This is a genomic window from Paenibacillus gallinarum, from assembly GCF_014836635.1.
Lineage (GTDB): Bacteria > Bacillota > Bacilli > Paenibacillales > Paenibacillaceae > Paenibacillus > Paenibacillus gallinarum.
Genome location: NZ_JACSQL010000001.1, coordinates 401,083 through 458,753 on the forward strand (window position 1 = coordinate 401,083; position 57,671 = coordinate 458,753).

Genomic DNA, 57,671 nt, shown 5'->3' on the forward strand with positions numbered 1-57,671 from the left:
GTATTGCTGCGCTATGCACTTGATCAAGCAAAGGATCAGGGAGCCACGACTATGGAGATCGGCACTGGAAATTCAAGTCTGGATCAGCTGGGATTTTATCAAAGAGAAGGGTTCCGGATCACTGGAATTGACCGTGACTTTTTTATTAAACACTATCCTGACCCTATTATAGAAAATGGTATACCTTGTGTAGATATGCTACGTCTGTCCAAGGAGGTGTAGCATATGATTATTGAGATTCTAGTCATTACTTGTGCAGCTTATACTCCTATTATTTATAGCTTAATCAAAAGAATAAGGCGTCTCGAAGAACAGGTCAAAGAGTTGAAGCAGCGAGAAGATTTAATATGAAAATAAGCCATCGTAATCCTCCGCAGGATAGATGGCTTTTTGGTTTTTTTTGATTGCAATGCTATAAATCAGGAATTTCAATCGTCACTTCTTTTTTTGCGGCTGAGGAACGGAGAACTCCGTCAATGATCGCCTGATTATATAAAATTTGCTCACCCGGTATGGGAGCTGGTAACCGCTTTTGAATCGCATTAGCATAGTCAAAAATCTTTGCATGAAATAAATTGATCTGGTGATGTTGAATAGGAAGAGGACTTTCTGTATGATGACCAGCAATGTCGTGATACAGCGTCATACTGCCGATTCGGCCTTCCCAGCCTCCGCTCCAAGGACCGCTTCCTGCAGGAGTAACTTTTAAACCGGCATCGGTTCCAAGAAACATCGTGGGTCCGAGTGTATCCATATGCATAGCCCAGGAGATTTTGTAGCTTAACAAAATATCGCCTTCTAATCGAACCATCGCTGCTCCAAAGTCTTCTACGTTAAACATATTTGCTTCGGGGTGATATTTTGGATTTGTGCCAAAATAATTGGAGGTATAGGCAGATACCGTAAGCGGCTTAGGATAACCTAGCGCATGGAGAACCATATCTAGAGAATAGCAGCCAATGTCCGCCATAGCTCCTGCGCCGGCAAGATCCTTTCTGATGAATGTACCCCCAGGCATACCGCGTCTACGGCCACCGCCTGCTTCGGCAAAATATACCTTCCCAAGCTGTCCATCTTGAATCAGGCTGCGAATGGCCTGCATATTTGGATCGTATCTGGGTTGAAATCCGACAGTAAGCATCTTTCCCGTGCGCTTAGAAGCCTCTACCATTTCAATAGCTTGATCGAGTGTTACAGACATCGGTTTCTCTACCATGACATGTTTTCCTGCATTCAGTGCATCAATGGTAATATTGTAATGAGAGAAGTTCGGTGTGCAGATGCTGACGCCGTCTAAATCCAGTTCCAGCAGATGAAGGTGATCATCATAGGCTTTCGCCATAGGCAGATTCGTTTGTTCTATGAATAAGGATGCTTTGCCTGGAATAATATCCGCAACGGCTACAACCTCTACATAATCAAGTTGTTTATATGCATTTGCATGAGCTCTTGCAATGCCCCCGCTTCCAATGATTCCGATTTTAATTGTACGTTCCAAGCATCATTCCTCCTTTACCAAATCGATCGATTAATGAAATTACGTCTTGCCTTATGGTTACCACAATGTGGCTGAATGAAACCAATGTTTTATATTTATTCTTGTTAGCATCAAAATAATTCTACTCAGCAGGGGAAGAAACTTCAGAACGTAAAAACGTAAGATCAACTTGTCCATTAGGCGGAAAAGTATAAAATCCATTCAAATCGTGAAAAGTGGGGTACTATACAGGTATAGTTAACTTCTTTTATGAGAGAAGATTTGCATGATTTTTGTTTTCTTACTCGTTATTTGGTAGAATCAATAATTGGTGTATTGATGCGTAAATTGATTCATCTAATAAATGCATCAATTACCTTTAAAATTGGAAATGCTCTTCGCTTCAAATGTTTATAGAATAGAATTAGGAATTAAAACCATCCCTTGGGATCGGTAGAATAATTAAATGAGGTGACCGCCTTGGGCTAACATGAGCATCAGATTACATCTACTACTTTATGAAAAAAAAGAAACTCACCGATTTAGATTTAGTGTGAGTGCCCGTAATTCATGAACTATGTAGTAATGTAATGAAAGATGAGAATGACCAAAGAGCGATTCATTACTGAAGTTAATTCATATTCTCTTCACATTAACGAATTATAATATGTTTTTAATTGATTACATTTTTATATGGTATTCCGTCCTGGAACAATCCAAAATAATTGACGGAGGGAACATTTATGGCTAACGAAGATGGCAATATGCAAAGCCCTTGGAAAGCTTATTACGGACCTAACATGGGTTACGTACAAGAACAATACGAGATTTTTACAGTAAATCCGGATTCAGTAGATGCTGAATATCGTTTGCTTTTTGAGCAATGGGGACCTCCCCCTGAAGAGGAAATAATAACTATTAATGAGACAGGGAGTACAGTTGCTTCCGGTATAGCTGATATCCATCTTTTGAGGAAAGCGGTTACAATAGGCGAATTAGTTCAAAATATACGAAGATTCGGTCATTTAAAAGCGAATATTGATCCTCTTGGAATCAGTGAAAATACAGATACAGATCTTCTATCTCCTGGGCATTTCGGTCTTAGCGAGCAGGATTTAAGATCATTGCCGGCCTCTATTGTTTGGGAGAATGCAGATCAGACGACCAAAACAGCTTTGGACGCTATTACACGTCTGAATGAATTGTATACAGGGCCGATCGCTTTTGAGTTCACTCATATTCAGGACGAAGAGGAACGGAAGTGGCTTAATGAATATATTGAGTCGGGTAAATTACAAGAGGAACTTAAAGAAGAAGAACGAAAAACACTTTTAAAACGTTTGGTAGAAGTAGAACAGTTTGAGCAATTTTTGCACAAGACATTCGTCGGACAAAAATGGTTTTCTATCGAAGGTAATGACATGCTTGTCCCTATGCTTGACACCTTTATTGATACGATGATGGATGCAGGTTCGCGTCATATTTTAATGGGGATGGCTCATAGGGGACGCCTCAATGTTCTTGCACATGTTCTTGGAAAACCTTACGGCAAAATCTTCTCGAAGTTCCATCAAGCGATAAACAGGGATCTGGTTCCTTCGGAATCATCTTCCGGTGTGAACTATGGATGGACGGGTGACGTAAAATATCATTTAGGTGCTACACGCACGCTTAAAAAAGATGATAACACTCAGGCCAAAATCACACTTGCGAATAACCCGAGTCACTTGGAGTACGTAAACCCTGTCGTTCAAGGTTTCGCTCGTGCGGCTCAAGAAGAACGCAGTGATTCTGGTTATCCTAAACAGGATGTATCCAAAGCCGCCACGATTCTAATGCACGGTGACGCTGCTTTTCCTGGTGAAGGTATTGTAGCCGAAACTTTGAATTTCAAAGCGCTGAAAGGCTACCAGAATGGCGGAACACTTCATGTTATCGTAAATAATCGAGTAGGTTTCACAACGAACAGCGATGACTCACGGTCTACGCTTTATTCTAGCGACCTGGCAAAAGGGTATGAAATTCCGATTGTACACGTTAATGCGGATCATCCTGAAGCATGTATTGCCGCGATGAGACTTGCATCAGCGTACCGTAACCGGTACAAGAAAGACTTTTTAATAGATCTGATTGGTTATCGCCGTTACGGTCATAATGAGACAGATGATCCGGAAACGACACAACCTATTGTGTACAAAAAGGTCAAAAAACACGCATTAGTTACCGAGCTGTACGCTGAGTATCTTAGCAAAAAAGGATTGTCATCGGATCTACTGACTGAATACCGAACGGAAGCTCAGCGTGTCTTGAAACAGGCTTACGAGGAAGTAAAACAAGGAACGGTAAGTCATGAAGAAGTTCATGATAAAGTAGATGCTGGCACCAAGCGTCTGGATAAACCAGAACGAATGACGAATATGCCTACTGGCGTGCCACTAGATAAACTTCGCGAGATCAATTCAGAATTACTGAAATGGCCGGAAGGATTCAAGGTGTATCCGAAGCTGCAGAGGATTCTACAACGTCGTCAGAATGCTTTGGATGAGGGAGAAAAGGTAGACTGGAGTTTGGCTGAAACATTGGCCTTTGCTTCCATCCTTGCGGATGGCAAACCAATTCGAATGACGGGTCAAGATGCACAGCGTGCAACGTTTGCCCATCGTAACCTTGTTCTTCATGATGCTGAGACAGGAGAAGAGTACAACGTGCTGCATCGTTTACCACAAGCTAAAGCGTCGTTTGCTCTTCATAACAGTCCTTTATCGGAAGAATCCGTTCTTGGATTTGAGTATGGATATAATGTCTTCTCTCCAGAGACGCTTGTCATCTGGGAAGCACAATTCGGCGATTTTGCTAACTGTGCTCAAGTTGTCTTTGATCAGTTTATATCTTCTGGCCGTTCAAAATGGTCTCAGAATTCGAGTTTGGTTATGCTTTTACCTCACGCAAGTGAAGGACAGGGGCCTGAACATACAAGTGCAAGATTAGAGCGTTTCCTGCAGATGAGTGCGGATGATAACTGGATTATTGCTAATCTCTCAAGTAGTGCGCAATACTTTCACTTACTTCGCCGTCAAGCTGCTTTGACGGAAACAGACGATGCTAGACCGCTCGTATTGATGTCACCGAAGAGCCTCATTCGTAACCCTAGAGTAGCATCGCCAGCAAAACTGCTTAGCGAAGGCAGTTTCCAGGCAGTACTCGAACAACCTAACCTTGGTATACAGTCAGAGGGGGTTGAACGCGTACTGTTATGCAGCGGCAAGATAGCTATTGATCTAGAAGAGGCGATTGATAAGGATAAGGAAAAAGACTGGTCCTGGCTTCATATTATCCGTGTAGAACAGCTGTATCCGTTCCCTGAACAGGAAATTAAACGGATACTAGCTAGATTCCGCAATCTGAAAGAACTCGTATGGACTCAGGAAGAACCTAAGAATATGGGAGCTTGGACTTATATGGAACCTAAGCTTCGGGGTCTTGCACCTGAAGGTATTAAGGTGGAGTATGCTGGACGGATCGAACATTCAAGCCCAGCTACGGGATTCCAGCATGTTCATATCCAAGAACAACAACAAATTCTCGCTAAAGTATTGAAACAAAATTCGAAGAAAAACATACCACTGGGGAGGTAGCTTGCTTTGAGCGAAATTAAAGTACCGGCTATGGGGGAATCCATCACGGAAGGGACAATATCCAGATGGGTCGTTAAAGAAGGAGATTCTGTTAATCAAGGAGATGTACTTCTAGAAGTTGAAACCGATAAAGTAAATATCGAAATTAGTGCGGAAGAAAGCGGTGTGATCACCAGTATCTTGCACCAAGAAGGAGATACGGTACAGATCGGGGAAGCAATTGCTCTACTTGAAGCAGGTGCAGGTGCCAAGGAATCAGCGGCAACGTCAGTGCAGGCTCCGGAAGCTCCGGCTCCTGCAGCTCCAGAACCAGCTCCTGTACAAAGTGAGCAAAAAGAGGAAACTTCTGAGAGTGGAAGCCCTAAAGCTTCTCCATCTGCACGCAAGCTTGCTCGTGAGCGTGGTATTGATCTCGATCAAGTACAGGGCCGCGATCCCATTGGACGTATCTATCAAGAAGATGTGAAAACTCATGGGTCGGTGCAAGCAGCGCCTGTTGCATCACCTAGTAAGTCTGCTAGTGCTCCATCTGCTCCGAAAGAGCAAGCAAGCTTCAGTAAACCAGTAGAACGTCAAAGAATGTCTCGCCGCCGTGCGACCATTGCGAAGCGTCTTGTCGAGGCTCAACAAACTGCGGCTATGCTGACTACATTTAACGAAGTCGATATGACTGCAATCCTTGATGTTCGTAAACGTCGTAAAGACAAATTTAAAGAAAAACATGATGTGGGACTTGGCTTTATGTCATTCTTTACGAAAGCAGTTGTAGGTGCATTAAAACAATTTCCAACAGTTAACGCGGAGATTGATGGCGACGATGTTATTCTTAAAAAATATTATGATATCGGTATAGCTGTATCTGCGAAAGAAGGACTTGTTGTTCCTGTTGTCCGCGATGCTGACCGTTTGAGTTTTGCCGAAATCGAGCGCAATATTGGAGAACTTGCTTCTAAAGCGCGTTCGAACACATTATCTCTGAATGAACTGCAAGGTGGTACATTCACCATCACAAATGGCGGAGTATTTGGTTCACTCTTATCTACTCCGATCCTGAATGCTCCTCAAGTAGGGATTTTGGGTATGCATAAGATTCAAGTTCGTCCAGTAGCTATTGATGATGAGCGTATGGAGAATCGTCCAATGATGTATATTGCCCTATCCTATGACCACCGTATTATTGACGGCAGCGAAGCAGTTCGCTTCCTTGTAACGGTGAAGGAATTGTTAGAGGATCCAGAATCACTGTTGCTTGAAGGATAAGAAGGCGGAATATTGAATAATAAGAAGGACAGGTGCGCGCATCTTATGTGGCGGCTTGTTCTTCTTTTTATATCAGTTTTAGTAGGAGGAAACGGAAATGCTGAGTATTGTAGAGTTACAATATCCGATTGGGCAAGAGGAAGATAAGCCCGTAACTGAGGAAAACCTCAAAGAATGGATTAAAAATCTGGAAGAGTTACCTCTGAAGTTAAAAGAAGCGGTAGCAGATTTATCCGATGAACAGCTAAACACTCCTTATCGTCCGAATGGATGGTCTGTTAAGCAAGTTGTTCATCATGTGGCAGATAGCCATATGAATAGTTTTATTCGGTGTAAACTCGCTTTAACAGAGAGCAATCCAACGATCACACCATACGAAGAAACGTTATGGGCTGACATGCCCGACGCAAACTTAATGCCAATTGCCCCTTCCTTACATATCATAGAAGGTCTTCATACACGCTGGGCTACACTGCTTCATTCACTGTCCCCAGAAGATTATCAGCGGACATTTTATCATCCAGGTTCTCAGAAGACGATAACTCTTGGCGAGTTTGCACGCCTCTATTCGTGGCATAGTCTTCATCATACTGCCCATATTACTTCACTTCGCGGGCGTATGGAGTGGTAGACATAGTACGACAAAAAAACCTCTCTTGTCATTGAATGGTGAGTTCAATTTCAAGAAAGGTTTTTTGATTAGATTATAGATTAAACGGAAGGAGGAACATGACGAAGGAGCCAATCGGCCACATGTTCTTCCACTTCTTTACGGTTAATTTCATGCAACATTTCATGTCTGCCTTCTGGGTAGATCCGATATTCCAGATCTCTTATCTCAAGTTCTTTATACATTTCTACTAGATTAAGGACTCCTTTGCCATGCATACCTACAGGGTCATTCCCTCCTGAAAAGATATAGACTGGCTTATCTTTAGGAATATTAGCAAGATGATGAGGAAGATGGATCTCCATAAGCAGTTCGAAAAAACCTTGGTAGAAGCGAGCTGTGCATAGAGAGCCGCATAAAGGATCATCTATAAACTTCCGTACTTCTTGTTCATCCCTTGATAACCAGTCAAAAGGAGTAGCAGCAGGGCGAAAGGAGCGGTTAAATCCCCCAAATACAACGGCATTTAGAAAAAAACTTCGACGTTGCTGTCCCTGAATAAGGCTTTGGAGATGAGCGAGGAGTTGACCGAGCTTCAGTAAACTCCGTTTCCCATTGGAACCGGACAGAATATAGCCTTCATACAAATGAGGACCTGCATACATTACCTTTTGGGTAAGGAAGGAACCCATACTGTGTCCAAGTAAAAAAATAGGTGAATTAGGATGCTCTTGGCGTATGAACTTTCCTAGTTCGCCCATATCTTTTGCCATCCACTTAAAGGCGTCGGGTCCGCCATCTCCTAACATCCCCTGATCAACCGCAGTCTTTCCATGACCACGATGATCATTGGCATAGATGATGAACCCGTGTTTAGTCAAGCATTCAGCCAGTTCTTTATATCGCTTCGCTGTTTCGGACATCCCGTGTGCGATCTGAACAATCCCCTTAATAGGTACTTCATCTTCCGGAGCCCACCGATACACAAAGACATTGACTTCATCACTATCCAGCATTTGAAATGTATATTCCTGCATGACTAAATCCTCCTTCCAAAATGAATGGCGGTTAGTGGTTACTTAAAAATTATGGAAGATAAGAGCGTAAAACTGTCGTATTTCCTTCAAGCTTGTAACTTCCAAGGCTAGAAGGCAGTAAATAACATTGACCGGCTTTTAGATCAAGCTTTTCCGTATCATTCCAGATTATTTGGCCGCTGCCTTCACAGACAACGAGAATGGTAAAACTATCTTGAGTGGTAGATAGGTTCCAAGAACCCGCTACAATCCCTTTTTCGACAACAAAATAAGGACAAGAAGCCAGCGTAAGCCAGTTACCAGAAACTGCCTGATTTGTTTTCATCGAAGTAGCCCCTGTATTTTTGAATACGGTTACGTTTAAAGAATCTTCGATATGAAGTTCACGAGGTTTACCGTCAAGGCCAGGGCGGTTGTAATCAAAAATCCGGTAGGTCGTATCTGAGTTTTGCTGAATTTCGGCAACTAACACACCGGCACATAAAGCATGAACTGTACCTGCTGGGATAAAGAAGGAGTCTCCGGCTTCTACGGGTACTTCCTGCAGTGTATCCATTACCGTACCGTTTTCGAGTGCGTCACGCAGCTGATCGTGAGTAACATTTTCTTTTAAACCATATATAATTTTAGCATCTGGTTTTGCATCAAGCACATACCACATTTCTGTTTTGCCGAGTTCTCCTTTTGGAAGTCCAGCATAATCATCGGTAGGATGAACCTGAATGGATAGATCATCATTACAATCAAGCAACTTAATGAGCAGAGGGAATCGGCCTCCTTGTTCGGAAACCCCCTTGTTGCCAAGCCAATCTCGTCCGTACGTTTCTCTTATTTGGTCAAGACCAAGACCAGCTAATTCCCCATTAAGCACTTTTGTTGTTCCATTTGGATGATCAGCAATCATCCAACCTTCCCCAATATGTCCATCAGGTATCGTAAGACCAAATTGTTCTAAAGCGCGACCGCCCCATACTCTTTCCTTAAACTCGGGTTGAAATTGCAACGGGTAAGGCTTCTGCATGATTATTCTCTCCTTATGATATGAATTTAGTCTTTCTTCTACCCATATTAGATTCTGTTATTTTTTCTCAATAGCGATGAGATAGGGGGAAGTGGCTCTCTGCAACTGTCTGTATGTAACTGCTTGACCAATAGCTATAGGAAGTTTCGCAGCCCACTCACTAACTGCATGTGCTTCTTCATCGCCACCTTTGTGTCCGGGATATAATACGACAGTCAGGATTCCTTTAGGTCTAAGTAGATCAAGGGATACCTCCAAAGCAGAGATCGTTGTTGCAGTAAGCGTAATAACAGAAGGATCAGCTTGATCCGCCGGCAGATATCCGAGATTGAACATGACGGCTCCGATATGACCATGGAAATGGGAAGGGATATAATTTTTCATATCCCCATGACTTTGTGTAAAAAAGGTGACGGGAGCAAGTTTATCTTGATCAGGGGCACTCGCAAATCTATTCTTTGCAAGCTCTATTGCTTGCTCTTGGATATCAAAGCCAAAGACATGCCCCTTTGATCCAACGGTCCGTGCCAAAAATAAAGTGTCTGCTCCTGTCCCTACCGTAGCATCAATGGCTGTGTCTCCAGGACGCAGCCTGTCCGCCGTCCAAAGGTGAGCACAGCTAAGAATAGATCGAAAACCCATAAATTAATATCCCCTCCAGTATTTCCCTTGCCAAGTATTACGAGCTTTTAGCTCGGCGTCAATACCATTTAACACTTCCCACTTTTTAAGGGACCACATTGGACCAATCAAAAGATCCCTTGGAGCATCTCCGGTTAGGCGGTGAACAACCATGTCCGGCGGCAAAATTTCTAGTGAATCTACAATAAGTTTTATATATTCGTCTTGCTCCAGAAAACGGAGAAGACCTGCTTCGTATTGTTTTACCATAGGTGTCTTGCGCATAAGATGAAGAAGATGAATTTTGATTCCTTGCACATCCATGTTCGCTACTGCCCTTGTTGTCTCCAGCATCATTTCATGAGTTTCTTGAGGAAGTCCGTGAATAATATGTGTGCATACACGGATGTTGTGTTTCCTTAGCTTTTCAACAGCTTCTACATAGCATTTTGTATCATGTGCCCGATTAATTAACTGTGAAGTTGAATCATGAATCGTTTGCAGACCCATTTCGATCCATAGATATGTCCGTTCATTAAGTTGAGCAAGATATTCAACCACGTCATCTGGTAGACAGTCAGGACGTGTCGCGATCGATAAACCAACTACTCCCGGCTGTTTTAAAATCACTTCAAAGTATTCTCGCAGTTCTTCAACAGGAGCATAAGTGTTCGTGTATGCCTGGAAATATCCAATGTATTTTGCATTCGGCCACTTTTGATGCTGGCGGTCACGAATGGTATTAAACTGCGTTACCAAGTCATTTCTTCTTGATCCCGCAAAATCGCCAGAGCCTCTCGCGCTGCAGAAAGTGCAGCCGCCTTTTGCGATCGAGCCGTCTCGGTTGGGACAAGTAAAACCGGCATCGAGCATGACTTTAAATACCTTATTGTCAAACTGCTCCCGCATTTCATAGTTCCATGTGTGGAATCGTTTGTCTCCCCAGAGTAGAGGAGAGGAAGTTGGTAAATTCATATCAATACTCCTTTTGACTAAGTTCGTTCTGTATATGGAAAAGTAAGGTTGATATTTGAGTTAACGATAACCTTTTCTATTGTATCAAAAAGCTTTGTAAAAGGGGAATTCCCTCTCTCAAAAGAGAGAAAAAGATCACAGACAAATTTTTAAAAAATAAGCGCTTTCCTATTGTAAACCTTACACAGTAATGTTATATTATAACTAGGTCAGACCTTAAAATTATTGCTTACAATTTCGCTAGAATTCATACATTTTGCTCGTCTCGGCCATACTAATAATGAGGTGATAACATGAATTCGATAATAAAAGCAGGACAGAACAAAGTAACGGTTGAGCTTACAGCGGATGAAGCACTAGCACTTACGGGAGTAAGGTTCAATAACAACCCACAAGTTGAAACAATTGCCAAGAAAAAAATACGTAGAGCCTTCGAAAAGACATTTGATTTTTCTACCCAAGATAAGGTAGACTATGAACTGTTAAAGTAGTTGGACCCCAATTCCAATAAATGAAAAAGGAATTATATGCCGTGCCTAATGGGTGCAGTGTGTGATTCCTTTTTCTTTTATCTTTACTTTTCACTGATATTTAGGCACAATTAATGCCGATGAATTTTTTATATAACGGAGGAGAGTTATGCGTTTAAGGGGCAGAAAAGGGATTCGTGAAAGTTTAGAAGAGCAAAAGGACCTTGTTATTCTGAATCCTGCTGATTATAAAGGAAAATGGTCGGAATTGTTTGGAAATGATAGACCAATTCACGTTGAATTCGGTATGGGTAAAGGGCAGTTTATCAGTCAGATGAGTTATCGAAACAAGGAAGTCAATTATATCGGAATCGATATGTATGATGAGCTTGTTCGCCGTGCAAGTGATAAGGCTAGATCAGCTTGGGAGCCAGAAGGTGTCGAAACTCCGCCAAACCTTAAATTGGCACTCGCAAACATTGAAGATATTCTCGATGTTTTTGAAAAAGGTGAAGTGGAACGAATTTACTTGAACTTCAGTGATCCGTGGCCTAAATCAAAACATGCAAGAAGAAGACTGACTCATCCGCGTTTTCTTGATAAGTATAAAGAGGTGCTGAACAGTTTAGGGCAGATTCACTTCAAGACTGACTCAGAGACTCTATTTGAGTTTTCACTTAACTCATTTGCTGATTATGGTCTTCAAATGACTAATATTTCGCTTAACTTGCACCGTGATGGGATCAATGAAGAGCATGTAATGACAGAATACGAACAGAAATTTATGGGCAAAGGAATGAACATTCACCGTGTAGAGGTTATTATTGGTGAACAAGCCCTTGCTGAATATAATGCAACGCGTTTGAAGAAGTATCGTTTAACAGAAAGTACAGGCAAACAAGAACAAGAACAAAATTAAAAAAATGGGAATGTTTACTTGCTTGTCCTCATAACATTTGAATAGTGGAAAATAAGAAAGGTGCCTTTTTATAAAGGCACCTTTCTTGTTTCGACCATTTCAATGATGCTTTTCGCACTCTGCATTGGATGAAATTTCTCAATCTCTTTTAAGTGACGCTCTCTTGTTTCGACAATCGATTCATACTCACTAAGGAGACGATTCATCCATTTTTCGACCACATCTAAAGAGGTGATAGGTTCCCCAAGTCCTTGTTCTGTGAAATACAGACAATTTTCTTCTTCCTGACCAGGTAAGGGGTTATGAAACAGCATCGGAATACCTTTCGCGAGTCCTTCTGAACAAGTCATTCCGCCAGGTTTCGTCACAAGAACATCAGCTACTTCCATCAGCTTGTCGATTTCTCTGGTGAATCCCATAATATGAATGTTGGGCTTTTGATAAAGTGGATTCTGCTCCATTTGGGCTCGGGCTTTGTCGTTATTTCCGAGTACATAGATCAATTGGACCTTTTGTTGCCACTGAGCAAGGTACTCATTCACAATTTCATCGGTCATAAGTCCCCAGCCACCATCCATGACAAGGACCGTAGGCATGTCTTTCAGCTCGAACCTGAGGCGGATCTCTTCACGACTTGGATGTTCCCAAAAATTCGGATGGACCGGAATACCGGTCACCTGAATTTTATTTTTTGGAACACCACGGTCAATAAGCTTGAGCTGGACTTCAGTGGTTGAAACCAGATACCGATCGACTTCAGGGCTAATCCAGGTTCCATGAACATCATAATCCGTTATAACAGTGCATAACGGAACCTCAACTCCTAGACGTTTAAGACGAGCGATGACAGCACTTGGTATTGGATGAGTACAGACAATAATGTCGGGTTTAAGCTGTCTTACAATGCTCCTTGTATGGGTATAAAAAAGTCTGTGTAAGGCGAGCGTTGCAAAACGATTAATTGGTTTTTTATACTGTTTTCGATACATAAGTGCAACAAGCTTGGGTTGTTTTGTAATCGTTCTTTTGTAGGCATTTATAATAAGGGGAGCAACATGCGGGTTGAGAAAACTCCCTAATTCAAGCACTTTCGTCTGCACATCAGATGAGAGTCTCCTTAAACTGCTCGAGAGTGCGTATGCTGCTTGAGTATGTCCGGCTCCGAAACCTTCAGATAATAACAACACTCTTTTTTTGGTCACTCTCAGCTCACCTGTTCCTTGCTCTTTGTTTTCTGTCATTCAAAGATACTAAACATCATGGCCAAAATGCAACCGTTCCGAGTGCAACTGAAGTCCCGATTACTGCTCCGGCAAGTACATCAGAAGGATAATGTAATCCAAGATAGATTCTTGAGAAACCGACAATGCTTGCTAAAGGCAGTAGAACGATGGTTACACTGGGTACGATCATCATAAAAGGAACCGTGACAGAAAAAATCGCGGTAGTATGACCGGATGGAAAAGAATGATCAGATAGGGGATTACGAAACGTATTTGTACCAGGCAGCGCCAGATAAGGTCTGATCCTAGGATACAGCTTCTTCGCTGCGGCAACAGGAATATGACTAATCGCTAAGGATACACAAGCCATATAACCAGCTTGTCTCCATGGCTCGGGTGCGAGTGTAGCAATGAGAAGAGAAGCTGCGATCGTAAATGTTGCCCCACCCAAATGAGTTAAGTAGTAAAGCCAAAAATTTAGAAAACGGTTATGAAGACGTCCGTTAATCCACATAAAAATTTTTTGTTCGAATGCTTGTAGTCTTACGAAAAAACGGCTCATATAACCATCCCCCTGCATCAATTGCGTCCACAATGAGTATTAATCCTAGTTTATCATATTTTTAAATGATATCCCTTTCAATAATAACCCATTTACACCCTGTAAAAAAACAGTGCTTTTGACTTTACTCACGAAAAAAATATAAAATGATTCAAGCCACCAATTCTGGTTTAAAAAGTTTAGAGCTTTATTTAAACTTTTTTACTGCTTTTTGCGTTTAATATTTAGATCTTATTCCTGCATTTAGAAATAAATAAAAATGGAGGAGGGGAAGATCAAATAAAAAACGCGTAATCGGATGAAAATAAGACTTAACTGCTATGAATGAAGGCTTGAAGTAGTTCTTCTAGTGAAATCAGCCCAAAAGAACGCTTTATTGCCGAGATGCTGTCATTTGAGGATTTTGACAAAACTTCAGAAAGCATACAAAATCGAGTAGGCAGTTAAGAATAGTGGTGAAGATATAGAAACGAAACAAAGAACGGGTCATGTACTACAAAAAAAGATGTGCGTAAAAAAAGAGAAGCTCATATTAAAGAGGGGGTAGCAGAGAACAAATGTTTAATGCGATATTTGTGACGTTCCAAGTGATCTTGGCGTTTCTTGCTGTGTATCAGTTTAGTTTTTCTCTGTTCGGTCTGATTAAAAAGAAGAAGAAACAACAGTTTCCGCCGAACAAGTCATTTGCTGTATTGGTTGCTGCTCACAATGAGGCAGAAGTTATTGGAGCCTTACTTGAGAATATGAAAAAGTTGGATTATCCAAAAGAGTTGTACGATGTGTTTGTGATCTGTGATAACTGTACAGATAATACAGCTGAAATTGTTAGAGCACATGGAATGAACGCCTGTGTCAGAGTGAATCCAGATCAACGCGGTAAAGGTTATGCGATTGAATGGATGCTCAAAGAACTTTGGAGCATGCCAAGACAGTATGACGCGATCGTCATGTTTGATGCAGATAATCTGGCAGCTACGAATTTCCTTCAAGAAATGAATGATGATTTGAATCGCGGAGCTCGCGTTATTCAAGGATATATTGATACAAAGAATCCGGAAGACTCCTGGATTACAGCTGCTTACGGTATTTCTTACTGGTATATTAACCGTTTGTGGCAGTTGTCTCGTCATAACCTGAATATGGCTAACTTTTTAGGTGGTACGGGAATGTGTTTTGAAAGTAAACTTCTTAAAGATATGGGCTGGGGAGCTACATCCCTGGTAGAGGATCTTGAGTTCACGATGCGTGCTGTTGAACGTGATGTGTATCCTGTGTTCAACTATGACGCTAAGGTGTTTGACGAGAAGCCACTTACGTTTAAAGCTTCAGCAAGACAACGTCTGCGCTGGATGCAAGGTCACTTTACAGTAGCGAGAAGATATTTCTTCCCATTGATATGGAAAAGTATCAAGCAAGGTAGTCTGGTTAAATTTGACCTCGCTGTATACAGTGCGAATGTTTATGTAGTGTTACTGACTTTTCTTATGACGGCGGTCAGCTTGATCGATATTACGTTGTTTAAAGGTCCGAATATTACAAATATTTATGGATACTTGCCAATATGGGTAGGATTTTCTGCTATTTTGGCAAACGTCGTTACATTCTTAGCGTCTCTTGCACTGGAGAAGGTTAAAATCAAGAAGGTGTATACATCACTTATCTTGTTCCCGATCTATCTGTTATCCTGGTATCCAATTACGCTTTATGCGTTCTTTACACAGAATAACAAACAATGGAGCCACACGAAGCATACTCGTGTTGTTCGCTTGGAAGAAGTACAAAGCAAACAAGGATAAAAATAATATATTTTGTGCTTGACGGTTTGTATGAGCTGTGTTATATTAATCAAGTGATTGTTTACGGAATCATAAGAAGAAGGTACGACTTCTCACCTGTTCGGCTGAAGCTGACGGGTACGATCCCAATGATTTATGAAACTTGATTTTTCATGAAGAATTGTCGATTGTTCAGGGATGTCGGTAGCCTACCGGCATCCCTATTTTTTTTCGAATGGGTATCGATAACGACATGGAGGTGGACAGTTATTAGTAAAGAACACATGATTAACGATGAAATTCGGTCGAAGGAAGTTCGTTTGGTTGGAGCTGAAGGGGAGCAAATTGGTATTACACCAATTCGCGAAGCATTGCAGATGGCTGCAGATCTCAACTTAGACTTGGTGAATGTAGCACCGCAGGCTAAACCGCCAGTATGTCGCATTATGGACTACGGTAAGTTCCGCTATGAGCAACAAAAGAAAGAAAAAGAAGCACGCAAGAATCAAAAGATTGTGGACATTAAGGAAGTTTGGTTCCGCTCTAACATTGAGGAACACGACTACCAAACAAAACTTCGCAATGTAGTTAAGTTCTTGAAGGATGGCGACAAAGTGAAGTGCTCCGTCCGCTTCCGCGGACGTGAGATCGCCCATGCGGATATCGGTCAAAAGATTTTGGAGCGCGTTAAAGTAGAAGTTGCTGAGATCAGCAGCATCGAACGTCAACCAAAACTTGAAGGTCGAAGCATGATTATGATTTTGGCTCCAAAAGCTTGAGCCAGTTAAACTTGGAGGAGGAAATACAAAATGCCTAAAATGAAAACTCACAGCAGTCTGAAGGGTCGTTTCAAAATTACAGGTACTGGTAAAGTGAAACGTTATAAAGCATACAGAAATCACTTGCTTTCCCACAAATCCAAACGTGCAAAACGCGTTCTTGCTGGTAGCCCTGTAATGGCACCTGGAGATGTTAAACGTTTGAAACAAGGTTTGTCTAACCTTAAATAGTCTCGTTTTGCAACAACTGCATCTAAGCAGTATAACTACTAAACATATATATTTTCTGGGAGGTCTTCTAATATGGCAAGAGTAAAGGGCGGATTCGTTGTTCGTCGTCGTCATAAAAAAGTATTGAAACTTGCTAAAGGTTATTTTGGTTCTAAACACCGTATCTTTAAAACTGCTAATGAACAAGTAATGAAATCCATGGTATATGCATACCGTGACCGTCGTACTACAAAACGTAACTTCCGTAAATTGTGGATCGTTCGTATCAATGCAGCAGCTCGCATGAACGGATTGTCTTACAGCAAATTCATGCACGGTTTGAAACTCGCTGGAGTAGACATGAACCGTAAAATGCTCGCTGATCTTGCAGTGAACGATATCAATGCATTCAACTCTTTGGCTGTTGTAGCTAAAGAAAAAGTGAACGCATAATTTAATAATATGTTGCCGCCGTTATAGGCGGCTTTTTTATGGACATATTTAGGTTCATTTACATAAATGAACTAGGTCTTGTGACATAATGTTTGGATCATTCTTTTTGTATCATACTTAAAATAGTGCAAATAATAATTGGCATTCATGGAAGTAAAAGGGGTAAGAAAGATACTTGTATGGTAAGGAAAGTCACATATAAGTTACATTAACGTGTTAAATTACGAAAGTAAAAACGCTTACATTCCTTTTTTGCTATAAAAACTTAAAATTAAGTGATGAAACTGCTGGATTTTAAAAAAGGATGATTGTATAATCACACCTAGTAGGACAGTCCTACTTGAACTTCTCATTCGCTGGAACTGCAAGGTGTCACGATGAATGTTAATTGTGGCAAGCAGCAGAGCTAATGAAAGATTCAAGAAGGCAATATTTTAAGGGGGAACAATTCCAAGATGAAGAAAGTATTGAGTTTGTCTCTAAGTATGATCCTTGCAGCATCAGTTGCACTTGCCGGTTGCGGTAATGACAACACTAGTGGTTCGCAAGGTAGCGATGGAAACGAAGGAGCAGCAAAATCTGACGTACAAATCGGTATGGTAACGGATGTAGGCGGTGTAAACGACAAATCCTTTAACCAATCTGCTTGGGAAGCTCTGCAAGCTGTAGAGGCGGAATCAGGCGCAAAAGTTAAGTATTTGCAGAGTAAATCGGATAGCGAGTATAACACAAACCTAAACGAGTTCGTACAAAACAATTATAATCTTACTTGGGGAATTGGCTTCCAACTTGCCGAAGCAATTAAAACGGTAGCTGAACAAAACCCAGAATCAAATCTTGCGATTATTGACAGCGTTGTTGAAGCGCCAAATGTGAAATCTGTAACTTTTGCAGAAGAACAAGGCTCTTTCCTCGTAGGTGTGATCGCTGGTAAAATGACAAAAACAAATAAAATTGGTTTTGTTGGCGGTATGTCCAGCCCACTCATCAAGAGATTTGAAGTTGGTTTCAGAGAAGGTATTAAAGCAGTAAATCCTGATGCTAAGTTTATTCCTACTTACACTGGTAACTTTGATAAACCTGACGAAGGAAAAACAGCAGCAGCTACACTCTACAACGATGGAGTAGATATTATCTTCCACGCTGCTGGTGCAACAGGTACAGGCGTGTTCAATGAAGGTCTGTCCCGTAAAAAATCCGGCCAAGATGTGTGGGTAATCGGTGTAGATAAAGACCAATCTATCGAGTTTGGTGATGAAATCACACTGACGTCCATGATCAAAAAAGTAGACGAAGCAGTTAAAAAAGTATCACTTGAGTTAGTAAACGGTACTTTCGAGGGTGGAATCGAAGAGCTTGACCTTGCCGACAACGCTGTAGGTATTGCTGAGACTTCAACAGCTAACGTTCCTGAAGATGTTCTGAAACTCGTTGACGAGTATAAAGAAAAAATCATCAGCGGCGAAATTGTTGTTCCAACTGAGTAGTGTAACTGAGTAGTTCAAGTATTACCGTTTCTTACGTAAAAGTAGATACGATGTAAATAAGCATAATGACAAGGCTGGTTATTAGAACTAGCCTTGTTCTCACGTCTAGGGCCATAATTACTAATAAATTCTATATAAGGGTGATCTCATGGGTGCAGCAACTCCTGTTGTAGAGTTAAAGCAAATTACAAAACGCTTCCCAGGTATTGTCGCCAATGATTCCATAAGTTTGCAGCTGCACAAGGGTGAAATCCATGCGCTGCTAGGGGAGAATGGTGCGGGTAAATCAACGTTGATGAATATTGTATTTGGATTGTATCAGCCTGATGAAGGCAGCATCGAAGTTAACGGCAAGCCTGTATTAATTGATAGTCCAAACAAAGCAATTGAACTGGGAATTGGAATGGTCCATCAGCATTTTAAGCTGGTGCAACCTTTTACTGTAGCTGAGAATATTATACTAGGTTCTGAACCAAGAAAAGGGCTGGGTATTAACTATAAAAAGGCAGTAGCAGAGGTTACACGTTTATCAGAAATGTATGGATTACAAGTAAATCCAAACGCCAAAATTGAAGATATATCTGTAGGTATGCAGCAACGTGTTGAAATTCTTAAAACACTGTATCGCGGAGCAGAAATTCTCATTTTTGACGAACCAACAGCAGTACTAACACCACAGGAAATTACGGAATTGCTTGTGATTATGAAGAAGCTCGTTGCTGAAGGAAAGTCCATTATTCTGATTACTCATAAACTGAAAGAAATTATGGAGATTTCAGATAAGGTTACCATTATCCGCCGCGGGAAAGTGATTGACACGGTTAAAACTTCCGAAACTTCTCCAAATGATCTAGCAGCTAAAATGGTAGGACGAGAAGTAACTTTCAAGGTAGATAAGAAACAGGCCGAGCCTAAAGAAGTAGTTCTTGATATTCAAAATCTTACATCTAAGAATCAAGATCACATCTCTGTTCTTGATCAATTGAATCTGCAAGTGCGAGCTGGCGAAATTGTCGGAATTGCCGGGGTAGACGGTAATGGTCAAAGTGAACTGATTGAGGCTATCACTGGACTGCGTAAAGTAGATTCGGGAAGTATCAAGCTCAATGGCAAAGAGATCAAGAATCGAACTCCTCGTAAAATTTCAGAGTCAGGTGTAGGCCATATACCGGAGGATCGTCATAAACATGGTTTGGTACTTGACTTCTCTGTAAGTGAAAATATGGTGCTCGAATCTTACTACAAAGAACCATTTTCAAAGAAAGGTTTTCTGGATTTTAAAGAGATCGATAAGCATACGGTGAAATTGGTAGAAGCATTTGATGTAAGAACACCAAGCATTGATACGAAATCTCGTGCACTCTCTGGTGGTAACCAGCAGAAAGCGATTATTGCGAGAGAAGTGAATAAAAACCCAGATTTACTTATCGCTGCACAACCGACACGCGGACTTGACGTTGGTGCAATTGAATTCGTACAAAAACAACTCATTGCCCAGCGGGATCAAGGGAAAGCTGTTCTTCTTATTTCTTTTGAGTTAGATGAAATTATGAATGTATCTGACCGGATCGCTGTTATCTATGAAGGACATATCGTAGGTGAAGTACTGCCAGAGGAGACAAATGATCAAGAACTCGGACTTATGATGGCAGGCAGCATGAAGAAGAGAGGTGCAGCGGGTGAATAATGTATTAAAATGGTTTACGAAGGACTCATTTATATATCCTGTAGTAGCTATTATTATGGGTCTGTTCTTGGGTGCATTCGTTATGCTGATTGGTGGATATAATCCCATTACGGCTTATGGTGCACTGATTGATAAAGTTTTTGGAAGTACCTATAACTTTGGTGAGGCAATTCGCGAGATGACTCCGCTCCTGATGACGGGTCTGGCTTTCGCTTTTGCATCGCGAGCAGGTTTGTTTAACATCGGGGCTGAAGGTCAGTATATCGTAGGTATGACCGCAGCTACGTTTATCGGGATTAAATTTACTGGTTTACCCGTACTCATTCATGCACCGCTTGCTCTCATTGCTGGGGCAATTGCAGGTGGACTTTGGGCATCTGTTGCGGGTTTTCTTAAAGCGAAACGCGGAGTTAATGAAGTTATCACCAGTATTATGATGAACTGGATTGCTCTTTATATGGCTAATCTTGTAGTAAGACAGTTCTTGCTTATGCCTGGTGAAAATCGTTCAGAGCAAATTCAGCCTAGTGCGTCGATCGCGATCGGCTGGTTGTCTGAACTGATGAACAATTCACGTGTTCACTGGGGAACGTTAATTGCTCTTGTAGCAGCCTTGTTTTTCTATATTTTCATGTGGAAGACGAAACAAGGTTTTGAGCTGCGTGCCGTTGGTTTCAACCATCATGCCGCAGAATATGCCGGGATGAAAGTAAACCGAAATGTAGTAAAAGCAATGTTTATCAGTGGAATATTTGCTGGTCTTGGCGGTGCGTTTCAAGTGCTTGGGGTGTTTGGATATCAAACCGTGTTCCAAGGTTCTCCAGGTATCGGATTTGACGGAATTGCCGTTGCTCTGATTGGTATGAATCATCCACTTGGTGTTGTACTAGGAGCCATTTTATTTGGTGGATTAACCTATGGTTCTTCCGGAATGAGCTTTGCTGCGGATGTTCCACCGGAATTGATCCGAATCGTAATCGGTTCGATCATCTTCTTTATAGCTGCACAAGGGATTGTGCGCTGGGTGCTTAAACCCTTTAACTCCAAGCGCAAGAAAGAGAAGGTGTTGTAAACATGGACTTCATAACCCTTTCTGGACAACTGATTAATACTACACTCGTTTTCGCAACTGCGCTTGTTTTTGCTGCGCTAGGCGGTATTTTTTCCGAGCGTTCCGGGGTAACAAATCTCGGGATCGAAGGTTTTATGATTTTCGGAGCTTTTGCAGCAGGTGTTACGGCTCACTATGCACAAGATGCAGGCATTTCTGGAGGATCCGCAGCGGTGATCGGTCTTATTGCTGCTGCCGTATTCGGACTGATTGTATCTCTTATTCACGCTGTAGCTTCGATTACTTTTAAAGCAGACCAGATTATTAGTGGTATCGTTATTAACTTCCTGGCTGCCGGTAGTACCCTGTATATGGTTAAATTACTCTTTGATGGTTCGGGAGAAACTCCGCTTATTTTAGGCTTTGAAAAATGGGATCCAACTTTGTTCGGTATAAAGTTAGCTGAAATTCCGTTCTTTGGAAGTGTGTTTATTAATCATTATCCGACTACGTTCTTGGCTATATTGTTCGTTATTATTGCTTACTACTTCCTGTATAAAACGCCTTATGGACTGCGTCTTCGTTCTGTCGGGGAGCACCCTAGTGCGGCAGATACAATGGGAATTAACGTAACGAAATATAGATATGTTGCGGTTATGGTTAGTGGAGCACTAGCGGCGATTGGTGGTGCAACGCTGACTCTTACTACAACGGGAGTATTCTCACACAATACCATTTCCGGACAAGGATACATTGCGATTGCTGCGATGATTTTTGGTAAATGGAATCCGATTGGTGCATTTGGCGCTGCCATGTTCTTCGGATTGTCTCAAGCCGTTCGTAACTATATTCAAATATTCGAATGGTCTCAGGCTATTCCCCAGGAAATTATTTTCATGCTGCCGTATGTACTTACCATTGTCGTACTGGTCGCTGCCGTAGGTCGCTCTTCTGCTCCTGCTGCACTCGGTCAACCATACGATCCAGGCAAGCGATAATTTGGGATTCGAAAATGGACAGATAACCCGAAGGTGTTCACATTCATGTGTACACCTTCGGGTTTTTTTGTACATGCAGGACATAGGAACAGGCAAATCTCTGATCTATGAATAGTATAATATTGAATTCTACTCAGAAGGAGGGAGAAAGATGAGTAAATCTGTGAGCGCTAATGAAGCGAAAAAATGGATTGGACAGGAAATTATAGCTGTTCGGAAAGATGGAACACAGGTAGCGGGCAAGCTCGTATCTGTATCGGGTAATAAACTTATACTCGAACCGGTGGGCGGAAAAGAGGCAGGTACACGGGCAATTATACCTTTGGTGTTATTCGATCTTCTCGCAATTGGTACTTTGCCTTTTATAGGCGGCGGTTTTGGCGGCCCATTTGGCGGGGGAGGTTATCAAGGAGGTTATCAAGGTGGTTATAATGGAGGAGGCTACCAGGGGGGAGGTTATCCTGGCGGCGGTTATGGCTACGGAGGCAAACCAGGTGGTGGTTACGGCTTTGGACCAGGTCCAGGACCGGGCCCAGGCCCAGGTTTTGGAGGAGGATACGGTTATAAAAATAAATTTTTCTACTAAAGAATCAATTTCATAATACCTTTCGTTGCTTTTATCAGGAGATATATAGATCAAAATGGTTCTATTTGTCTATATAGTTACAAACTTATCGTTTTAATGAGTTATGAAATTGAACTAGTATCGTTTCAATAGCTTTCTAAACTTTTTCCCATCTCATAACAACGGCCAATGTCCATATATCGAATTAATTCATAACCTGATTTCTTATAAAAAAGGACCCCTTTATGGTTGCCTTCGTCCACCATCACTTTTGATCTTTTACACCCCCGTGAGATTCCAAATTGTTCTGCTTTGAGTAGGAGCTCTCTGCCATGATTCTTCCTCTGTTGTTTCGGTGAGACTGCCATCATGTCAATATAAAGTAGATCTCCATGCATCATAAAGTGAATGAAACCAAATAAATCCGATTCGTATGTCGAAGAGGATACGAAAGAAATTCCCCTTGTTAATCTGAAGGGGATTTCTTTAATGACTTGATCGATATCCTGCTTGCTCATGTGAGAGAGAGGGACCAATTGTGTTTTAATGAGTTCCATGATAGCAGAGTCATCCTGCTTAGGTCTCCGATTTCGAATCATGGAAAAGACCTCCTTTTGAGCAAGTTCTTGTTGAAATAGTATATGTGGAGACGACATAACAGGTGCTATTTTACAGGGTAAAACAGTTGTTATAGCAAGGTTTGTACAAAAACTGTAATACTTTTGAAAAATAAAGTGTTGACTATTTCCATAAATGAATCATATAATGTTCCTAACATTTAACCGCTATAGTTCATCGGCAATGATGAGGACGAAGTTGTAAGGGCGCTTATGCTCAGAGAGTGGACGGAATATGCTGCAAGCTCCACCATAATCCCTTATATACGAGCTCACCTCGGAGCTGTTTTCCTGAAAGGCAGTTTGCTTATTAGGGAAAATCGTATGTCTACGTTACAGACGTTAGGTAAGAAGATGGGGTGGGGTTATTTACCTTACTATTCTTCTACTTGCTAAGGTCGGATTCTGTGAGGAATCAGACAAAACTGGGTGGTACCACGGAAGAAACAACCTTTCGTCCCTTGCGAGGCACATATTGTGTCCGCTTGAGATGAGAGGTTTTTTTGTTTTCTAGTATGCAAGTTCAATGTAGTTCTTACGAAGGGGGAGATCTTAGAGTGAATGCACATAATCCTGAAATGCGGTCAACAGATCAACTACGAGAGAAATGGATGAAGCCGGAAGTCATTACCGGTTCGGATATCTTGCTACGAAGCTTGCTCCTTGAAGGTGTTGATTGTGTGTTTGGTTATCCGGGCGGAGCAGTACTTTATATTTATGATGCGATGTATGGATTCGAAGATTTCAAACATCTTCTTACACGTCATGAACAAGGTGCTATTCATGCGGCTGATGGTTATGCACGTGTAAGTGGAAAAGTAGGGGTATGCATTGCTACTTCAGGTCCTGGTGCTACAAACCTCGTTACTGGAATTGCAACTGCGTATATGGATTCAGTACCTCTTGTTGTCATCACAGGAAATGTCGTTTCAAACCTGATTGGTACCGATGCATTCCAAGAAGCTGATATTACGGGAATTACCATGCCAATCACGAAACATAGTTATCTAGTACGAGATGTTGAAGATTTGCCTCGGGTTATTCACGAAGCATTCCACATTGCGAACACAGGTAGAAAAGGACCGGTACTCATTGATATCCCTAAAGATATCTCAGCAGCGAAGACCCTTTTCAAACCCCAAACGGAACCAGTGCAGATGAGAGCTTACAATCCAAAAGTGATTCCAAACCGGATTCAGCTCGATAAACTGCATCAAGCTATTCAAGAAGCAGAACGTCCAGTCATTCTAGCTGGAGGCGGGGTTGTATATTCCGGAGGACATGAAGCACTTTACGAATTTGTTAAACAAACGGAAATTCCGATTACAACTACACTTCTTGGACTCGGAGGCTTCCCAAGCGGTCATGAATTGTGGATGGGAATGCCCGGAATGCATGGAACATATACAGCAAATCATGCCATTCAACAAGCAGACCTCCTAATCTGTATCGGTGCAAGATTTGATGATCGGGTTACTGGAAAGCTGGATGGTTTTGCACCTAAAGCAAAAATTGTTCACATTGATATTGACCCAGCTGAGATTGGTAAAAACGTTGCTGCCGACATTCCTATTGTAGGTGACGTGAAAACCGTACTAGAAATTCTTAATCAAGATGCAGCTCGTGCAGATAAGGCAGATGCATGGCGAGGACAGATCAAGGAATGGAAAGGCGATCGTCTCTATAACTACAAGGATTCGGATGAAGTCTTAAAACCACAGTGGGTTATTGAAATGTTGAATGACACTACAAACGGCAGTGCAATCGTAACAACAGATGTAGGTCAACATCAAATGTGGGCTGCACAATATTATAAATTTAATCAGCCTCGTTCATGGGTTACTTCTGGCGGCCTTGGTACAATGGGATTTGGATTCCCTTCTGCAATTGGTGCACAAATGGCTCATCCAGATCGACTGGTTATTTCCATCAATGGAGATGGCGGAATGCAAATGTGTTCTCAAGAACTTGCGATCTGCGCGATAAACAAAATCCCGGTTAAGATTGTGGTAATTAACAATCAGGTACTTGGAATGGTTAGACAGTGGCAGGAATTAATTTACGAAAATCGGTATAGCCATATTGATCTATCAGGTAGTCCTGATTTTGTGAAATTGGCAGAAGCGTACGGAGTAAAAGGTCTGCGTGCAACAAACAAAGAGGAAGCTCAGCAAGTTTGGGAAGAAGCAATGAATACGGATGGTCCTGTACTTGTCGAATTTGTAGTTAATAGGGACGAAAATGTATATCCGATGGTAATGCAGGGTTCGACAATTGATCAAATGCTGATGGGAGATGCATAAATCATGAATAGACATACGATTGCCGTGCTGGTAAACGATCAGCCAGGAGTGCTTCAACGGGTATCAGGTCTGTTCGGTCGCCGTGGATTTAACATCGAAAGTATTACAGTAGGTCAATCGGAAGAAGCGGGTTTATCTCGAATGGTCATTGTAACACTTGGAGACGACAAATTACTCGAGCAAATTGAGAAGCAACTCTACAAATTGATTGATGTAATTAAGGTAGTTAATCTTAGTTCAAATCCAATGGTAGGACGCGAACTTGCGTTGATAAAGGTAAAAGCAGATCCTTCAGAACGACCTGAAGTGATGGGGCTTGTTGAGACTTTCCGCGCTTCAGTCGTGGATATCGGAAATACATCTTTGATGGTACAGGTTGTAGGGGATTCAGAAAAGATTGATGCAATGATTGAGCTTCTTAAGCCTTACGGAATCCGTGAATTATCCAGAACCGGAGTTACCGCAATGGTTAGAGGCAATGTATAAAAACTTATTAGGGTGAATAGTTAATTCATGGAATTGTCATTCATTCTCTTTTTTACAGTAATAGTTTAGTCATTCACCGCGACATAAAATTACAGTCCTGAAGAATGAGCGGGGGTTTGAGGGGATTGCTGCTACTTCGTAACTAAAAGACGATGATGAGTAGTCTGGGAGAATAGTCCCTTGAAACACCCGCTCATTCATGCAGGGTTTCTTTACAATACAAAGGAGGACTTTAACAATGGCAGTTACAACGTACTATGAACAGGATGCAGAACTTAGTGTATTGAAAGGTAAAACCATCGCCGTAATCGGATATGGTAGTCAGGGACATGCTCAGGCACAAAACTTGCGTGACAGCGGACTAAATGTAGTAATCGGTCTACGTGAAGGTAAATCATTCCAAACCGCTCAAAATGATGGTTTTGAAGTACTTTCCGTAGCAGAGGCAACAAGCCGTGCTGATGTGATTCAAATTTTGATGCCGGATGAAACACAAGCTTCGGTTTACAAAAACGAAATCGAGCCTAACTTGAAAAAGGGCGCTACGATCATGTTCTCCCACGGTTTCAACGTTCATTTTGGTCAAATCGTTGCTCCAAAAGATAGCGATGTATTGCTTGTTGCTCCTAAATCTCCAGGACATATGGTTCGTCGTACATATGTAGAAGGTTTTGGCGTACCTGGTTTGATCGCGATTGAACAAGATGCAACAGGTAAAGCGAAAGAAATCGGTCTTGCTTATGCAAAAGGAATTGGCTGTACTCGTGCGGGAGTTATCGAAACTTCTTTCCGTGAAGAAACCGAAACAGATTTGTTCGGTGAACAAGCTGTATTGTGCGGTGGTGTAAGTGCACTCGTAAAAGCGGGATTTGAAACGCTGACAGAAGCGGGTTATGCACCAGAAATGGCATACTTCGAATGTCTGCACGAACTGAAATTGATTGTGGACTTGATGTATGAAGGCGGACTTGCAAGCATGCGTGATTCCATCAGCAATACTGCTGAGTATGGTGACTATGTTACAGGTCCTCGTATTGTAACGGAAGATACAAAAGCAGCGATGAAAGCCGTTCTGACTGACATCCAACAAGGTAAATTTGCTCGTGACTTTATTCTTGAGAACCAATCAGGTCGTGCATTCCTGACAGCTACTCGCCGTAATGAAGCAAATCACCCGATTGAAGTCGTTGGCGGACAATTGCGTGAAATGATGCACTGGACTCATAAATAAGAAATTCGATTCTATTATAAATTAAAATGTTACTTCCTAAGCGGCCGTGCGATTATGCGTGAGCCGCTATAGGAGGTTAAACACAAACTTATTTTGGAGGTGCTGAGTGTGCGCAAAATTCATATCTTTGATACTACGCTGCGTGACGGAGAGCAATCTCCTGGCGTTAATCTGAACACGCGGGAGAAACTGGAGATCGCTTACCAGCTTGAAAAATTAGGAGTGGACCGGATGGAGGCTGGTTTTCCGGCAGCCTCCCCGGGCGACCTTGCTGCAGTAAATGCCATTGCTAGAGCGGTAAAAAACTCAACCGTTATTGGACTCTCTCGTTCTAGAGAACAGGATATCGAAGCTGTTCGGGAAGCGCTTCAGGGAGCACAAGATCCGTGTATCCACCTGTTTCTAGCTACTTCGCCAATACATCGTCAGCATAAACTTCGCATGGACAAAGCACAGGTGCTTGATACTGCAAGATCTGCGATTCGGTATGCGAAACGTTATTTTTCTAAAATTGAATTTTCGCTCGAAGATGCCGGCCGTACAGAACATGACTTCTTGGTTGAAGTGACGTCGATGGCAGTTCAAGAGGGAGCAGCCGTTGTAAATATCCCGGACACTGTAGGTTATTTATACCCAGAAGAATACGGTAATCTGTTCAGAATATTAAAAACGCAAGTACCGGATATTGAAAAGGTGCAACTCAGCGCTCATTGTCATAATGATCTAGGTATGGCGACAGCCAATACACTGGCTGCGATTATGAACGGTGCAGATCAAATAGAAGGTACGATTAACGGAATCGGGGAACGTGCCGGAAATACAGCTATCGAAGAAATAGCGATGGCTTTAGAGACAAGACAAGAATTGTTTGGTGCGAAAACAACACTTCAATTATCTGAGATTGCTCGGACTAGCCGGCTGGTCAGCAGATTAACCGGTATGGTCGTCCCGGGTAATAAGGCGATCGTCGGTGCTAACGCATTTGCTCATGAGTCAGGCATTCATCAGGACGGTATGCTCAAAGAAAAAACAACTTATGAAATCATGACACCTGAGACTATTGGACTGAAAGAAAGCAAGCTTGTACTTGGTAAACATTCAGGACGGCATGCTTTCCGTGAAAAATTGATTGAACTTGGATTTACCCTCCAAGAGGATGAAGTAAACCGGGCTTTTGCACAGTTTAAGGATCTCGCAGATAAGAAAAAAGAAGTGACTGATGATGATCTAATTGCTCTCTTAGAAGAAAAATTAATTGATATTCCTGAGGTGTTTAAACTCCAGGAAATGTATGTAACTTATGGAAATGCTTCTGTACCCGCTGCTAAAATCAGTCTCTGCTTGGAAGACGATAAATATGTGACATCAGAAGCAGAGGGAAATGGCTCGGTAGATGCGATATATAATGCGATTGATAAAGCAAGTGGAGAAGATGTTATCCTTGCTGATTATTCCATTAAGTCCGTTACTCACGGTAAAGATGCTTTGGGTGAAGTACATGTTGTCCTAAGGCAGGATAAGATGACGGTGCAAGGACGCGGAGTAAGTACCGACATACTTGGAGCGAGTGCACGTGCTTATGTAGATGCCCTCAATCATCTTGTAGAGAAACGTAAAACATATACGGAACGTATTAATGTAAATCTATAGAATCATGATGATCCGATAAAAAAGCCCTTTTTGGAACTTTCCTCAGCTGAGGAAAGATTCCTATAAAGGGCTTTTCGAATAATTTTTTGTATTTATTTATCAAATCGAATCTTATGAAATTGATTCAATCAGTAAGTTATATATTGTTTACCAAGCATATGCATTAGGTGCATGTCCGCCAGGTCCTGGGAAAATTTCATCTAGGCGTTTCATCGTGGATTCATCAAGGGTAACCTCAAGTGCACCCAGTGTACTTTCAAATTGCTCCATTGTTCGAGGTCCGATGATTGGAGCAGTTACAGCAGGATTTGCTAGGAGCCAAGCAAGAGCCACGTTATCCTGTGGTTCGCCAAGTTCACGGCAGAGTGTGGCAAATTGCTCTAACTGTTCCTGGTGCTGATCGATGTAAGCTGCATTATTACCGGTTCGAGTACCTTCTAACTTTTTAAGAGCATTACGTCCGAGTAATCCACCATCGAGCGGACTCCAAGGGATAATCCCAAGGCCTAAATTTTGAGCTGCGGGAAGGACTTCAAGTTCGGGAAACCGGCAATTCAGGCTGTATTTATGCTGTTCCGAGATGAGTCCGAGGAAATGCCGCTGTTTAGCAGCACTTTGGGCAACCGCTATTTGCCAACCTGCAAAGTTACTAGATCCGACATAGCCGATTTTCCCCTGTGCAATGCTGACTTCGAACGCTCCCCAAAGTTCTTCCCATGAAATGACGGGATCCACGTGATGCATTTGGTAAAGTTCAATATGATCCGTTTGAAGACGCTGTAATGATCCTTCCAGGTGACGGCGAATTTTATATGCAGATAAACCTGCGTCATCGTTAGGACCATCAGTCTGATCATGCATGGAGCCATAGACTTTCGTAGCTAGTACCACTCTTTCACGGCGACCTCCGCCTTGTTTGAACCATTTTCCGATAATCTTTTCTGTTAAGCCGGAATGTTCACCCCAACCGTATACATTTGCTGTATCAAAAAAATTGATTCCTGCATCCAGAGCTGCATCCATAATTCGGAATGCCTCTTTCTCATCTGTTTCGGGACCAAAGTTCATTGTACCAAGACATAGTTTACTTACTTTTAAACCAGACTTCCCCAGGTAACTGTATTGCATAGTCCACTCACCCTTCCTCATAGGAACCAAATTTACCTTTCTATGTTATTGTAAACGGTTAATTCAAGTTCAATCAACTGATTTACTTACAATCCTCTGAATTTAGTTGCAACGTTATAGTCTAAACCTATTAAAGCAATAGATTCTATATCTTGGTCAGATCCACCACATCTATGGTAAAAAGGTATATAAGAAGTTTAATACGACGAGAAAAAAGACGTTTATGATTTTACATAAAAAAGGAGCGTGTTATTAATGTCAGAAGTGAAGAAAATTGCGGTCATCGCAGGAGATGGGATCGGTCCTGAAGTTGTTGCGGAAGCTGAGAAAGTGTTAAAACGGACGGAGGAAATATTCGGTTATACTTTTGAAACCACTCATGCCTTATTTGGCGGGATTGCTATTGATCAAAAAGGAACACCACTTCCGGAAGAAACGCTCGAAGTATGTCAGAATGCGGATGCAGTTCTGCTTGGAGCAGTGGGGGGGCCTAAGTGGGATAATAATCCTAAAGAACTTAGACCGGAAACAGGATTACTGGGAATCCGCAAGGCACTTGGATTATTCTCTAATTTACGCCCGGCTGTTGTATTTGACTGTTTGAAAGATGCGTCTACCTTGAAACCAGAAGTTCTAGAAGGAACTGACTTAATGGTCGTAAGAGAGCTGACCGGAGGAATTTATTTCGGTGACAAACTTCGCAGACAAGGAGAGCACGGGGAAGAAGCAGTTGATACCTGTGTTTATAACGTAACAGAAGTGGAACGTATTGTTAGACAGGCTTTTGAAATCGCACAGAAGCGGAAAAAGAGACTTGCCTCTGTAGATAAAGCGAATGTACTGGAGACATCAAGATTATGGCGTGAAGTGGTAAACCGTGTAGCTCCTGACTATCCTGATGTAGAAGTAGAGCATGTACTCGTTGATAACTGCGCAATGCAGCTTCTTCGTAGACCGGCTAGCTTTGATGTCATTGTAACCGAGAATATGTTCGGCGATATTCTAAGTGATGAAGCTGCGATGCTGACGGGTTCGATTGGGATGCTATCTTCTGCATCTTTGGGAGAAGGCAGCTTCGGGTTGTATGAACCGGTTCATGGTTCCGCTCCTGATATTGCAGGACAGGGAGCAGCGAATCCTATTGCTACGATCCTATCTGTAGCTTTAATGTTCCGGATGACTTTTGGATATGAAGATGCAGCAGATGCCATCGAAAAAGCAGTAGCTAAAGTACTGGATGAAGGTCATCGCACAAGCGACATTGCGGTAGACAAGAGCCAAGCAATCAGTACTTCAGCGATGGGAGATTTAATCGTGAAAAATATGGAGAAATCGACACTAGTTTCTTCCTATTAAATAGGTAACGATAGAGAGCAGATATTCTCCTAGATTCCGTTTTTGTTACGGTGAAGAGAAGAACTGCTCTCTATCTCTTTATGAGATGCAATTTGACTTTAAATCAGGCGAGTGATAGGATCTATATATTCTTCATGAAATAGGTTGGGGGTCTTGATTACATTTCGTTTTCCCTGCCGACAGTAACCTATAAGTTTCCGCATTTTTTAAAATAATAGACAAGCCCTTACAGCATTTTTCATGTTGTGAGGGCTTTTTTCACCAAATAATGCGGGAACCCTTATTTTTACAAAAACAGCGTTTAAGAACACGAAAAAAGGTGTTATAAGGGATAAGGAATCTTTTTTTCTTATAAAGAGGAAAATGAACTGTCATAACGAATAGGGTAAAAGAATACGCTATTGAACATAATGTAAATAATGCATCCGGTGCGTTTCTACAAGGAGGGTGAACAAATGAGTTTTTGTTGTGGAGCAAGTATGATTGGAACGAAGGGGACATTAAAACATTACCGTACACAGGTCCACAATGTTCCCCTGCTCTTTTGTCCAGTATGTCATCGGGTAGAAGTCCATTACAAAGTAGAAAATGAATATGAAATATTAGCTGAATATGCACATGGTGATGGTGCTTCTGAGATTGATTTTCAAGACTATGTAATGGAAGACGAAGATACGATTTATGAGAACTGTGTAAACCGTGAAAATGAAGATCCGCTCGAAGTTGTCCAAAGACAAATCGATACGTCTCTTGACTTGCTGTCCATTGCCAAAAATATAAAAGACGAGAAGTGGGAGAGCGAGTTGAAACGCAGGCTTGCTGTCATGAGTAAAAAACGCTCAAAACTTAAGCACAATCAACCGGGAAGACAATCATAGTATAGCTGTAAATGACGACCTTTGCCCTAGGGCAGAGGTTTTTTTATTGAAAAATAATCCTTTGTGCCTGAACGAAAAGGGTTTAGCTCATTTATTTCTGTTTATTCGACAGTATCTCTGATTGACTAGGCTTGCCAACCTTGTCTATGATAAAATAGACTTCTTTCAAAGCGGAATCAGCTAATTTAAAAACACTGGCTTACACTATCGCTATTCCGTATCGATAAAATGGATCTCCATTTTTGTATACATGAATTAGAAACAAAGGAATCCGTAATATTTGGACTAACTCTATACTTACTCTACGAAAGTCTTAAGAAAGGCAAATAAATGCCCTTCTGATGGGAAGACACTACACTTCAAGGTAGACGGTCTCTCTGTTCTGCGACCATAGCTAGTCCGATCGGCAAGTTCCATTTAAGTAAAAAGGGGGAACCTGAGTATGATCAGTGAGTTTCAGGACACTTTGATTTCTGCCGATGAGGCTTTTCCACTAAGACATCTCGATAATAGTAATTACGAGAACATTCTGGAACATTTGGACAGTGGAATCATGCTGTTTGATAGCGAAGGTTTTCTTACTTTTATTAATGTACAGATGGCGAAATTATTGGAGCTTCCAAGGCATCAGTTACTTGGATGTAACGTTCTACAGTTAGTTCAACATCCTTATATCAGCCGGTTCAAAAAGAAGAAAATTCTCAGGATATATCGAGAGACCATCTTCCATCGTAAGCGCTATCATGAGCTGCTTGATGAGTATGGGAAACATTGGCTGATAACGATTACCTATGGTGATCAGATGGATGGGAATTTCCTGCTAAGTGTAAAAGACGTATCGGATTTCAAACAGATAGAACAGACCGCTTATCAAAATGACAAGCTTGCGATGCTCGGTCAAATATCCGCTTCGATTGCGCATGAAATTCGAAACCCACTTACCGCTATTCGGGGGTTTATTCAATTACTTCGTCCTCATTTACTTCAGTTGGGCAAGGATGAATATGCCAAAATTATTTTGACAGAAATTGACCGAGCTAACGATATTATTTATGAATTCTTGAACTCTTCTAAACCTTCAGCACCTCAGAAAACGGTCATTCCTATTCAATCGTTACTTAAAGAAGTGGTCCTGCTTACAGAGAGTGAAGGTTTAATGAAAGGCTGTGAAATTCAGCTGAATAATGATTTGACGCCACTTTATGTCTCCATTGATGTAAAGCAGATCAAGCAAGTCATGCTGAACATGGTGAAAAATGCGATGGACGCTATTGATCCTGTAGGAGAAGACTATTCTGGCATCATTCAGATTAATACTCACGAGGAGCAAAGTCATGTAGTCATCTCAATAAATGATAACGGACATGGGATGGATAACAACACGCTTGTTCGATTATTCGATCCATTTTTCACAACAAAAGAAACAGGGACGGGACTTGGTCTTTCTGTCAGTTATCGTATTATAAAAAACCATGGTGGGACCATAGCTGTGCACAGTAAAGTAGGAGAAGGGACCAAGTTTAAAATTTCCCTTCCTCTTGTATAGAATATTTTAAGCATTATGATCTTCGTCATTAAAATAGGCCAGGAGCTACACGAGCTTCCGGCCTGTTTTGTTTTTTTACGTGTGACGAAGGGTATATAAATGGAGTAGTATGGAATACATCCGTATATATAAACACATATATAAATATAGGCCTATACCGATTGGGAGATGAAGATATTGACCTACAACGCATTAGAAGTCACATGGAAAACAGCGATTCCTGTAGAATCGCTTGAGGCACATGCCGTCATATGTTTGGTATCAGAAGCAGAGTGGATTACAGGACATTTTCCGGAATCATGGAAGCAAGCGATTACTTCGGTAAAAGAAAGAGGACTTTTTAATGGATCCGAAAATCAACTGTTCACCATCCCTGTAAAGCAGGGGAGTGCAGCTGCTACACTTGTTTTAGTAGGAACAGGGGAGCATCCAATGAGTGTGGATGAGCTCCGTAACCTCGCTGCAAAAGCAGCCAAAGCTTCACTGCAAGTCAGCGCAGATGAAGTCGTGTTCGCTATGCCTTCCTCGCTGATGTCCTATTCCGATACACTTGATATATCCAAAGTAGCACATGCTTTAACGGAAGGTTTTATTTTAGGAGCTTACCGAAGAAAAAACTATAAACAGCAGCAAAAAGCTTATATAGGTCCAAGTAAACTTACTTTTCATCAGGAAAAGATCACAGACCCTGATTTTCAAAAAGAATGGGAGAAAGGGATCGAGCGGGGTCAAGCTTATGCGGCAGGGACCAATTATGCCAGAGATCTAACCAATCTTCCAGGGAATATGCTCGTTCCTGAAGATCTTGCCAAAGCGGCAGAACAATTGGCTGAGAAACACGGTCTTGAGTATTCCAATCTGGACGAAAAGGAACTCGAGAAGAAAGGGATGGGCGGAGTACTCTCCGTAGGGAAAGGAAGTATTCATCCGCCAAAAATGATCGTGATCAAGTATCAAGGAAGAGAAACATGGGATGGCGACATTGTAGGACTTGTAGGAAAAGGGATTACATTTGACACAGGCGGTATTTCTCTGAAACCACGTGTCGGTATGGAAGAGATGATTAGCGATATGGGCGGTGCGGCAACTGTGCTCGGCGCACTTGAGACATTATCTATTCTCCGTCCGCAACTGAACGCACTGGTCGTCATTCCTACTGCTGAAAATATGCCTTCTGGCAGTGCATTCAAACCAGGTGATGTCATTACAACACTTAGCGGCAGAACCGTTGAAATTTTAAATACAGATGCAGAAGGAAGAGTTGTACTTGCTGACGGTATGACCTACGCGAAGGAATTAGGTGCAACTAGCCTTATTGATGTAGCAACGTTAACCGGAGCTGTATTATCGGCACTTGGAGATGTTGCTACTGGTGCGGTATCGAATGATGAGACGTTCTTGAGTCGGTTTATTTCGGCTTCGAGACGAACCGGTGAAAGAGTATGGCCGCTTCCTGCATATCCTGAATTTCAAGAGATGTTGAGAAGTGATGTAGCAGACTTACGGAACAGTACAGGACGAAATGCAGCTTCAAGTACCGCTGGTTTATTTATAGGGACCTTTGCTGACGGGATGCCTTGGATTCATCTTGATATTGCCGGAACTGCATTTCTTTCGAAAGAGCGAGGTGTAAATCCGAAAGGAGGCACCGGTGTCATGGTACGGACAATTGTGGAGTGGATTACAAGCGTGGAACAAGAATAGGATTTGTAACTATGATTAGGTATATGCCTTGGAGAAACCAGGGGGTATACCTTCTTTTTTTACATAAAATGCATGTTTTCTATCAATGTGATAAAATACAACACATATATGAAAACGTTTCCTCATTACAAATACAAAGGTGGTTTTTCTGTGGTTGAGGCTGAAATCAAGGCAATTGCGAAAATGGCCCAAGAACTGAGGACAAGTATAGCGAAGTACATGATCGGAAAAGAAGAATCGGTAGATTTATTGCTGACCGCACTGATCGCTTCGGGCCATATTTTATTGGAAGATGTCCCGGGGACAGGTAAGACGATGCTCGCTAAAACGGTAGCTGCTTCGATGGAATGTTCATTTCGGCGGATTCAGTTTACTCCAGATTTATTACCGTCGGATTTGACGGGAATCCATTTCTATAACCAGAAAGAGGGACAGTTTGAGTTTAGGCCCGGCCCATTATTTGCGAATATCGTATTAGCGGACGAGATTAATAGAGCAACGCCGAGAACACAATCCAGTTTGCTAGAGTGTATGGAGGAGCGGCAAATTAGTGTGGATGGACAAACACATCTACTATCCAAACCTTTTATCGTGATTGCAACGCAGAATCCAGTCGATAACCAGGGGACTTTTCCACTGCCAGAAGCACAAATGGATCGATTCATGTTAAAAATGAATTTGGGCTATCCATCCCAAGCCGAAGGCATTGAAATCTTGAAACGGACGATGGAAGGTGGTTTTCAGTCTTCAATAACCCCCGTTATCACTCAGGAGGATATGATTTCAGCCCAGCAATCCTTTAAGTCCGTTCAAGTCCAAGAAGATCTTCTCCAGTATATGATTGCTATAGCAGAGGCTACAAGACGTCATCCTGATATTGCCCTTGGCGTAAGCCCGAGAGGAACTCAGGCACTGCTTAGAGCTACCCAAGCTCGGGCTGCCATAAGAAACAGGGACTACGTCCTGCCTGACGATATCAAAGCGCTCGCTCTGCCTGTTTTATCTCATAGACTTGTGCTCCACCAAAGATCAAGACAACAAGAAGGGAAGGCTGCTACGCTGCTTCAAAGTATCATTGAACAAATCCCTGTCCCAAGTGAAAACATGAGTTCAGATAGCAGTATAGGCTAGCTGATGGATCTTTTATGGTTTATTGTTGTCGGTCTTTTGCTAATTTTGGTGGAGCAAGCGGTATTTGGAGTTCCTGTACTTAGGCGTGTTACGTATACGAGAGAGTTTGAAAAAGAACGCTGTTATGCAGGCGATCAGTTAGTTATGACGGAAAAGATTGCTAATGAAAAAAGACTGCCTATTCCTTGGCTTCGCCTGGAAGCGATGATGCCTGCTTCCTTTTCTTTTCAAACAGGAGAAGAGATGGGGATCAGTAAAGGGAACATTTATCAAAATCATCAAAGTGTATTTACAATGAGACCCTTCACTAAAATTTCAAGAAGACACTTTGTAGTATGTCAAAATCGGGGTGTTTATCAGATGGAAACGGTCACGATGACGGGGGGAGACCTTTTTAATATCTACTCTACAAGTCAAAAGTTACCCGTATCCATTGCTTTGATTGTGTACCCGGCAATCCTTTCGGACCATGAAATGCCTTCAAACTTTGAAGTATGGCAAGGAGAATTGGAAGTATCCAGGTGGATTGTGGAAGATCCCTTTTTAATCGTAGGGGTTCGGCCTTATGGGGGGAGCGATCCAATGAATCGTATTCACTGGAGTGCTACCGCAAGGACAGGCGATCTTCAAGTATTTAAGCAGGGCTATAGTTCTGACCCACAGACGATGATCCTATTTAATATACAAGAATCGGAAGAAATGTGGAGTGTAGTGACCAGACCAGAACTGGCAGAGCGAGGCTTGTCTTATGCGGCGACAGCAGTTAGTTATGCTGCTAGCAGGGGGCTTAAGGCAGGGTTTGCACACAATGCTTATTCGGAACAGACAGGTACAAGTGTTCGGATTGAGGCTGATTATGGCTCTGTTCATGCAGAGTATATTATGCAAACCATGGCTGAGGTTCAATTGAAGTGTCTTATGCCAATGGAACAAATGCTGCGGGATGAAGCTGATCGGCAAGAAGATGAGGAACGGAAGTTGGATTATTTACTGATTACCGCCTATGTATCACAAGCGATGGAAACGCAGTTAGCCAGACTTCGAACCGCAGGTAACCGGATCACCGTCCTGTTCATAGAGGATAAGGAGGGGGCGAATGAATAAGAATCAAACTTATGCTTTTCCTGTGCAAGCTATATTACAAGGCGCAACTGAACTAATCTATGGTTATGCCCTTATTGTAATTTTAGCTGTCTATGTTCTCGGAATTCCTCCTATATTTGTGTTCTGTATTTGTTTTATTACAATTAGTGCCGGTGTATTGGGCGGAAGAGCTCTGTGTAAAAAGAGTCCTACATTCGCTGTTATTACAGCTGTACTTGGTGGGATGTTAATTACCACTGCAGCATTAATGGCAGGATCAACGGGGAATCAACTTCTCTTCATCATAACAGGGGTTGTTCTTGGCGGAGCTGCAGGCTATCGGGGATTTTACTTGCAGAAGCATATCGAGCATTCGATTTTTATATCAGGGAAATATCGGTTATTTGGTCTGTTTTCTTTGGTGGTGCTTAGTTTTTTCGTAGGAAGATATTCTTCGCTTACGCCATACAGTGTGGGAGTTTATGTAAGCGGGCTGGTTAGTTTTATCTTGCTGCTCTGGAATCGTCATAGCGAGGAAATGCGCAAGGTTACACTTGATCCAAAGGGACATAGACCGCTCGTAAGAAGTTTTACGAGGATTAATCAATTGCGTACCTTGATCTTCATCACTATCGTTTTATTTGTCGGAGCATTTCAGCGCTTATCAGAAGTAGCTGCCTCTGTATGGAGTTGGTTTACTGCTTGGGTAAGAAATCTATTTAGCGGTGAGACACCGCAGGAGAATATCCCCAATTCTTCTGGAGTTACGGAGGCTCCTCCGCCCTTTCTGCCAAATGAGGAGAGAGTTCCGCAAGAACCATCGCCTATTTGGGAATTTTTGTTGAAAGCATTTGTTTTTTTGGCAGCTATCGCAATTCTAGGTTTTATATTCTATAAGGTTTGGAAATTATTTTTGAAGTTCACTGAGTATCTAGATCATCGTAAAAAGAACCCAATGCCTGTAGTCCCGCCTAAAACGGCATATATAGATGTTATTGAAACGATTGAGGAGAAACCGAAGAAGAAGAGCTGGCTTCGTTTCTTTCAGAGAGGATCTGTGCCTAATGATCCCGAGGAACGTATTCGATATTATTATCGAGAGTACCTTTTAAGGTTCAAAGGACAGGGCCATGAGATCCCAGCATATCTAACTCCTTTTGAAGTGAAACAAGAGCTGGACAAGATAATGACGAAAACCAAGACTGAAAGAACGAATAAAAAACAGAAGGGTGACATGGGAGCCGCTCCTGATGACCTATTCCCCTTATATAACGAAGTTAGGTACGGAAAGAGAAAGGTAAGTGAAGAAGCGATTCAACAAATAGATAGGGAATGGAAGAAAAATCAATAGGTAAACCTCCCCTTTACTTTTCCTTCTACGTTCAAGTATCATGGTAGAAATAGATAAAGATGCCAAAGGAGCTTATGCATGAAGACATTGACGAACACAAGCAAAATTGTAGATTGCACGATTCGAGACGGCGGTCTCGTAAACAATTGGGATTTCAGCGTTGAGTTTGTCCAAGGACTTTATGAAGGGCTGAATGAAGCAGGGGTAGAGTATATGGAGATTGGTTATAAAAACTCTCCCAAGTTACTTAAAGGAGCAGAAAAAGCAGGACCATGGCGCTTTTTGAATGATGATTTTCTGCGTAAAGTGATCCCGCAAAAAGGGAATACGAAATTATCTGCTCTGGTTGATATTGGCAGAGTAGACGAAGCTGATATTTTACCTCGTAGTGAAAGTATGCTGGACTTAATTCGTGTAGCTTGTTATATCAAAGATGTGGACAAAGGTCTTGAACTTGCACAGACTTTCCATGACCGCGGTTACGAGACAACACTGAATATCATGGCTCTTTCTAACGTTATGGAGAACGAACTTTTAGAAGCTTTTGAAATGATTAATGAGAGTGTTGTAGATGTAGTATATATCGTAGACTCATACGGTAGCCTGGATCATAACGACATTAAATACCTTGTTGAAAAATTCAAAAAGCATCTTCCAAATAAACGACTCGGTGTACATACACATAACAATATGCAGCTAGCTTTTTCGAATACACTGATTGCCTCTGAACTTGGTGTAGAGCTCCTTGATGCATCTGTATATGGAATGGGACGTGCGGCGGGCAATTGTCCGACGGAACTGCTTATTGCTCATCTGAAAGGAACCAAGTACAAATTGCGTCCGGTTCTAAGCGTACTGGAAAATTGGCTTGTGCCTTTGCGGGAAAAGGAAGAATGGGGTTATCTCCTTCCTTACATGGTTACAGGACATCTTGATGAACATCCCCGTTCAGCAATGGCTCTTCGAGCTTCGGAAAGTAAAGATCAGGTCGTAGAATTCTATGACAAACTCACCACGCCTGAAGTTAATTTTGAATAAACACTAACATTATAATACTTTGCTTGATGATAAGGACGCTCTATGTGAAATTCACATCGAGCGTTTTTTTGTGTCCGTATTCCGAATTTAATGAAACTTTAGAACTATAGTATGCGTCGATATGCATATGTGTTCACAAAAAAAGATACACGATTTCCTCTAAAAATGGTATTATAGTCCAGTAAAGTGGGAGAATAATGTTGAAATGTGTCATATTAGATCAAATATTGGGTAGCTAACTAAGTTGTTTTTTAGTATAGATGAATGGGAGGCATAGAAAATGTTATGAACTTAAAAAATGGATATCACAAATCCATTAAAATTTTGTTAGCGGGTTTGTTTTTATGTTTACTGACTCCATGGATGCCAAGTTCATTATCATCAACCGTAAATCAAGAATTTTATCATCTATTAGGACTTGGAATTTCATTAGTTTCTATGATTATTTGTTTATCTGCTTATAATCAGAGCAGAATGCGGGCAAAAGGGGATCAAACCAGAAATGGACAATATTTTTCTTACGTCTTCTTTGCTGGAGGAATGCTTAAACTGTTGTTATTTCTTTACTACGGAAAAATTACAATAGGTTATGAACTAATGGTTGACTCCGCAGATGCACTGCTCATTATTTTTATGGCTCGTTTCATCTGTGTACTGTGCATGTTGTTTCTAGGATTTAAACTACCTACAAAGAATCAGCCTTTTCCGAAGTGGGTTAGTTATACAATGGGTGTCTCGTACATTAGTTTTCTTGTGTTTATTCTTTTGAATAAGGGCGCAACGGAATTTTTCCTGAGCAGTTCGGATCCTTGGTCACAAACGATAAGTCCTATTCATTATGTTGCACATGCATCGCTTCTTATATTTTTTGTGTTCGCTTTGGCAGGTATCCTTTTCTCGCGGAAGAAGCGCTGTAACGAAATTAACTTCCGGCTGATACTAGGTGTATGTTTTTGTATTATAAGCCAAGGTTTTATACTTCAAGTCCAGTATGTTCAGGATGTATTCTTTACTTTTTCAATGATGTTTCAATTGATAGTGTATGTCATCTTTCAAAACACTTATTTTAACGTTTATATTGAAAGCCCGTTAGAACAGCAAAAAGCAACAAGAGAAAAATTGGACTATATGGCTCATTATGATGAGACAACAGGGCTTGAGAACCGGAGATCTTTGCTTCACTATGTGGGGGGATGTCTTGAAAAAGCAGAAGCGGATGGTGCACTATTAGGTCTGCTTGTTATTAATATTAGTCGATTTAAGATCATTAACGATTCGTTGGGTTACAGACTTGGGGACCAGCTTTTGAAACAAACAGGGCAACGCTTGCTTGACTATCAAGGGGGAAAAGAAGTATTTTCTCTTGGAGGAGATCGATATGCAATCGTTATGGGCCAAATAGAGAGTGTAGAAAAGTTACATAATCGGGTTTATGAAATTTTAGAGCATGTAAAAGAGCCTATATTTATAAAAGAAAGAGAACTATACATCACGCCTTCGGCGGGTCTTAGTATATATCCTTATGATGGTGCTATGCCGGACGAACTTCTTCGTAATGCAAATACGGCTTTATATTTTGCCAAAAATGAAGGGCAAGACTTTAATAGATATACCTTATCTATGAAGAAAGAGGCTCAAGAAAGCTTACAGATGGAACACGATATACGCAAAGGTCTAGAACGTGAAGAATTCTATCTTGAGTATCAGCCGCAGATTGATCTTGCTACCGGTGAAGTAGTTGGAGTAGAAGCGCTTGTTCGGTGGAACCATCCGATGAGAGGGCGTATATCCCCAGTCGAATTTATTCCTATTGCTGAAGAATGCGGACTTATCGTACCGCTCGGAGAATGGGTGCTTAGAGAAGCATGTTATCAGAACCGAATGTGGCAAAATCAAGGCTACAAACCTTTGACAGTATCCGTGAATTTATCGATTCAACAATTTCACGAAGTACAGCTTGCAGAACGAATTAAGCGTATTTTACTGGACACAGGTCTAGATCCTATTTACTTAGAACTTGAAATAACCGAAAGCACGATGTTTGATATGACGCAAGGTATGAAAGTGCTCGAAAGTATTAAAAAACTTGGAGTGCAGATCAGTATTGATGATTTTGGAACGGGCTACAGCTCACTTCATTATCTGAAAAATCTACCTATCGACCGTCTTAAAATTGATCAGTCCTTTGTGCGGGAACTGATGGTGGACCGTAACAATAAAGCGATTGTATCCACAATCACCTCTATGGCAAGGCATCTTCAGCTTAAAGTAACTGCAGAAGGTGTAGAGAACGAAGAGCAACTTTTATTTTTACAAGAACAGCACTGTAATGATGCGCAAGGTTATTTTTTCAGTAGACCACTTGCATCGACTGATTTCGAATCTATATTTTTAAAAGCTATCGCCTGAATGTATTCTCAGATCATACCCAGCACATGCATTTATTTTTTGTTACCTGAATTGCATGTGCTGAGACTGAGAAAACTGCATTGTATTTCTAAATTTAGGGTTGCAGAGAAATTGGGGTTATGATATATTATTTCTTGTCACTAATGAATGACGCTCATTCATTTGACGGGACGTAGCTCAGCTTGGTAGAGCACCTGGTTTGGGACCAGGGGGTCGCATGTTCAAATCGTGTCGTCCCGATCGTCAATTTGCGGGTGTAGTTCAATGGTAGAACTTCAGCCTTCCAAGCTGATAGCGTGGGTTCGATTCCCATCACCCGCTTCATAGTAAACCCTCTTGCCTTAGGCAAGAGGGTTTTTTTATGTTCCCGTACCTGGATCATATTGAATATAAATAAAGCTTTAGTATAATGGGTGAGGGTTAGTATAATTTTACATATTGAGGAGGGGGTGGGTGAAAAATGGCAGATGAATATGTATCCGCAACAGCCGTCTCTACGGCAACTAATTTCATCATGGAGCAGGAAACAACATATACACGTACCTACCGGACATACTTAAGACTGAGGGAAACAGGTCAGCTTGATTTGAAGTTTTGGCACAGTAATGCGGTAGACTCGACTTGGGATGTAGGGAACACTGCGAAAGGAAGTATGTCAGGCGGTGAATGGGTTATTGAAAGCGCTTATGTAGCGGTTAGCGGGCATAAACGAGATGGCAGCATTATACCTGGCAGCGCAATAAAGGTGACTTTTGATGGAGAAGTTAGCAAAGAAGTGGCTCCTGCAGAGAAGTTTTGGAGTGATTCGGTACATATAGATCTTCCGGCAGGACATGAATTAGTTTTCTCATGGACAATTTCGGCTTATGCAGGAAAATCGTTCACATACAATACAGAGGGGCTGCTTGTATCTGCTTTTGAAGCGGAAGGGAATAAGGCCGATGAAGAAGAAGGAGCCTTGTTTACATCATCCGAGAATCGGCTTGTTCTGCCTGCTTTTATAGGATATAAAAAACAGGTGAGGGAAGAAATTATTTTCTTGGGAGATTCAATAACTCAGGGAGTAAGAACACGAAAGGATGGCTACGAGTACTGGGTTTCTCGTATAGCTGATGGTCTTGGTCCTGATTATGGTATTTGGAATATCGGTTCCGGATGGGCAAGAGCCTATGACGCAGCAACGGATGGCCCGTGGCTTGCTAAATCCAAACAGGGTAGTATAGTGGCACTTGTTCTTGGTGTGAATGATATTGATATAGGCAGCAGAAGCGCAGCTGAATTACTTAATGATTTATCTATTATTATTCGAAAAATAAAGCGAAATCCGGAGCGTACGGGTGTACGAGTAATCTTATTTACTATCCCGCCCTTTAATTTTGCGGAAGAAAGAGAAGAAGTGTGGCGGACCGTTAATGAAGCGATACGTACACATCCACCAGAAGGAACAGATGTTGTGTTTGATATTGCCGAAGTTTTATCCTGCCCGGCACCAGAGGAACACCGGATTATGCCAAAATTCATGAGTAATGAATTTGATCCGCATCCAAATGGCGAAGCGGGAAAAGAAGTCGCGGATGCTTTTCTAGAATGGTTTCGCGAACAGAATTTATGAAATACAGGAAATTACAGATTTAGAAACTAATGATACCGTGCTATACTGAATAACAATTAAAGATGAATGAGAGGTAACCACACGTCCCATGAAGTAAAACACATGAAATCCTACGGATAACTGCAAACCGATAGTGAAGCAGGTTAGCTGTTTGCGGCTGACGACCCTAGGATAAGTGTGCCTACATTCAGTCATGGGAATGGTGTGGTTTTTTTGTGCTATTTATAAGTTATTTGTACCTTGAATAAGTTCTGTTCATTACTATGGCAGAGTAAGGTAGCACATTAAGACCTGGACTTATTTTACCTACCACCCATCTTTAGAGGTGCATTCATTTCTATAGGCTCTCGTCTTCGCTGCTGGCTGCTTGCTTGCAGTGTTTTAGCTTGCGCGAAGAGAAAGAGGGAGATATTCATATGACGACACTAATTCATATGCATGAGATCAGTAAGGAATGGAATGGAAAACAGTTGTTTGAACATGTGAACATGGAAGTAAATGAGCATGAACGAATTGCTCTGTTTGGACGTAACGGCTGTGGTAAAACGACACTATTACACATTTTGACGGGAAGCGAACAGGCGTCAGAGGGGACACTTTCCATTCACTTGGAACCGGAAGAGATTGGATTTATGCGGCAAGATTTCAAAGCAGATCCGGTGGAATCAGTACAAGAAGTGGCGTATAAGGAGAGCGGAGCTTGGGGAAGTTTGAAACTGAAATTACAAAAAACGGAGGCCGACCTCGCATCAGGCGATCAAGATAAGACCTCAGAATTAATGGAGCAGTATGGACAGATTACGGAACAATATGAAGCACACGGCGGCTATGCTAGAGAAATTGAACTTGAGAAAATGATGACTCACCTGGGGATTGGGGCAGAGTTATGGAACCGTCCTTATGTATCACTCAGTGGCGGGCAAAAGACTAGACTACGACTAGCCGCTTTATTAGCCAGCAAACCACGGCTTCTTATTCTTGATGAGCCCAGCAATCATCTGGATCATGAGAGTTTGGTCTGGCTTGAAGACTGGATTTTATCTTATCCAGGCACTATTATATTTGTCTCGCATGACCGAACTTTCCTAGATCATGTAGCGACGGGGATCTGTGAACTTAGCGAAGACGGTGTCCGTAAATATCCTGGGGGTTATGAAGAATATAAACTTCAGAAGAAGCGTGAGCGCAAAGAACAGGAAACGAAGTATCGCAAACAAGAACTTGCAAAAAAAGCACTAGAAGAATCCATTCGTAAATATCAGCAGTGGTTCATAAAATCTCACAATAATGCAGGTGATGTGACTGAAACGAGAGCAGCTGCAAGCTATTACAAGGCGAGAGCCAATAAAAATATATCAAGATATCATGCCAAGCAGAAGCAGCTGGAACGACTAGAAGGAGAGCGTGTGGAACGACCACGCGTGGGACCAAAAGTTAGTATGGAACTAAAGGATGGAGAGTTCGAAGCCCGTACTTTTGTTCAGCTTCAGGATGTAGAATATCGATACGAAGGTAATGATAAACCTGTTATCGCAGGAGCGACTTTTTCTGTCCAGCGCGGGAGGCGACTAGTCCTTCGGGGTCCGAACGGAGCAGGAAAAACAACCCTGCTTAAGCTGATCACGGGAAGCTTGACCCCACAGAAGGGGAATGTCGTCCTTCATCCGAAGACGAAGATCGGCTATTTTTCTCAGGAGCTGGAAGGTCTTCAAACAGAAATGACATTGTTGGACAGTTTGCTTGTTAATCCCTACATGACGCAGACCGAAGCTCGTACCGTACTCGGTAATTTTTTGTTTTCAAGAGATGATGCGTTTAAGAAGATAGGGGATCTGAGTATGGGAGAAAAATGCAGAGCGGCATTTATTCGTCTATATTTTAGTGGAGCAAACTTACTAGTTCTGGATGAACCGACTAACTATTTAGATATTGATACACGGGAAGTGATCGAGACAGCTCTGCTTCACTACGAAGGATCTCTTGTATTTGTATCTCATGATCGTACACTCGTTAGAAAGATTGCTAATCAGCTGATTGAGCTGAGCGGAGATGAACAAGGTCAGCTCCATATATATGATGGAAGTGTGGAAGAGTATGAGGATCATCTTGACCGGAAAAATAAAGTTCCAGCAGAGCGTGAGGAAGATAACCACCGCATGCATTTGCAGCACCGTTTACATGAATTACTGACAGGATCAGTCGCCTCAAATCATCGTAACGGTCAGCCTGAGGATGTAGAGTCTTACTATATGGAGGAGTCTGTTCTTTATGAAATCCGTCAAATACGTGCTCAGCTTGATGCATATGAGAAGAAGTAGTGCCTATTTTTGAGGCGAGGACTTGATTGGCACTTGTCATTTGCGTATAATAATGTAGCAATGAATATAGAAAAACTAAAGGAATGAGTGACACACTTTAGTTTCATCTATATATAAGATTTTAATGAGCAAAATGCGTGGATGGAGAAGAGTACACAGTGCTTTTGTACAGGGAGGAAGCGCCACTTAGATTGAGAGCGTTTCTACGAAATCAGGCTGTCGAAGTTCGCTCCGGAGCAGTTCCTTGAACAGCAGATAGGGTGTCTATGTAAATGCCTTATTTCATGGTCAGTAGAGGATACCGGTTCACGACCGTTACAAACGTGCTAAAGTGAGATTAATTTCGTACAGACTAGCTCGGTTTTATTTCTAAAAACCTTGGATTTTTTTAGTCGTACATGAATCTAACAAGGGTGGTACCACGGTCTTTTCGTCCCTTTTTTTGGGGGAGAAAAGGCCTTTTTTATTGATTAAAATTCTAAAGAGTTACGAAGGGAGTAACCACAACATGAAAGAAAGATTGGAAGCATTGCAAGTTGAAGCTCTCGCTGAGCTTGCAAACGTAGCCGATGATAAGGCACTAAGTGAAATACGTGTGAAATATTTAGGTAAAAAAGGAGCACTCACTGAGATTTTACGCGGTATGGGTGCCCTAAGTGCAGAAGAACGTCCGATTATCGGCCAAGTGGCGAATGAAGTGCGTGGTGCGATTGAGTCTGTTATTGAGGAAAAACAAACTGCTTTCCAAAAAGAAGAGACTGCGAGACGCCTTTCTAAAGAGAAAATTGATATTTCCTTGCCAGGACGCCGTATGCCTGAGGGAGGTCTTCATCCGTTAACAAAAGTAATTCAGGATCTTGAAGATATCTTCGTTGGGCTTGGTTACAAAGTGGCGGAAGGGCCAGAAGTTGAAACGGATTATTTTAACTTTGAAGCTCTTAACCTGCCGAAGAATCACCCAGCTCGGGATATGCAGGATTCGTTCTATATTACAGATGACATCCTCATGAGAACACATACTTCTCCCGTTCAGGTTCGTACCATGCAAGCCATGCAAGGAGAAACCCCAGTAAAAGTTATCGTACCAGGAAAAGTATATCGCCGAGATGATGACGACGCGACCCATTCCTTCCAGTTCCATCAGGTAGAGGGGATCGTTGTAGGCAAAAACATCCGTATGAGCGACCTGAAAGGTACCCTTTTGCAATTTGTTCGTGAAATGTTTGGTGCTCATACTGAGATCAGACTCCGTCCAAGTTTCTTCCCTTTTACAGAGCCGAGTGTAGAAGTTGACGTTACTTGCATTAAATGCGGCGGTGAAGGATGCAGACTATGTAAACAAACAGGTTGGATTGAGATTCTCGGAGCGGGAATGGTACATCCAAAAGTGCTGGAGATGGGCGGATACGATCCGGCTGAATACAGCGGTTTTGCATTTGGTATGGGTGTCGAGCGTATCGCTATGCTGAAATATGGTGTAGATGATATCCGTCATTTTTATAACAGCGATATGTCATTCTTGAAGCAGTTTGCAAGATTATAGAATTTTCAAATTACAAATCACAAGGTAAACCTATTTTTATAGAAGGAAGTGAACGTCCGTGAGAGTATCTACAGAGTGGTTGTCTGATTATATATCTCTTGAAAATGTAGCTCCGGAAGATCTGGCTGAGCGTATTACAAGAGCGGGAATTGAAATTGATGTAGTAGAAAACCGTAACCAAGGTATTACGAAAGTTGTAGTCGGTTACGTTAAGAGCAAAGAGAAACATCCGGATGCGGATAAACTTAATATTTGTAAAGTCGATGCAGGACTTGAAGAGGAACTTCAAATCGTGTGCGGTGCGAAAAACGTAGATGCAGGTCAAAAAGTACCGGTAGCTATGATTGGAGCTAAGCTTCCAGGCGGTCTGGATATCAAAAAAGCAAAACTGCGCGGCGTATTATCCCAAGGGATGATTTGTTCTGCGAAAGAGCTGGGACTTAATGATAAATTGCTGCCAAAAGAACAACAAGAAGGTATTCTTGTTCTGCCTTCCGATCTTGAACCAGGCACGCCGATTGAACAAGTACTCGGTCTTAATGATCATGTGCTTGAACTTGATTTAACACCAAACCGTTCTGATGCCTTATCTATGATCGGTGCAGCTTATGAAGTAAGCGCGATTTTAGGCAGAGAGATTACTTTGCCAAAACCGGAAGAGCAATTAACGGAGTCGGGTTCTCCTGCAGCTGAGCATATTTCAGTAACGGTGAATGCACCAGAGCTCTGCACTCACTATGCTGCTCGCTATATTACAGGTGTCCAAATTGCTTCATCCCCACAATGGATGCAAAATCGTCTTATGGCAGCTGGTATTCGTCCAATTAACAATATTGTTGATATTACGAACTATGTCATGCTTGAATATGGACAGCCTCTTCATGCATTTGACGCAGATCAGCTTGCTGGCGGCAACATTGTTGTACGTACGGCAGCTGAAGGCGAAAAGATGGTGACACTTGACGGACAAGAGCGCAAGTTGAAAGAAACGATGCTGCTTATTACCGATGGTGAAAAACCAGTTGCGATCGCAGGAGTTATGGGCGGAGAAAACTCCGAAGTAACGAGTAGTACGGTCAACCTTTTGCTTGAATCAGCTAGATTTGATGGAACTACTGTACGGAAAACATCTCGTGATCTTGGGCTTCGCTCCGAATCTAGCCTTCGTTTCGAGAAAAACGTAGATCCGAATGCGGTTATTCCGGCACTGAATCGCGCAGCATCTCTGATTGCTCAGTATGCAGCAGGTACTGTACACCCAGGGATTGTTGAATCTGCACCTGCTCAAACCGAAGAGCTTGTGATTTCTTTATCTACTGATAAAGTAAATAATTATCTAGGAACTCAACTCACAACAGAAGAGATCAAAGCGATTTTCGATCGTCTTGATTTTGCATATGAGGTATCATCCGGTGATGAACTTGAAGTAACCGTTCCTACCCGCCGCGGTGATATTACCCGTGATGTAGATTTAATCGAAGAAGTAGCAAGACTATATGGATATGATCTTATTCCTACGACGGTGATCGAAGGTCCGACTACACCAGGTTCCTTCACGAAGGATCAAACGATTCGTCGTGCGCTTCGCGCTCTTCTTTCGAATGGCGGTTATCATGAAATGATTAGTTATTCTTTTGTAAATCCGGTGCGCGGTTCATTGTTCTCGGAACTTACAAAAGGCAGTCACTCTGTTAAACTTTCTATGCCGATGAGTGAAGAGCAAAGTGTGCTAAGAACTAGTATTTTACCGCAGATGCTTTCCGCAGCAGAATACAATCGGAATCGTAAACAGGATAGCTTGGCACTGTTTGAGATTGGAAATGTGTTCTATACAGAGGAAGAAAGCTTGACGAAGCAGCCACGTGAGATTCCTGCGCTATCCCTGCTTCTTAGTGGGAATCGTGTAGAAAAACAATGGAATACAACTGTAGAAAAAGTGGATTTCTTTGATCTTAAAGGTGCAATTGAGTCTATCTTTGCTTATCTTGGTCTTGATAAATATGTGTCTTATATCGCAAATGAACCGAAGGATTTCCATCCGGGACGTTCTGCTTCGATTTATCTGAATATCGAGGGCAAGGATGCGATTCTGATTGGAACAATGGGGCAAGTTCATCCTGATATTCAAAACAGCTACGATCTAGCGGATACGTACGTTGCGGAATTGTCACTTGAAGCAATCTATGAATATGCTAGACCTGCACTCGTATATCGTGAGCTTCCTCGTTTCCCTGCTGTTGAACGTGATATTGCGGTTGTTGTTGAGGAGAACGTTGAAGCAGGTGCTATGTTGTCCGCTATTCGCGAATCGGCGGGAGAACTGTTACAATCGGTTCAGGTGTTCGATATCTTTACCGGAGAAAAACTAGGTCTTGGCAAGAAAAGTGTTGCTCTTGCTCTGACTTACCGTCACCATGAACATACGCTGACAGAAGAAGAAATTACAGCCGTTCATAGTAAAGTAGTAGAAGATCTTTCTACTCGTTTTGGAGCCGAACTCCGAAAATAAGGATATGACGGGCTTGGCATGTAAGTTTCCATGTTTCTCCTTCATTTTTTGAGGTAATATTTGAAGGAATTGCTCTAAGTCACATCGAATCCTTAAAGATAAAGGCTTCGATGTGACTTTTTGTTTAGGGATCTTTATACTTAAACATATATACCTAATAAAACAGGGTTACATCATCCAGAATCAACATACAGACTTGAAGGAGGGCACAACTGTGACTACACCTGATCGTACACGCGTTACCGTAGAGATCTACGGAACTTCTTATAAATTGGTCGGCAGCAGTGCCGAATATATGAAACAAGTGGCCAGTATGGTCGATGAAAGAATGAACACCATTTCTAAAAATCATTCCAGGCTGGATACTCCTAGACTAGCAGTACTCACTGCAGTACATATGGCAGAAGAGTCTCTTCAGGTTCAGCAAGTAAAGAATGAACTGAAGATGGTCACTGGTGAACGCACTCAGCTCGTTACTGAGCTGGATAAACTTAAGAATACTTATGAACAACAAAAAGAAAAATTAGAGCAGTTTGAAACGGTTACGAAAGAGATGGAGAAAGAAAAGCAATCTGCTCAGCAAGCACTGGCTCAGCTTGAGAGTGTTCGTGCCAAAGAACAAAAGGCACTCAAAGCTCAGCTTGAAGAAGCTCTTGCGAAGGTTTCACTTCGGGAGGGAGAATTAAAACAGGCGAAGCAGAATAATACGGAACTCTCTACTCGTCTGCAGCAGAACGATAAAAAGTGGCAGCAACAGTTGTCGGAGAAACAAAAAGAGCATGCGGAAGCACTTGAGGCTCGGCGTAAGGAAGTACTGGCTGAGGCAGAGCAAAAGCATAAGAAACTACAAGAAGAAGCAGACACGAAAATGAAAGAGCTGAGTTTACTCCTGAATCAGCGTTCTGCTGAACTAAATAAAGTGGCTCAAGAGCGTAAAGCGCTTGAAACTAAATTCCAGACGGATCAACAGAACTGGGAGAAACAACTTAAAGCAAACAAAGAAAATTGGGAGCAACAGCTCCAAACAGAGAAACAAAATTGGGATAAAGGGCTCCAAGCCAAACTCCAAAACCTCACGGAGCAACATCAGCGTAAGCAACAGGAGCTAGAGAATAATTGGAAACAGTTGAAAAAAGATCTTGAAAAGAAATTGGAACGTAAGGAGCAGGAACGTGCGGCTGCAGATCAAGCACTGCAAGATTATAAACAGCAGAGCGCGGAAGAATTACAAACCATGCAGGAACTGGCTGACACCGAAATTCGTGAAGCTCGCATCGCGGCTGAAGAACAGATTCGTCAAGCAGAAGCACAGCTGCAAACGAAGCTTGAACAATGGAAAGAACAGCATGCTATTGATATCGAATCCATCAAAGCGGAGGCTCATGCAGAAGCAGAGAAGAGTATTAATGAAGTCATGGAAATGCTTACGGAGACCGAAGAGAAGCATGCAAATGTAATTTCTTCTATTAGGGCAGATGCGCAGCAGCGCACAGAACAGCTGGAACAACGGCTTCAACAAGCAAATGATGATCTAGAAGCAGAACGCGAAAGATCGGAAGAACAGCTCCAAGAATTGAAGAAGGAAATGGAAGCTAAGGTACAAGAAGCTGAACGCCTTGCAATGGAAGAAGCAGAGAAGGCCGAGGCAGAAGCGTATGAATTATACAAAACAGAACTGAATAACACGAAACAGCAAATTATGGCTGATCATGATAAGAAAGAGCAGAAACTTCTTCAAGAACTGACTCAATTGCAGGAGAGTTTGGAGAAAGAGCGAAAAGAAGCAAGTTTACAGCTTGAAGAAGCAATAATCCAACTTTCTGAAGAAGAAGAACAACGTAAACAATTGGCGGCTGTATTAGAAGAAGAGAGAGCTCGAATCCAGGAACTTGAATCTTTGAATATTGCTGCTGATGAGAACATCTCGAAATATACACGCCGAGTACAGGAGCTTGAACAGCAGATTACGGAAACTAAAGAAAGCAGTGCTGCTCTGCAGAGAAAGCTTTATTCAGCGGAACAAGATGGGTTGAAAGCACAGGAAAGAATAGTGGAGCTGAAACAAAAAGTACAAGAAGCGGCTGATCGAGAAACAGCGAGTACTGCGCTGATTCGTAAATTACAGGAACAACAAGCGGCTAGTCAGCAGGAATTAAATAAAATGAAACAAGCGGGAGCAAGAGCCGAAGAGGAACAGCGCCGATTGCAAAAAGTAATCGAACAAGCTCATGCGGCAACCCGCAAATTACAAAGTGAAATTGCTTCGATCTCAGCAAGTGAGAAGAGTTGGAGAACAATTGCGGAACAAAGACAAAAGGATATTAGTCAGCTGGAGAATGACGTCTTAGAAAGTGCAGATCAATTGGAGTCTGCAGAAGCGCGTCTTCGTGACTTGCAGCAGGAGCTAAATAAGGCTCAAGAGGAATCACAAAGATCACAGCGGCACGCAGAAGAGCTTAAAGAACAGTTGTCTGTGCTTGACGGTAAGTATGCCGAACTGAATGCTAAATTTGAATCTTCCGTAAAAGAGACTCAGCAGCATCTTCAGATAGCAGAGCAGTACGAACAAGAACTACAGCAGATTCGCAAAAATCTGAATGTTCTTGAAGCTGAACTGAAAGATGCCAAAGAAGAAGTGAGCAGCAGGCAGTCTCTACTCGATAAAGCAGAAGAAGAAGCGATTGAATGGCAATTAAGATGTGAAGAACTTACCGAAGCCGAGTCCAAGCTTCAGCAGGAACGAAAACAGTTGGAAGAGGAGCAGAAACAGCTTCGCAGTCAACTTAGAGATTGGAATGAGAAAGAACAAGAGTGGACAAGTCAGCTGGAGCGAATGGATCAAGAGAATCAAGAGTTGCAGCGCGAATATCAATATCTCATGAACCAACAAGCTGACTGGGAAGCAAATCGTAAGCATCTTGAGGAGGAAGTGAAGAGCTGGCAGCAACAGATTGCAGCTGGTAATGATAGATTGCTTGAATTGTCCTACGAGAAAAATGAAGCGATCTCCCGTTCTTCTTCGCTCGAAAGTGATAAAAAAGCACTTGAAACCGAACTTCAAGAAATTATGGAGCGTTATGAAATAACGGCTCACCAATTGAGGCTCCTTGAGGTTGAACGTGAAATGCATCAAGACAAATCAGAAGATTTGGCGAATGACTACCGTAAGTTGCAAGAAGAGTATGCTAAACTCCAAACGGAATATAATGAATGGATTGAACTGATTGAGCAGGATCAAAACTAATGCAGCTATCATTCATTAGAAGAAGCATTGTATAAATCATTGTAAAAGACCCTCGTGCCAGGCTAACTAGCCTGGCACGAGGGTCTTTTGTGTTGCTATTCTTCTACAATAATTTTGGATATCATTGTCGAGTGACCTTTTCCGCACCAGACGGAGCAGGCAACTTCAAATTCCCCGGTTTCTTCCGGTGTAATTACAGTAGAACTCTTTTTTGTATCTAGCTGCACGCCGAGTCCTGGTACAATTATTCCATGGTTCCCTTCTACGTTTTCATAAACGATACGAACGGGAACTCCTTTTTTAACACGATATTCAGGTTGATCGAATTCGTAATTTGTTGCTTTAATAGTAATTTCTTCACTTGCTGCTACATCTGATTCAGTAATTCCGCTGTCTGAACCTGATTTCGAGTCTTGACCGCATGCAGCAAGTACGAATAGTAACATTGCACTTAGAAGTAGTACGATTGCTTTTTTCAAGAGTGAGAACCTCCCATAAAAATATTTTAGGTACATACATCTTTATGATACCGTAGATCTTCTAGGGGTGTACATTCCAAATACGTCTTATTTTTGAATAATATCAACAATAAAAACAACAAAAAAAGGTCTCCTTCATATAGAAGAAGACCTTTTTACTGTTATGTTCATTTATTTATGTTTTTTTGCAGCATCGAATGGTGTTGGAACGAAAATATCTATAATCCCAATCACAAGTGCTGCCAGAAGAGCGCCGAGAATACTTGCGGATACATCGTTAACAATATATTGGGATAACCAGATGACAAGCGCACTAACGAGAAATCCCACGATGCCCCGACCGAATGGAGATACTCTCTTGCCGAAAATACTTTCGACCACCCATCCGAGTAGTGCAATTACCAGTGCTAACAGAAGTGCACTGCCGAAACCATGTACAGAGAAACCAGGAACGATCCAACTTACCAGCAACAATACAATTGCTGCCACAATAAAACGAACAATTGCCCCTAAAATTGACATATCATATATCCTCCTTAAATTTGATGTATTCTTGGGTATGCATAACCTATTATGTAGCAAATCAACACAAATTATGTGTAGATTTGATTTCTCAAATGGCACAAGTCCTGCTCATTCGTTATAATGAAATATAGAGCCTGAGAGGAGTTGTCACATTGGATTCGAAAATTTTGCATACGTTAGAATATCGTAAAATTTTAAATACAATATCTCTATACACACAAACCGAGATAGGTAAACATAAAGCAGAAAATTTAATGCCTGTTTCTGATCTTGAAGAAGTGAAATCTTTGCTTACAGGAACAGACCAAGCTGTGGCTGTAGATCGCTTAAAAGGTATTCCTTCTTTTACTGGAGTGACCGATATTACATCTGCTGTGAAAAGAGCTCGGATCGGAGGAACACTCAGTCCTCATGAGTTGCTTGCTATCCACAATACGGTTCATACGGCACGCAGGCTTAAACGTATCCTTCACAGCATGGAAGATGAGATTGAAATCAGCAAGTTGTCATTTTTAAGTGAGCAGCTTTCAGAACAAAAACCGCTGGAAGATGCCATTAAATCTTGTATCAATGAAACAGCAGAGGTGCTGGATTCTGCGAGTTCTGCATTGTCTCAAATTCGAAGAGAACTTCGGTCAGGTGAATCGCGGATCAGAGAAAAACTGGACTCCATGATTCGTTCATCTACGGTTTCCAAAATGTTACAAGATCAACTCATCACCATTCGCGGGGATCGTTTCGTTATTCCTGTAAAAGCGGAGTATCGTGCCCACTTCGGTGGTATTGTTCATGATCAATCAGGATCGGGGGCTACTCTTTTTATAGAACCGGAATCCATTGTTGCCATGAACAACAAGTTAAGAGAGACACGTTTAGCAGAAGAACGCGAAATTGAAGTCATTTTGCAGAAATTGACAGCTCTTGTAGGTGAACAATCGGAGTGGTTAATTGATGATGTCGAATTATTAGGAACCCTTGACTTCATTTTTGCGAAAGCACGAGTTGCCCGTGAAATGAAAGCAACGCTGCCAATCATGAACGATCGTGGATTTATGAAGATCAAAAAAGGGCGTCATCCTTTAATCCCACTGGATAAAGTTGTTCCAACGGATCTTGAACTTGGAAATTCATATAGTTCGATTATTGTGACAGGACCAAATACAGGAGGGAAAACAGTTACCCTTAAAACGGTTGGTTTACTCAGCCTTATGGCGATGTCAGGATTATTTGTGCCTGCGGAAGATGGAAGTCAGTTGAGTGTTTTTGATGCGATCTATGCTGATATTGGTGATGAGCAAAGTATTGAACAAAGTCTCAGTACGTTTTCAAGCCATATGACGAATATTATTCGCATTTTATCTCAAATGACACCGAAAAGTCTGGTGCTTCTGGATGAGCTGGGTGCAGGGACAGATCCTGCGGAAGGCTCTGCGCTTGCGATCTCCATTCTTGAGCATATTCACTCTACAGGTTGTCGTATGATTGCAACGACTCACTATAGTGAACTGAAAGCATATGCATACGAACGAGAAGGAATTATTAATGCGAGCATGGAGTTTGATGTTGCGTCACTTAGTCCGACTTATCGCCTATTGATTGGTGTACCTGGCCGTAGTAATGCGTTTGCTATTGCTGAACGTTTGGGTCTGCAATCTGATATCCTCGACTATGCACGCGGTGAAGTGAAAGAAGAAGATCAGCGTGTTGAGAACATGATTGCATCCCTTGAAGATAACCGGCTTAAAGCGGAACAGGAACATGATAAAGCTCAGCAAATTCGTGCAGAACTTGAGCAGCTCCGAAGTCAGCATGAACATGAGATTAAAAAGCTGGAAGAACAACGTGAGAAATGGTTGCAGAAAGCGGAGCAAGAAGCTCGTGATATTGTAGCCAAAGCGCGTCAGGAATCGGAGAAGATCATTCAAGACCTTAGAAAAATGGCACTTGAAGAAGGTGCTTCTGTCAAAGAGCACAAGTTGATTGCTGCTCGTAAAGGACTAGAAGAAGCAGAGCCGGCGGAACGTAAGAAAAAAGTGAAGAAAGCCGCTGGGACCAAAAAAATTGGCCTTGGGGATGAAGTGAAGGTTACCAGTCTGAATCAAAAAGGCCATGTGGTTGAATTGTCTGGCAAAGAGGCACTTGTTCAGATGGGTATTATGAAAATGAAAATAGCCGTCGCGGATCTGGAACTGATCGAAACGTCGCAAAAAGCATCGACTCAGGTCCAGCGCCATGTTACCTCGGTGAAACGGACTCGTGATGATAACGTGCGGTCTGAACTTGATTTGCGAGGAGCGAATCTTGAGGAAGCACTGATTGAAGCGGATCGTTTTATTGACGAAGCGTTTTTATCTAACCTAGGACAAGTGTACTTAATTCATGGTAAAGGAACAGGAGTACTCCGTACGGGAATTCAGGATTATTTAAGAAAACATAAAAATGTCAAAAGTTATCGTCTTGGGAATTATGGAGAAGGCGGTAACGGAGTGACCGTTGTTGAATTGAAATAAGCAGGTTCTATATGTACAGGAGGATCTATGAAAAATTTGACCCGGATTTTATTTGCTGCTGCTATCATATTTTTCGCAGCAGGAATCGTGTATATGATGAACGGGTAATGGGCTAAGATGAAATGGGATAGTATGAAAGGATGAATAAAATGGAAACAACAGTATGTCCATGGTGTCAAACAGAAATCGTATGGGATGAGGAACT

At 41.9% G+C, this 57,671-nt stretch carries 47 protein-coding genes and 2 tRNA genes (2 of these 49 only partly in view); 38 read left to right on the top strand and 11 right to left on the bottom strand.

From position 1 onward, the window contains the following. Together H9647_RS02015 and H9647_RS25935 are read left to right on the top strand one after the other, a co-directional pair. Nucleotides 1–222, top strand: partial view of a GNAT family N-acetyltransferase gene (locus tag H9647_RS02015; RefSeq protein WP_191797710.1) — the 3' end only. Its footprint begins 237 nt before the window's first position; only the last 222 of its 459 coding nucleotides appear in the window; its start codon lies off the left edge, out of view; the stop codon is at nt 220–222. Between the two features lie 3 nt (nt 223–225). Next, the gene (locus H9647_RS25935; protein ID WP_263621301.1) at nt 226–351 is read left to right on the top strand and encodes a hypothetical protein; all 126 of its coding nucleotides are present in this window, start codon (nt 226–228) and stop codon (nt 349–351) included. A 61-nt stretch (nt 352–412) separates the two neighbouring features. On the opposite strand, the gene H9647_RS02020 is transcribed toward H9647_RS25935, so the two are convergent. After that, nucleotides 413–1,498 (bottom strand): Gfo/Idh/MocA family protein, encoded by a 1,086-nt coding sequence (locus H9647_RS02020; protein WP_191797712.1) that lies wholly within the window; start codon nt 1,496–1,498, stop codon nt 413–415. A 722-nt stretch (nt 1,499–2,220) separates the two neighbouring features. On the opposite strand from H9647_RS02020, the gene H9647_RS02025 reads away from it, so the two are divergent. The 3 genes from H9647_RS02025 (at nt 2,221) to H9647_RS02035 (ending at nt 7,003) form a co-directional block, all read left to right on the top strand. Next, nucleotides 2,221–5,112 carry a 2-oxoglutarate dehydrogenase E1 component gene (locus H9647_RS02025; RefSeq protein ID WP_191797714.1) on the top strand — a complete coding sequence of 964 codons (2,892 nt, stop codon included), beginning with the start codon at nt 2,221–2,223 and terminating at the stop codon, nt 5,110–5,112. Nucleotides 5,113–5,118: 6 nt separating this feature from the next. Continuing rightward, nucleotides 5,119–6,372 (top strand): 2-oxoglutarate dehydrogenase complex dihydrolipoyllysine-residue succinyltransferase, encoded by a 1,254-nt coding sequence (odhB, locus tag H9647_RS02030; protein ID WP_191797716.1) that lies wholly within the window; start codon nt 5,119–5,121, stop codon nt 6,370–6,372. 106 nt (nt 6,373–6,478) lie between these two features. Continuing rightward, the gene (locus H9647_RS02035; protein WP_191798615.1) at nt 6,479–7,003 is read left to right on the top strand and encodes a YfiT family bacillithiol transferase; all 525 of its coding nucleotides are present in this window, start codon (nt 6,479–6,481) and stop codon (nt 7,001–7,003) included. A gap of 80 nt (nt 7,004–7,083) precedes the next feature. On the opposite strand, the gene H9647_RS02040 is transcribed toward H9647_RS02035, so the two are convergent. Genes H9647_RS02040 through H9647_RS02055 form a run of 4 tightly spaced genes read right to left on the bottom strand, consistent with a single transcriptional unit; the run spans nt 7,084 to nt 10,636 of the window. After that, on the bottom strand, nt 7,084–8,019 hold the full coding sequence (locus H9647_RS02040; protein WP_191797718.1) for an alpha/beta fold hydrolase: 936 nt from the start codon (nt 8,017–8,019) through the stop codon (nt 7,084–7,086). A gap of 49 nt (nt 8,020–8,068) precedes the next feature. After that, on the bottom strand, nt 8,069–9,040 hold the full coding sequence (locus H9647_RS02045) for a type I phosphomannose isomerase catalytic subunit (protein WP_191797720.1): 972 nt from the start codon (nt 9,038–9,040) through the stop codon (nt 8,069–8,071). 57 nt (nt 9,041–9,097) lie between these two features. Further along, nucleotides 9,098–9,682, bottom strand: coding sequence for a tRNA (mnm(5)s(2)U34)-methyltransferase (locus H9647_RS02050; RefSeq protein ID WP_191797722.1), 585 nt, complete (start codon nt 9,680–9,682; stop codon nt 9,098–9,100). Nucleotides 9,683–9,685: 3 nt separating this feature from the next. After that, nucleotides 9,686–10,636: a TIGR01212 family radical SAM protein gene (locus H9647_RS02055; protein WP_191797724.1), complete on the bottom strand. Its 951-nt coding sequence runs from the start codon at nt 10,634–10,636 to the stop codon at nt 9,686–9,688. A gap of 293 nt (nt 10,637–10,929) precedes the next feature. On the opposite strand from H9647_RS02055, the gene H9647_RS02060 reads away from it, so the two are divergent. Continuing rightward, complete coding sequence (locus H9647_RS02060; RefSeq protein WP_191797726.1) at nt 10,930–11,127, top strand: hypothetical protein; 198 nt, start codon at nt 10,930–10,932, stop codon at nt 11,125–11,127. Nucleotides 11,128–11,275: 148 nt separating this feature from the next. Then, a complete protein-coding gene (gene trmB, locus H9647_RS02065) occupies nt 11,276–12,025 on the top strand; it encodes a tRNA (guanosine(46)-N7)-methyltransferase TrmB (protein WP_191797728.1) in 750 nt (249 codons plus the stop codon). Nucleotides 12,026–12,093: 68 nt separating this feature from the next. On the opposite strand, the gene H9647_RS02070 is transcribed toward trmB, so the two are convergent. Then, nucleotides 12,094–13,227 carry an MGDG synthase family glycosyltransferase gene (locus tag H9647_RS02070; RefSeq protein WP_449867017.1) on the bottom strand — a complete coding sequence of 378 codons (1,134 nt, stop codon included), beginning with the start codon at nt 13,225–13,227 and terminating at the stop codon, nt 12,094–12,096. 55 nt (nt 13,228–13,282) lie between these two features. Beyond that, nucleotides 13,283–13,810 (bottom strand): phosphatase PAP2 family protein, encoded by a 528-nt coding sequence (locus tag H9647_RS02075; RefSeq protein ID WP_191797732.1) that lies wholly within the window; start codon nt 13,808–13,810, stop codon nt 13,283–13,285. A 557-nt stretch (nt 13,811–14,367) separates the two neighbouring features. Between H9647_RS02075 and H9647_RS02080 the strand changes: the two genes are divergently transcribed. From H9647_RS02080 to H9647_RS02120, 9 genes are all read left to right on the top strand, one after another. Then, nucleotides 14,368–15,606, top strand: coding sequence for a glycosyltransferase family 2 protein (locus tag H9647_RS02080; RefSeq protein ID WP_191797734.1), 1,239 nt, complete (start codon nt 14,368–14,370; stop codon nt 15,604–15,606). 263 nt (nt 15,607–15,869) lie between these two features. Next, nucleotides 15,870–16,364, top strand: coding sequence for a translation initiation factor IF-3 (infC, locus tag H9647_RS02085; protein ID WP_191798616.1), 495 nt, complete (start codon nt 15,870–15,872; stop codon nt 16,362–16,364). A 30-nt stretch (nt 16,365–16,394) separates the two neighbouring features. Continuing rightward, nucleotides 16,395–16,595 carry a 50S ribosomal protein L35 gene (gene rpmI, locus H9647_RS02090; protein WP_191797736.1) on the top strand — a complete coding sequence of 67 codons (201 nt, stop codon included), beginning with the start codon at nt 16,395–16,397 and terminating at the stop codon, nt 16,593–16,595. Between the two features lie 72 nt (nt 16,596–16,667). Then, complete coding sequence (gene rplT / locus H9647_RS02095) at nt 16,668–17,027, top strand: 50S ribosomal protein L20 (RefSeq protein ID WP_160032823.1); 360 nt, start codon at nt 16,668–16,670, stop codon at nt 17,025–17,027. A gap of 455 nt (nt 17,028–17,482) precedes the next feature. Then, nucleotides 17,483–18,514, top strand: a complete 1,032-nt coding sequence (locus H9647_RS02100) for a BMP family lipoprotein (RefSeq protein ID WP_191797738.1) — start codon at nt 17,483–17,485, stop codon at nt 18,512–18,514. A gap of 148 nt (nt 18,515–18,662) precedes the next feature. Further along, complete coding sequence (locus tag H9647_RS02105; RefSeq protein ID WP_191797740.1) at nt 18,663–20,201, top strand: ABC transporter ATP-binding protein; 1,539 nt, start codon at nt 18,663–18,665, stop codon at nt 20,199–20,201. After that, entirely contained in the window at nt 20,194–21,273 is a 1,080-nt protein-coding gene (locus tag H9647_RS02110) for an ABC transporter permease (protein ID WP_191797743.1), read from the top strand. The genes H9647_RS02105 and H9647_RS02110 overlap by 8 nt, the downstream gene beginning before the upstream one ends. Nucleotides 21,274–21,275: 2 nt before the next feature. Further along, nucleotides 21,276–22,250, top strand: coding sequence for an ABC transporter permease (locus H9647_RS02115; protein WP_191797745.1), 975 nt, complete (start codon nt 21,276–21,278; stop codon nt 22,248–22,250). Between the two features lie 151 nt (nt 22,251–22,401). After that, complete coding sequence (locus H9647_RS02120) at nt 22,402–22,836, top strand: hypothetical protein (protein ID WP_191797747.1); 435 nt, start codon at nt 22,402–22,404, stop codon at nt 22,834–22,836. Nucleotides 22,837–22,961: 125 nt separating this feature from the next. Here H9647_RS02120 and H9647_RS02125 read toward each other — a convergent pair whose 3' ends face one another. After that, entirely contained in the window at nt 22,962–23,414 is a 453-nt protein-coding gene (locus H9647_RS02125; RefSeq protein ID WP_191797749.1) for a GNAT family N-acetyltransferase, read from the bottom strand. Between the two features lie 575 nt (nt 23,415–23,989). Between H9647_RS02125 and ilvB the strand changes: the two genes are divergently transcribed. The 4 genes from ilvB to H9647_RS02145 all read left to right on the top strand — a co-directional run bounded on the left by ilvB (nt 23,990) and on the right by H9647_RS02145 (nt 29,102). Further along, nucleotides 23,990–25,735 carry a biosynthetic-type acetolactate synthase large subunit gene (gene ilvB / locus H9647_RS02130; RefSeq protein ID WP_191797751.1) on the top strand — a complete coding sequence of 582 codons (1,746 nt, stop codon included), beginning with the start codon at nt 23,990–23,992 and terminating at the stop codon, nt 25,733–25,735. A gap of 3 nt (nt 25,736–25,738) precedes the next feature. Further along, nucleotides 25,739–26,221 (top strand): acetolactate synthase small subunit, encoded by a 483-nt coding sequence (gene ilvN, locus H9647_RS02135; RefSeq protein ID WP_191797753.1) that lies wholly within the window; start codon nt 25,739–25,741, stop codon nt 26,219–26,221. Nucleotides 26,222–26,459: 238 nt separating this feature from the next. Then, complete coding sequence (ilvC, locus tag H9647_RS02140) at nt 26,460–27,452, top strand: ketol-acid reductoisomerase (protein WP_191797755.1); 993 nt, start codon at nt 26,460–26,462, stop codon at nt 27,450–27,452. Between the two features lie 108 nt (nt 27,453–27,560). Next, nucleotides 27,561–29,102 carry a 2-isopropylmalate synthase gene (locus H9647_RS02145; RefSeq protein ID WP_191797756.1) on the top strand — a complete coding sequence of 514 codons (1,542 nt, stop codon included), beginning with the start codon at nt 27,561–27,563 and terminating at the stop codon, nt 29,100–29,102. A 147-nt stretch (nt 29,103–29,249) separates the two neighbouring features. On the opposite strand, the gene H9647_RS02150 is transcribed toward H9647_RS02145, so the two are convergent. Beyond that, complete coding sequence (locus H9647_RS02150; protein WP_191797759.1) at nt 29,250–30,230, bottom strand: aldo/keto reductase; 981 nt, start codon at nt 30,228–30,230, stop codon at nt 29,250–29,252. A 255-nt stretch (nt 30,231–30,485) separates the two neighbouring features. On the opposite strand from H9647_RS02150, the gene leuB reads away from it, so the two are divergent. The 16 genes from leuB to H9647_RS02230 all read left to right on the top strand — a co-directional run bounded on the left by leuB (nt 30,486) and on the right by H9647_RS02230 (nt 53,952). Continuing rightward, nucleotides 30,486–31,586, top strand: coding sequence for a 3-isopropylmalate dehydrogenase (leuB, locus tag H9647_RS02155; RefSeq protein ID WP_191797761.1), 1,101 nt, complete (start codon nt 30,486–30,488; stop codon nt 31,584–31,586). Nucleotides 31,587–32,041: 455 nt separating this feature from the next. Beyond that, nucleotides 32,042–32,464, top strand: a complete 423-nt coding sequence (locus H9647_RS02160; RefSeq protein ID WP_191797763.1) for a hypothetical protein — start codon at nt 32,042–32,044, stop codon at nt 32,462–32,464. A 442-nt stretch (nt 32,465–32,906) separates the two neighbouring features. Continuing rightward, complete coding sequence (locus H9647_RS02165) at nt 32,907–34,010, top strand: ATP-binding protein (protein WP_191797765.1); 1,104 nt, start codon at nt 32,907–32,909, stop codon at nt 34,008–34,010. 177 nt (nt 34,011–34,187) lie between these two features. Next, nucleotides 34,188–35,714, top strand: coding sequence for a leucyl aminopeptidase (locus H9647_RS02170; RefSeq protein ID WP_225229002.1), 1,527 nt, complete (start codon nt 34,188–34,190; stop codon nt 35,712–35,714). A 183-nt stretch (nt 35,715–35,897) separates the two neighbouring features. Further along, on the top strand, nt 35,898–36,845 hold the full coding sequence (locus H9647_RS02175; protein WP_225229067.1) for an AAA family ATPase: 948 nt from the start codon (nt 35,898–35,900) through the stop codon (nt 36,843–36,845). Between the two features lie 3 nt (nt 36,846–36,848). Next, nucleotides 36,849–37,949, top strand: coding sequence for a DUF58 domain-containing protein (locus H9647_RS02180; RefSeq protein ID WP_191797771.1), 1,101 nt, complete (start codon nt 36,849–36,851; stop codon nt 37,947–37,949). Next, nucleotides 37,942–39,279 (top strand): hypothetical protein, encoded by a 1,338-nt coding sequence (locus H9647_RS02185; protein ID WP_191797773.1) that lies wholly within the window; start codon nt 37,942–37,944, stop codon nt 39,277–39,279. Before H9647_RS02180 ends, H9647_RS02185 begins: the two co-directional genes overlap by 8 nt. A gap of 78 nt (nt 39,280–39,357) precedes the next feature. Beyond that, nucleotides 39,358–40,317 carry an aldolase catalytic domain-containing protein gene (locus H9647_RS02190; protein ID WP_191797775.1) on the top strand — a complete coding sequence of 320 codons (960 nt, stop codon included), beginning with the start codon at nt 39,358–39,360 and terminating at the stop codon, nt 40,315–40,317. Nucleotides 40,318–40,602: 285 nt separating this feature from the next. After that, nucleotides 40,603–42,726, top strand: a complete 2,124-nt coding sequence (locus tag H9647_RS02195) for a putative bifunctional diguanylate cyclase/phosphodiesterase (protein WP_191797777.1) — start codon at nt 40,603–40,605, stop codon at nt 42,724–42,726. 166 nt (nt 42,727–42,892) lie between these two features. After that, nucleotides 42,893–42,966 (top strand) — tRNA-Pro (locus H9647_RS02200). Nucleotides 42,967–42,976: 10 nt separating this feature from the next. Further along, nucleotides 42,977–43,047, top strand: a tRNA-Gly gene (locus H9647_RS02205). A gap of 139 nt (nt 43,048–43,186) precedes the next feature. Then, nucleotides 43,187–44,338, top strand: coding sequence for an SGNH/GDSL hydrolase family protein (locus H9647_RS02210; protein ID WP_191797779.1), 1,152 nt, complete (start codon nt 43,187–43,189; stop codon nt 44,336–44,338). Nucleotides 44,339–44,754: 416 nt separating this feature from the next. Beyond that, nucleotides 44,755–46,656: a ribosomal protection-like ABC-F family protein gene (gene abc-f / locus H9647_RS02215; protein WP_191797781.1), complete on the top strand. Its 1,902-nt coding sequence runs from the start codon at nt 44,755–44,757 to the stop codon at nt 46,654–46,656. A gap of 508 nt (nt 46,657–47,164) precedes the next feature. Continuing rightward, entirely contained in the window at nt 47,165–48,199 is a 1,035-nt protein-coding gene (pheS, locus tag H9647_RS02220) for a phenylalanine--tRNA ligase subunit alpha (protein ID WP_191797783.1), read from the top strand. 58 nt (nt 48,200–48,257) lie between these two features. Beyond that, entirely contained in the window at nt 48,258–50,708 is a 2,451-nt protein-coding gene (pheT, locus tag H9647_RS02225) for a phenylalanine--tRNA ligase subunit beta (protein ID WP_191797785.1), read from the top strand. Nucleotides 50,709–50,922: 214 nt separating this feature from the next. Continuing rightward, nucleotides 50,923–53,952: a hypothetical protein gene (locus H9647_RS02230; protein ID WP_191797787.1), complete on the top strand. Its 3,030-nt coding sequence runs from the start codon at nt 50,923–50,925 to the stop codon at nt 53,950–53,952. A gap of 95 nt (nt 53,953–54,047) precedes the next feature. Here the strand turns inward: H9647_RS02230 and H9647_RS02235 are convergent, their stop codons facing one another. Further along, nucleotides 54,048–54,431, bottom strand: a complete 384-nt coding sequence (locus H9647_RS02235; protein WP_191797789.1) for a cupredoxin domain-containing protein — start codon at nt 54,429–54,431, stop codon at nt 54,048–54,050. A gap of 171 nt (nt 54,432–54,602) precedes the next feature. Next, nucleotides 54,603–54,953, bottom strand: coding sequence for a phage holin family protein (locus tag H9647_RS02240; RefSeq protein ID WP_191797791.1), 351 nt, complete (start codon nt 54,951–54,953; stop codon nt 54,603–54,605). 155 nt (nt 54,954–55,108) lie between these two features. On the opposite strand from H9647_RS02240, the gene H9647_RS02245 reads away from it, so the two are divergent. Both H9647_RS02245 and H9647_RS02250 read left to right on the top strand, forming a co-directional pair. Beyond that, the gene (locus tag H9647_RS02245; protein WP_191797793.1) at nt 55,109–57,466 is read left to right on the top strand and encodes an endonuclease MutS2; all 2,358 of its coding nucleotides are present in this window, start codon (nt 55,109–55,111) and stop codon (nt 57,464–57,466) included. A gap of 149 nt (nt 57,467–57,615) precedes the next feature. After that, nucleotides 57,616–57,671, top strand: partial view of a hypothetical protein gene (locus H9647_RS02250; protein ID WP_191797795.1) — the 5' end (the start) only. 568 nt of this gene lie beyond the right edge of the window; the window shows 56 of its 624 coding nt (coding positions 1–56); the start codon lies at nt 57,616–57,618; the stop codon falls past the right edge of the window.

Coding starts and splice junctions, on each gene's coding strand:
- H9647_RS25935 (WP_263621301.1), top strand. CDS start 226: ATGATTATTGAGATTCTAGTCATTACTTGTGCAGCTTATACTCCTATT.
- H9647_RS02025 (WP_191797714.1), top strand. CDS start 2,221: ATGGCTAACGAAGATGGCAATATGCAAAGCCCTTGGAAAGCTTATTAC.
- H9647_RS02040 (WP_191797718.1), bottom strand. CDS start 8,019: ATGCAGGAATATACATTTCAAATGCTGGATAGTGATGAAGTCAATGTC.
- H9647_RS02045 (WP_191797720.1), bottom strand. CDS start 9,040: ATGCAGAAGCCTTACCCGTTGCAATTTCAACCCGAGTTTAAGGAAAGA.
- H9647_RS02050 (WP_191797722.1), bottom strand. CDS start 9,682: ATGGGTTTTCGATCTATTCTTAGCTGTGCTCACCTTTGGACGGCGGAC.
- H9647_RS02055 (WP_191797724.1), bottom strand. CDS start 10,636: ATGAATTTACCAACTTCCTCTCCTCTACTCTGGGGAGACAAACGATTC.
- H9647_RS02060 (WP_191797726.1), top strand. CDS start 10,930: ATGAATTCGATAATAAAAGCAGGACAGAACAAAGTAACGGTTGAGCTT.
- trmB (WP_191797728.1), top strand. CDS start 11,276: ATGCGTTTAAGGGGCAGAAAAGGGATTCGTGAAAGTTTAGAAGAGCAA.
- H9647_RS02075 (WP_191797732.1), bottom strand. CDS start 13,810: ATGAGCCGTTTTTTCGTAAGACTACAAGCATTCGAACAAAAAATTTTT.
- H9647_RS02080 (WP_191797734.1), top strand. CDS start 14,368: ATGTTTAATGCGATATTTGTGACGTTCCAAGTGATCTTGGCGTTTCTT.
- infC (WP_191798616.1), top strand. CDS start 15,870: ATGATTAACGATGAAATTCGGTCGAAGGAAGTTCGTTTGGTTGGAGCT.
- rpmI (WP_191797736.1), top strand. CDS start 16,395: ATGCCTAAAATGAAAACTCACAGCAGTCTGAAGGGTCGTTTCAAAATT.
- rplT (WP_160032823.1), top strand. CDS start 16,668: ATGGCAAGAGTAAAGGGCGGATTCGTTGTTCGTCGTCGTCATAAAAAA.
- H9647_RS02100 (WP_191797738.1), top strand. CDS start 17,483: ATGAAGAAAGTATTGAGTTTGTCTCTAAGTATGATCCTTGCAGCATCA.
- H9647_RS02105 (WP_191797740.1), top strand. CDS start 18,663: ATGGGTGCAGCAACTCCTGTTGTAGAGTTAAAGCAAATTACAAAACGC.
- H9647_RS02115 (WP_191797745.1), top strand. CDS start 21,276: ATGGACTTCATAACCCTTTCTGGACAACTGATTAATACTACACTCGTT.
- H9647_RS02120 (WP_191797747.1), top strand. CDS start 22,402: ATGAGTAAATCTGTGAGCGCTAATGAAGCGAAAAAATGGATTGGACAG.
- H9647_RS02125 (WP_191797749.1), bottom strand. CDS start 23,414: ATGATTCGAAATCGGAGACCTAAGCAGGATGACTCTGCTATCATGGAA.
- ilvN (WP_191797753.1), top strand. CDS start 25,739: ATGAATAGACATACGATTGCCGTGCTGGTAAACGATCAGCCAGGAGTG.
- ilvC (WP_191797755.1), top strand. CDS start 26,460: ATGGCAGTTACAACGTACTATGAACAGGATGCAGAACTTAGTGTATTG.
- H9647_RS02150 (WP_191797759.1), bottom strand. CDS start 30,230: ATGCAATACAGTTACCTGGGGAAGTCTGGTTTAAAAGTAAGTAAACTA.
- leuB (WP_191797761.1), top strand. CDS start 30,486: ATGTCAGAAGTGAAGAAAATTGCGGTCATCGCAGGAGATGGGATCGGT.
- H9647_RS02160 (WP_191797763.1), top strand. CDS start 32,042: ATGAGTTTTTGTTGTGGAGCAAGTATGATTGGAACGAAGGGGACATTA.
- H9647_RS02165 (WP_191797765.1), top strand. CDS start 32,907: ATGATCAGTGAGTTTCAGGACACTTTGATTTCTGCCGATGAGGCTTTT.
- H9647_RS02175 (WP_225229067.1), top strand. CDS start 35,898: ATGGCCCAAGAACTGAGGACAAGTATAGCGAAGTACATGATCGGAAAA.
- H9647_RS02180 (WP_191797771.1), top strand. CDS start 36,849: ATGGATCTTTTATGGTTTATTGTTGTCGGTCTTTTGCTAATTTTGGTG.
- H9647_RS02185 (WP_191797773.1), top strand. CDS start 37,942: ATGAATAAGAATCAAACTTATGCTTTTCCTGTGCAAGCTATATTACAA.
- H9647_RS02190 (WP_191797775.1), top strand. CDS start 39,358: ATGAAGACATTGACGAACACAAGCAAAATTGTAGATTGCACGATTCGA.
- H9647_RS02195 (WP_191797777.1), top strand. CDS start 40,603: ATGAACTTAAAAAATGGATATCACAAATCCATTAAAATTTTGTTAGCG.
- H9647_RS02210 (WP_191797779.1), top strand. CDS start 43,187: ATGGCAGATGAATATGTATCCGCAACAGCCGTCTCTACGGCAACTAAT.
- abc-f (WP_191797781.1), top strand. CDS start 44,755: ATGACGACACTAATTCATATGCATGAGATCAGTAAGGAATGGAATGGA.
- pheS (WP_191797783.1), top strand. CDS start 47,165: ATGAAAGAAAGATTGGAAGCATTGCAAGTTGAAGCTCTCGCTGAGCTT.
- H9647_RS02240 (WP_191797791.1), bottom strand. CDS start 54,953: ATGTCAATTTTAGGGGCAATTGTTCGTTTTATTGTGGCAGCAATTGTA.